The sequence below is a fragment of the Sphingobium sp. BHU LFT2 genome, from assembly GCF_018604485.1.
In the GTDB taxonomy this organism is placed as follows: Bacteria; Pseudomonadota; Alphaproteobacteria; order Sphingomonadales; family Sphingomonadaceae; genus Sphingobium; species Sphingobium yanoikuyae_A.
The window spans coordinates 615,243-672,373 of record NZ_JAFCGW010000001.1 but is presented as its reverse complement, the minus strand read 5'-3'; the positions used below and the strand labels follow the sequence as shown (position 1 = coordinate 672,373).

Here is a 57,131-nt window from a genome sequence, read left to right as displayed (position 1 = left end):
AACCGATCCGCTCGCGCAGGCGGCGGGCGTTACCCATAAATGCCTGGTCCCGGTGGTCGGCCAGCCGATGCTGGTCCATGTGATCGAGGCGCTGGCGGCCAGCCCGCGCATCGGTGAAATCCGCGTCGCGATCGAGGATGTGGCGGTGCTCGATGCGCTGCCCCAGTTGCGCGGGCTACGGAATACCGGGCGGCTGGTGGCTATTCCTGCCCGGCCCAATCTGGTCGACTCCGTGCTGTCAGCCGCCGATGGCGCGCGCTTCCCGTTGCTCATCACCACCGCCGATAATGTGCTGCTGACGCCCGATGCGCTGGCCGAGATGCTGGACGGTTGCGCCGCGCAGGGCGCGAACGCCGGCGTCGCCTTCACCCGGCGCGCGTCGGTGCTGGCGGCCCATCCGCAGGGGCAGCGCAAATTCTATCGCTTCGCCGACGACGAATTTTCCAACTGCAACACCTATTGGCTGAAGGATGCAAAGGCGCTGGCAGCGGCCGAGACCTTCCGCTCGGGCGGGCAGTTCGTGAAGCATCCGATGCGCATCATCGGCGCCTTCGGCCTTATCAACCTGATCCGTTTCCGCTTCGGCATCGGCACGCTGGGCCAGGCCTTTGCGCGTTTCTCCCGCCGCTTCCGCATGGTGATCGCGCCGGTGATCCTGAGCGACGGCGCGGTCGCGATCGACGTCGACAATGCGCGCAGCCATGGCGTGGCAAGCGAATTGCTGGAGCGGCGGCTGGCGCGGGTCGAGGCGGCCTGACCCTTGTTCACGTTGCGCGCGTTGCCCCCGGCGGACGGCAATGTCCTGCTGGCGGCCTATCATGACGGATTGCGTCGCCACTGGCCGGTCGGTCGCCGAACCATCGCCCGCCTGATTGCAGCGAGCGGGCGCAGCGGCTGGGCCGCATCGGAACGGCGCCTGCTGTGCGAGACGGTGCGGGCGCAGGGGCTCAGCATGCGCGATCGCAAGGGGCTGCACCGGCTGCTCAATCCCGGCGCCTTTCCGGCCGAGGCCAATCCGCTCAAGAACAAGCAGCTTTTCGCTCGCCATGCCGTTGCGGCGGGATTGCCGGTGCCGGATAGTTTCGCGCTGGAGGAAAGCGATATCGCCAGCTGGCTGCATGGCCAGAGCGTCATCATCGCCAAGCCCAGCTATTGCTCCAAGGGGCAGGGTGTGGTGCGTTTCGAGAAGAAGGGCGGGCGCTGGGAAGGCGCGGAAGGTCCGATCGCCGACGACGCGCTGCGCATGCGCCTGCTTGCGCTCTGGGCGGCCGGCGGGGTGATCCAGCGCTGCCTGGCCACCCATGACGCGCTGGCGGACATGTCGCCCGGCGCGCTGCCGACCTTGCGCGTGGTCACCTGCCTGGACGAAGTCGGCACGCCCGAGGCCTGCGCGCTGGCGCTGCGCCTGTCCGCCGGGGGCGGGCGCCCTGTGGATAATTTCAATGCCGGCAATCTGGTGCTGTCGATCGACGCCGACGGGTTCTGCGGCCCGGTGTGGCAGGCGGGACCGGACGGCGCGCCGATCCGCTGTGACCGGCATCCGCGGACCGGTGCGCCCATCAGCGGCCAGCCGGTGCCCGATCTCGATGCCGCCGTGGCGCTGGCGCTGCGGGCGCATCTCGCTTTCCGATCGGGCTTTACCGTGATCGGCTGGGATATTGGCCTGACGCCGGACGGCCCGGTGCTGGTCGAGGGCAATTGGAACCCCGGCACCGACATCATGCAACTGGTCAGCGGCCAGGGACTCGCGGACAGCCGGCTGGGCGCGCTCTATTGCCATCATCTGCGTCATCTGCCTTCGCAGCGCTGGCAGGCGGCCGGCGCGATCGAGCGCGACGCGCGCCGGGCATGATCATTCTCTATGTCCATGCGCTGGCCGCGACCGGCGTGGTGCGCAATGTCCGCATCCTTGCCGCCGAATTGGCGGCGCGCGGGCTGGATGTCGAACTGGTGACGGCGCTGCCGGGCGGCGAGGGCGTGACCGGCGTGCCACATCATGCGCTGCTGGCCGGGCCAAACCCGTCGCGCCCACGCGAGAAGCGGCAGGCGATCGCGGCGCTAAGGCGGCATCTGCGATCGCGGGGGCAAGCGACGCTGATTTCGGCGGGCAATCATGGCCATGGGACGGCCTGGGCGGCGAGCCAGGGACTGCGCGACGTGCGGCGCATCTATCGCATCAGCAACGACATCATGCGCAACGCGGCGGGTGCGCCGTCGGGCGGGCTCGGGCGCCTTGGCCGCACCGCGATGGCGCGGCTGCTGGCGCGCGACGCCGATCATCTGGTGCTGGTGTCGCCGACCTTGGCGGATACGCCCGCTTTTGCCGGCGCGGCGCGGGCGGGCAAGGTGGCGGTGATCCCCAATGGCATCGACGCCGATGCTGCCCGCTTCCTGGCCGATGGACCGGTGCCGCATCGCTGGATGGGCCGCGCGCCTCCGGTGATCCTGGCGATCGGCCGGCTGGCACCGCAGAAGAATTTCGCCACCTTGCTCGCGGCCTTTGCGCTGCTGCGGCGGCAAAGGCCGGCGCGCCTCATCATCCTGGGCGAAAGTCGCGACCGCGCCTGTGACAGCCTGCGGGCGCAGGCGCGGGGGCTGGGCATCGCCGACGATCTCGACCTGCCCGGCACGGTCGACAATGTCTTCCCCTGGCTGGCCCATGCCGATGCCTTCGTCCTGCCCAGCTGGTGGGAAGGATCACCCAATGTCCTGCTGGAGGCGATGGCCGTGGACGTACCGATCGTCGCGTCGCGCAGCGCCGGCAACGCCGTCGACCTGCTGGATCATGGACGGTGCGGGCTGCTGGTCGACCCGGCCGATGCGGCGGCGATGGCCGATGCGCTGGCGCGGCAACTGGATCTCGCCACCGCGATCCGCCCCGGCGACCGGATCGACCATTTCGGTCTGGAGGCGCTGTCCGATGCCTGGGTGCGGCTGCTGCGCTAGCCTTGTCGGAATTGCCGTGGCGTCTGCCCGGTCCAGCGTTTGAAGGCCCGGCCGAAGCTGGTCTGTTCGGCATAGCCCAGCCGCTCCGCCACCTCGTCGATCGGCATCGGCGTCTGGCGCAGATAGATGCGGGCCAGTTGCTCGCGCTGTTCCTCGACCAGATCGCTGAAATGCAGGCCATGGGCGGCAAGCCGGCTTTGCAGCGTCCGCACCGACAGGCCCATCCGGTCGGCGCAGCGCTCGATGGCACATGTCCTCGCCGGCAACGCGCCGCGCACATAGGATCGCGCCCGTTCCGCCATGTCGGCATGGTTGAACAGGCGCAGCCGGCCCAGATAGCCGCCGACCAGCCGATAGGTCAGCCGATTGGCCGTTGCGATCGGCAGGTCGAGCAAGGCGGCGGAAAAGCCGATCGCGCTGCCCGGCGCGCGCGGGCGGACGGCCGTGCCCAGCAACGCCTCTATCTCGATCAGTTCGCGTGGGCTGGGGTCGGCGGAAAATTGCACCCAGGCGGCGCGGAAACGCTGGCCGCTGACGGTCCGCAACAGCAGCAGGATCAGCATCATCGCCTGATAATTGGCCTGGTCGTTGAAGCCGAGATCGGCGCCGACCACCCAGCGCAGTTCGGCCATGCCGCCATCTTCCACCAGTTCCAGCTGCGCCTCGGGCGAATGGGCGACCGGCAGGTAGCGGATCAGGCTGGCGATCGCGGCGCGCAGGTCCGGCGCGGCGCGGCAGACGGCGGTGACGCTGCCGAAAATGTCGGCATCCTGGGTGGCGGCAAGGTGCAGGCCGAACAGCGGATCGTCGAACAGCAGGCTGCAATATTCGAACATCGCCGCCACCTGCTGACAGGCGATATGGCTGTCGGGATCGGCCAGCACCATCGGGTCGAGGCCATGCTGGGCGAGAATGCGGCGCGGCGCCCCACCGCGCGCGCGGACATAGTCGGAAAAGCCACGCAGATTGGCCGCGCGCATCTGGCCGGCGGCCGGCACCGCCTCCAGCGGGCCTTCCAGCCCAAAGAAAAAATCCTGCTCCTCCATCGCGCGCCTGTCTGCCTCGTCGTCGCTTTGCTGCGTATCATATCGATAAAGCTGCGCCTAATGCCAATACGCCATCGCCGCCCCATGCCAGCCTGCCGGGCATAAGAGAGATGGGAGAGAGCGGCATGGCCAGGGCAAGCGCGGCAGCGCTCAAGCGCGAGGCGGCGCAGTTCATGCATTATGAGAAGGACCGGACGCGCAAGATCGCGACCGTCACCTTCGACCGGCCGGGCAAGGCCAACACGACGACGATCGGCATGCGCCTGCTGTTCGGCGAGATCGTCCACAAGGCGAATATCGACGATGATGTGAAGGTGCTGGTGATCCGCGGCGCCGGCCAGGATCTGGGATCGGGCGGCGACATCAACGAACATGGCGACATGTATCTGCATCCGGGAGAGGATGATGATTTCCTGCCCGACCTGGAGATTGACGATCCCGACGTGCGCTATCCGCCGCCGGGTTCCTATCGCTTTCTCCATGGCCTGACCGACCATTATGCCAAGGGCTATGCTGGCAACCGGCCGCTACAGGAATTCAAGAAGATCAGCATCGTCGAGGCCAAGGGCTATTGCTATGGTTGGCATTTCTACCAGTGCGCGGACGCCGACCTGATCGTCTCGTCCGACGACGCGCTCTTTGGCCATCCCTCCTTCCGCTATGCCGGCTGGGGGCCGCGCATGTGGCAATGGCTGGAAATGGTCGGCATCCGCCGCTTTTCCGAAATGCTGTTCACCGGCCGCCCCTTCACCGCCGCCGAGATGATGGCCTGCAACTTCGTCAACAGCGTCGTGCCACGCGACGCGCTGGAGGCGGAAACGGACAAATATGCCGATGCCTGCGCCCGCACCCGGCCGCTCGACGTGGTGGTCGCGCAGAAGACCTTCATCGAGGCCTATAAGCAATATCGCGGCGAATATATGGGCAGCCTGCTCACCGGCTGGCTGGAAGGCATGCTGCCGCTGATGAAGAGCGACCGGCCGACCGATATCGATCTGGGTGCTGGCGGCTTCGACCAGGGCATCGCCCACACCGTCAAGAATAACGACCTCAACTATCCCCCGGAATGGCGGCTGAGCCGCGCCGGTCGGGCTCAGCGCTGAAAGGAGCGGATGCGATGATCGAAACGCTCTTCGCCCTCGACCGGGGCAATTATCGCGAATGCCAGCACCTGTTTCGCGGCGAGCGCGAGCAGGAATATTATCGCGGCGATTACTGGATGGAGGAAGGCTCCGTCATCGACGTGGAGGCGCGGCGCAAGCCCGCCGGCCCCAGCGCGGCGATCCTGCTGCGATCGGCCACCCGCCTCTTCTTCCGCCGCACCCGCCAGCATATCCGCGAGGATGGCACCGACCTCACCGTCCTGTGGTTCGTCAAGCGTGGCCGACTGGTCTTTTCCAACCAGCTTGGCAGCCGCGCCGCCCAATATGGCGATTTCCTGATGACGCGCTCGACCGCGCCCTTCCTGATCGAATGCCAGCCCGATGCGCAGGGCGTGCATGAGGTGCTGCATGTGACGGTGCCGACCCATGTGCTGCGCGGCTTCGTCGATTGCGATGCCGGGGCGGGCATATTGCTGCCGATGCAGCGGGCGGAACTGGGGATCGCCGATGGCATCCTGGCCGGCCTGTTCCAGCGCGATGCGGATGTGGCGGAGGAAACCACGCGGACGCTGGTGGAAGCGGCGCTGGCGGTGATCGGCCAGGGGCTGCGCCATGATGTGAGCGCGGTGCCGCCGCGTCCTTCCGTCGTGGAGAAGCGCTTTGCCGATGTGCGCCGCTTCGTCGAGGTTCATCTGTCCGATCCGGGCCTGTCCGCCGCGATGACGGCCAAGGGCTGTGGCATTTCGCCGCGCTATCTCACCACCCTGCTCAAGCAGAATGGCACCAGCTTTTCCGATCTGATCTGGCAGCGCCGGCTGGAACAGGCGCGGGCCTGGATGGCGCGATCCGACGCGGCCGGCATCTCGATCAGCGAGATCGCCTATGCCGTCGGTTTCAAGAGCCCGGCCCATTTCAGCCGCATGTTCAAGCGCGTCTATGCCCGCAACCCCAGCGACTATCGCGCGGAGGCTGCGCCGCCGCCGCCGGTTGCGCTGCATTGAGCGGGAGGGGCGCATGACCATGCAAGGGAGCATCACTGAGCCACCGGTCCTGATCGGCAACACCGCCTATGTCTCGCAATCCTATGCCGATGCCGAAGCCGCGAAACTATGGCCCAAAGTCTGGCAGGTCGCCTGTCGCGAAGAGGAAATCCCGAACGTCGGCGACTATGTCACCTATGACATTGTCGACGATTCGATCATCGTCGTGCGCGCCGCGCCCAACCGGATTGCCGCCTATTTCAACGTCTGCCGCCATCGCGGCCGGCAACTGACCGAAGGGTGCGGCAATGCGAAGCGGCTGGTCTGCCCCTTCCATGCCTGGAGCTGGGATCTGGACGGCAATAATGTCGGCGTGGTCCGCAAGGATGCCTGGGGCGACGCGCTGAATGCCGATGACCTGCGGCTGCGCGATGTGCGCGTCGACACATGGGGCGGCTGGGTGTTCGTGTGCATGGACCCGGACGCGCCGCCGCTGCGTGACTATCTGGAGCCGGCGGCATCGATGCTCGACCCGTTCGAGCTGGAGCAGATGCGCTATCGCTGGCGCCAATGGCTGCATTTCCCCTGCAACTGGAAGGTCGCGATCGAGGCGTTCAACGAGGGCTATCATGTCGCCGGCACCCATCCGCAACTGACCAAATATTCGCCCAAGCCGACCTGGAGCGACGGGCGCGGCATCCATGGCGTGTTCGGATCGCAGGCGCGCGAGGGCACGGGCGGGGCGACCGCCGGCGCGGCGGGCGCGGCCGACATGCGGCAGGGGCTTGCGGATTCGCTCAACCAGCTGTGGGAGGAAGTGAACGGCACCACCACCGAGACGATGGTGCGGGTCGCCAATCTGCTGGTCGAGGAACTGCCCGAAGGGACGCCGCCCGCCGAGGTGCAGATGCATCTGATGCGCCGCACGGTGGAGGAGGATGCCAGGCGCGGGGTGAACTGGCCGCGTATCGACCCCGCCCATTTCGCGGCGGCGGGCAATGTCTGGCACATCTTCCCCAACACGGTCGTGATCCACGGGCCGACCTTCGCGCTCTGCTATCGCGCGCGGCCCGACGGCCATGATCCCGATCGCTGCATCTTCGAGGTCTATACGCTCGAACGCTTCCCCGAAGGCACTGAGCCGCGACCCGCCAATCTCCACAAGCCCGACATGGACGAGGCAAGCTGGCGCAAGGTGCTGTGCCAGGATTTCTCCAACATGGGCGCGGTGCAGCGGGGTCCGCGCTCGCGCGGCTGCGACGGGCTGCGACCCAGCCCGGTCGAGGAACGGGCGATCATCAATTTCCACCGCGTGCTGGCCGACTATCTCGGCACCGGCGCGCCGCAAGTGATCGGGTAGGACATCATGGCCGATATGGATGTGCAGGACAGCAAGCTGACGCTGGATACCAGCGATGTCGACCAGTGGATCGGCAAGCCGGTGATCTTCGCGGAGATGTGGGATCCCTGCAATGCGACCGACATTCGTCGCTGGGTGCAGGCGATGGACTATCCCAATCCGATTCACTGGGACGAGCAATTTGCCCGCGCCTCGCGCTTCGGCGGCATCGTCGCGCCGCAGAGCTTCACCGTGGCGATGGACTATGGCCATGGTTGCCACCCGGCTTGCGTCGGCAAGGTGCCGGGCACCCACCTGATCTTCGCCGGCGAGGAATGGTGGTTTTACGGCACCCCCGTCCGCCCCGGCGACAAGCTGGTGCAGAGCCGCCGCTTCGACGGTTATTCGATTGCCGACACCGGCTTTGCCGGCCCGACCATGTTCGCGCGCGGCGACACCATCCACCGCAACCAGCATGGCGCGCTGGTGGCCAAGGAACAGGCGACCGCGATCCGCTATCTGGTCGAGGAAGCGAACAAGCGCGGCGTCTATGCCAAGGAGAAGCGCAGCCCGCGGCGCTGGACCAAGGCGGAACTGGCAGAGATTCACAAGGCACGTCATGACTGGATCCTGTCCAACCGGGACGGCCATTCGCCCGCCTATGCAGATGTAAAGGTGGGCGACCGGCTGCCGCGCCGGGTGATCGGCCCGCATTCGGTGGTGAGCTTCGCCAATGAATGCCGCGCCCATCGCCAGAATATCTGGGGGACTTGGGCGTGGAACGCGCCCGAAGGCATTCATGATCCGGCGACCGAGGATGCCGGCTTCGGCGCCGACATGAGCTATGACCATGAGGCGCGCAAGATCGACCCCCGCATGGGCGATGGCCTCTATCACGGCCCGTCATCGGGCCATATCAACGCCGAAAAGGCGGAGAATGTCGGCATGGGCGGCGCCTATGGCTACGGCGCGTCGATGAATGCCTGGCATCTCGACACGATTGCCTATTGGGCCGGCCATGGCGGCTATGTCTGGCACAGCAAGACCCAGTTCCGGTCGCCTGCGTTCGAGGGCGACGTCACCTGGGTCGATGGCGAGGTGGTGGAGAAGATCGACCGGTCCCCCTTCGGCATGCCGATGGTCAAGGTCCGCACGGTGATGACCACCCAGGATGGCGAGGAGATATTGAAGGGCACCGCGCAGGTGGAGTTGCCCTATTGAGCGCGCCGCTTTCGCTGGTTTATGGCCCCCCGCTGGCGCAGGAGCCGGGGCAGGGGGCGCAGACCATCCCGGCCTATCTGGCTGCGGTATGTGCCCGGCATGGCGCGCGCGACGCGGTCATCATGCGGACCGCACACCGGCGCATCAACTGGAGCTATGAGGAATTGTACGCCCGGTCGGTCGCGGTCGCGCGCGCGCTGATCGCGGCGGGGCTGGGCAAGGATGGCCGGGTCGGTGTGCTGATGGCGAACCGGCCCGAATATCTCGCCAGCGTCTTCGGCATTGCGATGGCGGGCGGCGTGACCGTGGCGCTGAGCAGCTTTTCCACGCCTGAGGAATTGAACCATCTGGTCCGGGCCTCGGCGATCGGCATCCTCCTCTTCGACACGCGGGTGATGAAGAAGGATTTTGCTGCCATGCTGGCCGGCATGGACAAGGGGCCGTTTCTCCATCGGCTGGTGCAACTCGACAGCGTGACCGATGCCGATCCGCCAGCGCCGGGCTATGAAGGCTGGGATGCTTTCCTCGCCAGCGGCGCGGCGGTGCCCGATGCACAGGTGGCGCAGCGAACTGCCACCGTCACCCCATCCGATCATGGCGGTATCTTCTTCTCGTCCGGCACCACCAGCCTGCCCAAGGGCATCGTCCATGCCCAGCGCGCCTTCTGCATCCAGTGGTGGCGCTGGCCGCGGGTCTTCGCGATGCGCGAACCGGTGGTGAGCTGGACCGGCAACGGCCTGTTCTGGTCGGGCAATATCAGCCTGGTGATCGGCACAGCGCTGTCGACCGGCGGGACGGCGGTGCTGCAACCGGTGTTCGACGCCGCCGCTGCGCTGGACGTGATCGAGCAGGAGCGCGTCACCTTCCTCACCGGCCGGCCCCACCAATGGGCGCGGGTGCAGGCGGCGGACAATTGGGCGCGCGCGGACCTTTCCAGCCTCAAATATGTGACCAAGGGCGAGTTGATCGGCGAACATCCCACGGTCGATACCGACTGGACCACGCCCATGGCCTTTGGCACGACCGAGACGATGACGATCTGCACGGCGTTCGATGCGGACACGTCCGACGCGGAGTATGGCGGCAGCGCCGGCGCGCCGCTGCCCGGCAACAGCCTCAAGATCGTCGATCCGCTGACCCGCGCGATCCTGCCGGTCGGCCTGCATGGCGAAATGTGCATCAAGGGGCCGACCCTGATGACCGCCTATCTGGGCAAGATGCCGGAAGAATGTTTCGACGCGGAGGGCTATTACCGCACCGGCGACGGTGGGCGGGTGGACGAACAGGGGCGCTTCTTCTGGGAAGGGCGCCTGACCGACATGATCAAGACCGGCGGCGCCAATGTCGCGCCCGAGGAAGTGGACGCGGCGATCGCGACCTTCCCCGGCGTCAAGCGCAGCCAGACGGTCGGCGTGCCCGACGAGTTGCTGGGCGAGATGGTGGTCGCCTGCATCGTCCCGGTCGATGGCGCGCGGGTGACGGAAAGCGACCTGATCGCCCATCTCAAGGCGCGCATGGCCAGCTTCAAGGTGCCGCGTCGAGTGCTGCTGCTGGACGAGGCGGATTTTGCCCTGACCGGCAATGAAAAGGCCAAGGCCACCGACATTCGCGCGGTCGCGGTAGCGCGGCTCAGCCATCCATAGCTTGGGCCTATGGGCTACCCGCAAATCGCTATTTGACCCTTTGGCCGCCCCATGCCAGCCCTCGGCCCAGATAGGGGAGAGGCATGCGGACAAGGATCGATCGGCGCGGGTTCATCGCAGCGGGCGCCAGCCTGATGATCGGCACGGCCGCCCGATCCGCGCTGCCGTTGATCCGGCAGTCGCCCAAGGCGCGCATCATCATCGACAATGATTTCGCTGGCGATCCCGACGGTCTGATCGCGCTCGCGCATCAACTGGCGACGAAGGCGGCGCGGCCGGTGCTGGTCACGACATCGGCGCTCGACGCGAAGCTGGCGGCGCTGGGCGGACAACCGGCCGGCGCAACTGCCGCGGCGGGCAAAGAGGCGGCGATCGACCTGATGCAGATCATGGGGCTGACGAACCCTTGCCCGGTGATCGCGGGCAGCGAGCAGTTCGGCATCGCCGGGGCACAGGCGTCGGCGGCGGCACGGGCGATCGTGGCGGAGGCGATGCGCGACGATCCACTGCCGCTCTTCTTCACCTGTGGCGGGCCGCTCACCAATCTGGCTCAGGCGCTGCAGATAGAACCGGCGATCGCCGATCGCATGACCCTGGTCTGGATCGGCGGCGCCGATTATCCGCAGGGCGGCACCGAATATAATCTGTCCACCGATCTGGAAGCGGCGCGTGCCGTGATCGAGCGGAGCCGCATGCCGATCTGGCAGATACCCGCCGGCGCCTATCGCCAGTTGCAGATGTCGGTGGCGGAAATGACGGCGACCTTGCGGCCGATGTCGGCGACGACATCATGGCTCTATGGCCGCTATGCCGATCTGCCGCCCTTCGTCCAGCTGGGCGGCGCCATCACCCTGGGCGACAGTCCGATGGTGTTGCTGACGTCCGTGTCTGCGGAGAGCAGCGCCTCCTCGGTCATCGCCGGACGGCGCCTGCTGGACGATTCCCGCTATGGCGCGGAAATCCCCGGCCGCTCGATCCGCCTCTTCACCCAGCTCGATGCACGGCTCGCGCTGGCCGATTTCCTGGCGCTGATGCGGCCGCGCAGGGACTAGCGCGCGATCTCGATCCGGTCGTCCACAATCCGCAATTCATAGACTCTGATGGGTGCCTTGGCCGGCGGGTTCATGGCGCGGCCGGTTTCCAGATCGAACCGTGCGCCATGGACCGGGCAGGCGATCCAGCCGGCGCGCACCCGGCCGCAGGCGAGCGGCTCGTCGGCATGGGAGCAGCGATTGGCGACCGCGAACAGCCGCCCATTGCTGTGGCACAGGAGAATGCTCTCGCCATCGACGGCGACGGCCTTGGCGGTGCCCGGTGGCACATCATCGACATGGGCGACAGCGGTGAAGGTCAGCATGGTCATGGCCCCATTCATCATGGGCCGACGGGCGCGGCAATTGCCCGCAACCCGATGCGCGCACCGGTGCAAGCGGCGCTGCCGCCGGGGTCATTCCGCTTCGCTGCCCCGGCTTCGATAGTGGCCGGCAGCAGAACAGAGCGGGAGAGGGCGATCCGTGCGCCGGGACTATTATCAGCATGCCTATGTGACCACCGACTGGCGTCGGGCGATGGACGAGATCGCCGCGCTGCACGGCATCGGCCATTATATGGAAATGCCCGACGCGCTGTTCGACACCGGGCAGGACCGGCAGGCGGTCGCCCATTTCGCGCTGGCGACCAGGGATGAACTGCAGTTCGAGATCATCCAGCCTTTATCGGGCGACATCGCCGTCTATCAATGGGGCCTGCCGGCGGAGGGCTTTGGCCTTCATCATCATCATCAGGGCCGGCATTTCGGCGATCGCGCCGCCTTTGACGCGGCGGTCGCGGCGGCCAAGGCGCGCTGGGCGATGCCGATCGCCTGGGACACGATGGGCGGCACCTATGCCTATTTCGATGCGCGCGCCGATCTGGGCCATTATCTCGAATATTTCTGCTTCCCGCCCGGATCGCATCTCGACGCGGTGCCGAGCTTCGGATGATGGAGAGCTTCGACCTCATCGTCGTCGGATCGGGCGCGGCCGGCGCCATGGCAGCCTTGCGGGGCGCGGATCTCGGCCTCTCCGTCCTGATCGTGGAGAAGACGCATCAATTTGGCGGCACGTCCGCGACCTCGGGCGGGGTGATGTGGGTGCCGGGCCATGGGCTGGATGGCGACCAGGGCGACAGCGCGGCCGAGGCGTTGCGCTATCTGCGCAGCGTCATCGGCGTGCCGGTCGATGCGGAACGGCTGGCCGCCTATGTCGACCGCGCGCCGGAAATGCTGCGCTTCCTCAAGGACAGCGGCGTGCCGGTCATGGCGGCGGCCTGGCCCGATTATTTTCCCGAAGCACCCGGCGCGCGGGCGGATCGTTCCATCATCTGCCCCACCTTTGACGGGCGGCAATTGGGGGATGATCGCTATCCGCTGATGCGGGCGCAATATAGCCGGTTCACGCTGTTCCGCCGCTATGCGATGGACCTTGGCCAGACCTTCGCCCTGATGATGCAGCAGCGCGGCTGGCGCTGGACGGCGGCGAAGATGATCGCGCGCTACTGGCTCGACATCGGCACGCGGCGGCTGTCGGCGCGGGATCGGCGCTTCACCCAAGGGGCGGGGCTGATGGGCGCGCTCTACAAGCAGGTTTTCGCCCGCGGTGTCGAACTGCGGCTGGAAACCGCGCTGGAGGGGCTTACGCTCGGCGCCGACGGCCGCGTGTCGGGCCTCACCGTCCGCCGCTTCGGGCAGGTGCAGCAGATCGCCGCGCACCATGGCGTGGTGCTGGCGGCGGGCGGCTTTGAATGGAATCAGGCGCTGCGCGAGCGTTTCTATCCGGTCCCCGGTCTCGCCCGCCACAGCTCGACGCCCGAGGAGGGCAATCGCGGCGACGCGCTGATCGCGGCGGAGGCCGTGGGGGCGTCCGTCGCCCATACCGATCAGGGCTGGTGGATTCCGACCATGACCCTGCCGGCGCTGGGCGCCGCCAATTTTCACGAAATTCATCAGGCCGCCTTCGATGTCGGCCGGCCCTGGAGCGTCTGCGTCAACCGGCTGGGGCTGCGCTTCGTTAATGAGGCGACCGGCTATGACCGGTTCGGCCAGGCGATGGTGGCGGATCAGGTGAAGACCGGTGCCAACATGCCCTGCTGGCTGATCTTCGACGCCAAGTTCCGGGCAAAGTTCAGTGCCGGCGGGCTGATGCCCACGGTCCATACGCCCGATCATCGCATTCCCGGCCATTGGTGGGACCATTATGTCTTCCGCGCCGGATCGATCGAGGAACTGGCGCGCAAGATCGGCATCGCGCCGCAGGCGCTCAGCGAAACCGTGCAGGTGATGAACGGCTATGCGCAGACCGGCGTCGATCCCGAATTTGGCCGGGGCGGCAATATTTATGATCGCTTCTTTGGCGATCCCGGCGTCACCCCCAACCCCAATCTGGGGCCGATCGATACCGCCCCCTTCTATGCGGTGCCGATCGACAATGGCGATCTGGGCACCAAGGGCGGGCTGCGCTGCGATGCGCGGGCGCGGGTGCTGGATGGCGGCGGTCGGCCGATCCCGCATCTCTATGCCGCCGGCAATTGCGCGGCGAGTCCCTTTGGCGATTGCTATCCCGGCGCCGGTGCGACGATCGGTCCGGCGCTGACCTTCGGCTTTGTCGCGGCAGGCGACATTGCGGCGCGGGCGCACGAGCAGCAGAGGATGACGGCATGACGGAACAGAAGGTCGCGATCGTCACCGGCGCGGCAGGCGGCATTGGCGCGGCGATCGTGCGCGCCCTGTGCGCCGATGGCGTGGCCGTGCTGGGCACCGGCCGCAGCGCGAATAAGCTCGCGGCGCTGGCGGCCGCGCTGCCGCAGGACGCTGCCTTTGCTTTCGTCGCGGCGGACATTGGCGATGATGATGCGCCGGACAGGATCGTGGCGGAGGCACTGGCACGGTTCGGGCGGGTCGATCATCTGGTCAACAATGCCGGCGCAGGGGTCTGGGCGCCGGTGCATGACACCAGCGACGCCATGCTGGACGAAGTGATCGGCCTGTCGCTGCGCGCGCCCTTCCGCCTGTGCCGGGCCGTCCTGCCGCATATGGGCATGGGTTCGGCGATCGTCACCATCGGTTCCACCTTCGGCATCATGGGCGGAATGGACGGCGGCATCTATTGCGCGGTGAAGGCGGGGCTGACCGGCCTCACCCAGACGATGGCGGCGCAATATGGCGAACAGGGCATCCGTTCCAACATCGTCGCGCCGACGGTGGTGCGCACGCCAATGACCGATGCCGCCTGGGACTATCCCGCCTTCCAGCGGATCAACCAGGGGCTGACCCCCTTCTACCGCGATTGCGCGCCGGAGGATGTCGCCCATGTCGTCGCCTTCCTCTGTTCCGACAAAGGCGAATATATCAACGGCCAGGTGATCGCGGTGGACGGCGGCTGGTCGACCACCCGGATGATCAACAGCCGCTTTGCCGGCTGAGGTCGGAACGCAGCGCTGCCTCGTCCCGGTCCAGCGCATCGAGCGTCGCCAGCGCCATGGCGCGATAGGCCGGCAGCAACTCGGGTGCGCGCGCGCGCAGCGCTGCCAGATGATTGCCGATCGTCTGTCGGTCGCCGCGCAGCAGCGGGCCGGACAGGGCATCGATCCCGCGATCCAGGCTGTTGTCGAGCGCGGCCCGGACCAGTGGCGCCAGCAGCGCGCCGGGCTCCACCACGCCGGCCGCCGTCAATGCGTCGGAGGCACCGGCGATCAGCGTCACCAGATGATTGGCCGCATGACAGAGCGCGGCATGATAGAGCGCGCGATGTTCTTCCGCGACCTCGACCGCCACGCCGCCCAGCAGCGCGACCAGCTTGCGCGCCGCCGCGATAGAAGGCGCGTCGGCGCCGGTGATGGCGAAGCGGGCGCCGTGCATCCGTGCGACTTCGGCGGCCGGATCGCCGGTGAAGGTCATGGCGGGATGGACGGCGGCGGTGGTCGCGCTCTGCGCGCGCAATGGATCGAGCAGCGCCGCGCCGCTGCGCCCGCTGACATGGCAGATGGTGGCGGACAGGGGCATGGTAGCCAGGTCCGCGATCACCGCCGGCAGGGCATCGTCCGCCACCGCCAGCAGGATCAGGTCGCAATTGGATGACAGCGAAGTTGACAGGGCAACGGCCTGCGCACGGCCAATCGCCTCGACCGCAGCGGCGGCATGATCCGGATTGCGACCCTGCACCAGGATCGGCGCAGCGCTGTGCGGCGCCAGTGCCAGCCCCAGCGCGCGCGCGACCCGGCCGGTGCCGATGAGGCCGATCTGGTGATAGGCGGGATGCTCGGTCATGGCGCGCCTATATCCCGGCCGGTGCGGCTACTCTAGCCCGGATTGGTGGCGGTCACGATCCAGGCGGCGCCGTCGATCAGGATCGCCGTCTCGCCGGGCCGCGCGGCGAAGGCGCTGCGCACGGCCTGGGCGGCGCGATCCCGCACATCGGCAGGCTGATCGGCGAGCGCGCGGGAGAGCGGACCGACCTCGAACGCCATGGCGAGCGCATCGTCCAGCGCGGCCTCGCGATTGGCGCCCTGCCCGAAGGGGATGACGCCATCGATCGGGGCGAGGTCGATTTCGGCAAAGCCGGCCTCGGTCAGGATGCGCGTCACCCGTACCGGATCGCCAAAGGAGAAGGGGCCGGGTGCTTCGGGATCGGGCGGCGCCAGAGGCGGCACGATGTCGCGGATCGTGCCCATCGGCAGGCGCACCCAGTCATTGTCCGCCGCCGCGCGCCAGCAGACGAAGGCGATCCGCCCGCCCGGCCGCAGCCAGCGCCGCATATGGGCGAAGCTGGCCACCGGATCGTTGAAGAACATCACGCCAAAGCGGGAGAAGAGCAGGTTGAAGCCATGGGTGGTCAATGTCGCGCTGCCGGCATCGGCCAGGGCGTAGCGGATAGGCAGGTCGGCGGGCTGCTGCGATTGGGCGAGCGCGATCAGCGGCCCGGAAATGTCGAGGCCCAGCACTTCACCGGTCGCGCCGACCTGGCGGGCAAGGGCGATGCTGCTGGTGCCCGCGCCGCACCCCACGTCCAGCACGCGCTCGCCCGGCCGGGCGGCGGCAGCTGCCATCGCCGCATCGCCAAAGGGCGCGAGCATGGCGTCGAGCCGCTGCCGGTGCGTGACCCAGCGTTCACCGCTCGATCCGTTCCAGTCCGACACCTGATAGACATTGGGCTGCGCCATCTTCTTTCCTTTTTGCGAATCGTTCGCAAAAATCTAATGGCTGGCGATGAACTTGCAAGAGCGGCTGATTACCAAATGACGCGACGGGCGATCAGGTCGTCAATTTCGCTGTCACGCAATCCCAATATCTCGCCATAGACCAAATGGTTATGCTCGCCGAGCAACGGCGCGCCACGGGTGATGCTGGCCTCGTCCGGTGTCATGCGCCAGCCCGGCCCGATGATCGGTCGCGGCTCGCCCTTGGCATCGCTGACCATGCGATAGGCACCCAGTGCCCAGAGCGCCTCGCTGCCGATCAGGTCGAGCGAGGACTGGCTGCGAAAGGCCGGCACACCCGCCAGAAGCAGTGCCTGCGCCATCGCCTCGGTATCCCATTCCGGACTGCGTTGGGCGATCGTCGCGTCGAGCGCGTCCCGGTTGGCCAGCCGGTCGGCCGCATCGGCGAAGCGGGGATCGGCGGCCAGCGCCTGCGCGTCGATCGTGGCACAGAAGGCCGTCCATTCCCGGTCATCGGCGATGGCGAGACTGATCCATTGCCCGTCAGCGCACGGGTAGCAGCCATGGGGCGCCATGTCGGCATGGGCATTGCCCGACGCCTGCGGCAACTCGCCGGTCAGGCCATAGGCGAACAGGCTGTCACCGACCATCATCGACAGCGTCTCGACCGCCGACAGGTCGATAAACTGGCCCTTGCCGCTCGTCTCGCGATGATGGAGCGCGGCGATGATCGCCAGTGCGGCGGCGGCGCCGACGGTGGAGTCGCCATAGCGGATATTCATCCCCGCCGGTGTCTCGCCCACATGGCCGACCAGCGCATTGAGCCCACCCAGCGCCGCGAAACAGGGGGCATAGCCGGTCTGGTAACCGAGCGGCCCGTCGCTGCCATACATTTTGATCGAGAGCTGGATGATGTCGGGGCGGATCGCGCGGACATCCTCATAGCCCAGGCCCGATCGCTCCATCGCGCCGGGCCGCAGATTGTCGATCAGCACGTCGGATGCGGCGATCATCGCGTGCAGATGGGCCATGCCCTCATCCGATTTCATGTCGAGCTGGACGCTCAGCACCTCCTGGTTGATGCTGCGGAAATAGGGTGCGCTGTCGATATCGACCCCGCCATAGGCGCGCATCTCGTCCAGATTGGCACGGCTTTCGACCTTGATGACCTCCGCACCGAGGAAGGCGAGCAGCTTGCCGGCATAGGGGCCGGCCCAGACCTTGGCGATCTCCAGCACGCGGATGCCGGCGAGCGGTCCGCCCCGGCTCATGCCAGCATCGCCTGATCGGCGCCCGCCGCAGGAGCCGGGCTGTGCAGCCGCACCGGCGAGGCGCTCATGCGATAGGGGACGGTCGGATGCAGCGCACCGCCCAGCGACTGGAAGAAGCCGCGATGCCGATATTGGACATGGTCGATCAGGTCGGCGGCGCTGTTCACCTGCACCAACGGCACACCCGCCTGCTGCGCGGCCTGCGCCACTGCGTCCTTCGCCTGGGTCGCGATCCAGGCGCGGAAATGCTGGCGGAAATCGGCGACCCGATCGGGCGTGCAATGATATTCCAGCCAATCCTCCGGGAAGGCCGCGGCCCAGTCGGGATCGCCCATCAGCGCACATAGCCCGCGCCAGTGCGCGCGCGTCGTCATCAGCAGATAGACATGGCCGTCGGCGCAGGCGAAGGCCGCACCGGGACCGCCCATATCATAGCGGGTGCGCTCCGGTCCCGGCTCTGCATCCCCGGCCAGCATCCGCCCCAGCACGCAGTCGGCACGCGATAGCTGGACCGCGACCTCGCTGATGTCGATCGCCTGTCCCATGCCGGTCCGCCGCTTGCGCAGCAGCGACGCGGCAGTGCAGAGCGCGGCCTCCAGCCCCGCCTCATAATCGCTCATGAACCGGCCCGCGCCCATCAGCGGCGGCCGGTCGGGCGCGCTCTCGCTGGGCGTGTGCCAGGCCCAGCCGCCGGCATTCATCACGTTGATCGGGCGCGCGACCTGCCAATGGAGCGGGGCGTCCTGGCCAAAGGGCGTGATCGCGCAATGGACGATATCGGGCTGGCTCCCCAGCGCCAGTCCGTGCTGCGTCGCCCAGTCCGGCCCATGATCGTCGATCAGCGCATCGGCGCGCGCCAGCAGCCGGTCGATCAGCGCGCGGTCCTGCGGCGCGTCCAGATCGAGCAGCACCGATTTCTTGTTGCTGTTGAGATAGCGGAACAGGGTGCTCTGCCCATCATGAAATGGCCCAATGGTGCGGGTCGGGGCGCCGCCGGGCGCCTCGACCTTGATTACTTCCGCGCCGAAATCGGCGAGCAGCCGGGCGGCAAATTCGCCCGTCACCCGCTCCGCCGTCTCCACGATCACCAGCCCGGCCAGCGCCGTCACGACTGGCGCACCAGCAGATAGTCGCCGACATCATCGACCCGCGCCTGCCAGCCGGGATAGATGGCGATGGTGGTGAACACCTCCTCGATGATCGCCGGGCCGGTGATGCGCGCGCCGGGGATCAGGTCCGGCCCCTTGTGGATCGCGACATCGGCAAAGCCATCGCCCAGATTGGCGCGGCGATGACCATGTGGCGCGGGCTTCACGACCGGCGCGGTGAAGCCGCCACCCGCGGGCGGCATCGGCGTTTCGACCTGGGCGGTGAGGCGCACACCAGTGATTTCCGGCACCTCGCCGTCGCGGACATGGCCATATTCGGCCAGATGCCGGGCATTGAAGGCGGCGATGGCGCGGGCCGACAGGGTGTTGTCGACGAAGCCCAGATCATCCAGCCCCCGGCCTTCATGCAGGTCGAAGGTCAGTGCCCAATTCTGCCCGGCATAGCGCATCGCCACACGCCAGCGCGCCTGCACCGCATTGGCGGTAAAGCCTGCCTCGGCAAAATGCGCGGCGGCATCGGCGGCCAGATCGGCCCACAGGCTGCGTAGCCGGTCGAGGTCCAGCGCATCGGCGGGCGCACTGCACGATCGCTCCTCGTCGATCGCGGGATGGGCGACCAGCGTGCCGAGCGCGGAGAAAGTGGGGGAGGCGCGGGGCACCAGCACCTGGCCGATCCCCAGATCCTGCGCCTGGATCGCGGCGAAGGCCGGGCCGTTGCCGCCATAGGCGAGCATCACCATGCCGGCCGGGTCCAAGCCCTTGGCCGCCGTCGTGCGCCGCACCGCCTGGGTCATATTGGCGTTGACCAGGCGCCAGCAATCGAACGCCGCCTGCTGCGCATCATAGCCCAGCTCCGCGCCCAATGCCGCGAACGCCTCCGCCACGCCCTCGTCGCGCAGGCGGAAGCTGCCGCCGGCAAAGCCCTCGCCGGTGGAGAGGATACCCAGCATCAGCAGAGCGTCGGTCACGGTCGGCCGCAACCCGCCCCGGCCATAGCAGATCGGCCCCGGCGCCGCGCCGGCGGAGGCAGGGCCGACCTTCAGTTCCCCCTTGTCGACATGGCAGATCGATCCGCCACCCGCGCCCAGCGTCTCCACCTGCACCATCGGCACCCCGACCAGATAGCGGTGATGCATGTTCCATCCCGCCTCGGCCGGGGCGGCGCCATCCCGCACCACCGACATGTCATAGCTGGTGCCGCCCATGTCGACGCACAGCAGGTTGCGATAGCCCTTGGCGCCGCCCGTCCGGGCCGAGGCGATGACGCCGCCCGCTGGCCCGGAGGCGAGCAGGCGGATCGGCGCGGCTGCGATATAGGCGCGGGTCATGACGCCGCCGGACGCCTGCATCACCATCAGCTGCCGGGCATAGCCGGCCTGCGCCAGACGACTGACCAGCCGTTCGAGATAGGCGTTCACGCGCGGCGCGACATAGGCGTTCACCACCGTCGTGCTGATCCGGTCATATTCGGGCGCGCGTGACAGGATGCGGTGGCCGAGCGAGACGGGGATGCCAGGCATCTCCTCCGCCACGATCTGCGCCACCCGATCCTCATGATCGCCATTCACATGGGCGAAGATCAGGCCGATCGCGACGGATTCGACGCCCTGTTTGCGCAGCTTGGCGCAGGCCTCGCGCACCGCCGCCTCGTCCAGTGCCTCATGCACGCTGCCATCGGCCAGCACCCGTTCGGGCACGGTCAGCCGGCGGCGGCGTGGCACGATCGGGATTGGCGGCGCCAGCCGCACGTCCCAGATGCTTTCCTTGTAGCCGCGCCGATATTCCATCTCGTCGCGGAAGCCCTGGGTGGTGAGGAGGCCGGTGACGGCACCGTCCATCTCGATCAATATATTGTCCGCGACCGTGGTGCCGTGGACGATCGCCTCGCAGCGAGTAAGGAACTCGCCCAACGACAGCCCCTCCTTGCCGGCCAGCGTCTCCAGCCCCTCCATCACGCCGATCGAGCGATCCTGTGGGGTGCTCAGATTCTTGTGCAGGATGACCTGACCGTCCTTCAGCAGGGCGAAGTCGGTGAAGGTGCCGCCAATGTCGATGCCGACGCGATAGCTCATGCCGCGATCCGCTCCCCGCGCAAAGCCGCCGTGGCGGCATGGTCCACCGCCAGGCTGTAATCCTCCAGGCTACCGGTCAGCACCACGCCATAAAGGTCGCGGGCGGCGGCGATGCTCACCAGTTCGTCCAGCACATCCTCGCACACCGCCTGCGGATCGCGGCGCAGCGCTGGGCCGAAACCGGCGCCGCCGCCATGCTGATAGGCGATGACCGCGCCCGCCGGCAGTTGCGCCCGCGCTGTCAGCTCGACCCGATATTCATCGGGCGTCCCGACCTGAAAATGATTGAGATAGGGGGTGCCGTCGGCACCACCAGCGAGGCCGCTGATCGGATGGTCATGGCTGACCATCCAGGCCATCGCCAGCGCCGGTTCCAATATTCGTTTCACATTGCGGCTGCCCGGCATGCCGCGCCACTGGCCCGCGCCGCCGCTGTCGGTGACCAGTTCGCGGCTGATGTTGATGACGGGGAAGCGCGCTTCGCCATCCTCCGCCTGGGACAGCAGCAGATTGCCGAGCGAGACTGGGCAACTGCCCCAGCCGTCGATCCCTTGCACTGCCGACACGTCCATCGACCGGCAATCGACGCCCTGGTCCATCCACATCTGGCCGCCCGCGTCGAAGCCGATCACCGCATTGGGCATGCCGATCTTGTAGACCTGTGGCGCGGACCGGTCCGGCGCGACCTGTGACAGGGCGACGCACACTGCCTCGGTAATCTCGCAGGCGGGGTGGAAGGAGCCGAGCGCCGCCGGGCGGTTGGGCGCGGGGTGGGCGATGCAGCCTTCGGGCAGGATGATCTCGACCGCGTTGAACAGCCCTTCATTCTTGACGATGTCGGGGGCGATGCTGGCGGCGATCTGGGTCATGATATAGCCGCGCGAATTGGCGAAGGTGTTCCACACCCCGACCAGATCCTGCCGATCGTCGGTGCCGCTGAGGTCGACGGTCAGCTGGTCGCCGGCCACGGTGCAGCCGACCTGCACGCGGATATCCCTGGTCCCCATCGTGTCATGATCGATATGGACGGTCGCGTCATAATGGCCGTCGCGCCAGCCGGAGACGGTGGCGCGCATCTGCCGTTCCGACTGGTCGATCGCATGATTGACCGCCGCCCGCACCATGTCCGCCCCCCATTTGTCGAGGATCGCGCGGATCGAGGTGGTCGCCTTCTCGACCGCGCCGATCATCGCGGCGAGATCGCCGGCGAAGCTGGGGAAGCGGTTGTTGCGTTCGAGCAGGTGGATGGCGTCGCGCCGCTTTTCGCCGCGATGGACCAGCTTCAGACAGGGGATGGCCAGGCCTTCGGTGAAGATGTCGGTGGCGTCGAGGGTGAAGCCGCCCGGATCCTTGCCGCCGGTATCGCCCTGATGCGCCTGCAGCGCCTGGATCAGCACCAGGTCGCCGGCCGCATCATAGACCGGTGCATAGACATTATAGTCGGGCAGGTGGCCGCCGCCATAATCGGGATCATTGCCGACGAAGACGTCGCCCGGTCCCCAGTCATAGTCATGCTGCTGCATCAGGCCATAACGGACCGTGAGCTGCGATACGAAGGTCAGATGCGGCGTGCCGATCGACCCCATGGCCAGCCGGCCATGGGCATCGACGATCGCCGCATTGCGCTCGTTCGACTGGTTGATGATCGGCGAGGAGGCCGCGCGGCCGAGATGGGTCGTCGCTTCATAGCAGACGGTTTCCAGCGCGCCGCGAATGATGCTGGCGGTGACCGGATCGATCGTCGTCGCGGTTGGCAGGGGCGGACGCTTGGCGGCCAGCCGGGCGTTGAGGGCAAAGGACATGGGCCGGCCTCAGCGTCCGGGCCACAGCGGCGGCATGGCGACATAGCGATCGACCGCCTGCTCGAAATGGCGGATGCGGATTTCCTGATAATTGCCCAGCGTCAGGCCGCGCTTGGCGCTCGCCTCTATACCCTCCTGTTGCAGGAACAGATTGTCGGTATCCTGATCGAGAATCCTGCCGAAACCGGCATCCATGCCGGGTGCCTCGCAGAAGCTCTGATCGTCGGTCAGCAGGATCGGCTCGGCCGGTTCGGGGCGGGTGCCGCCGCCGGGCACCGGGCGCAGGAAGAACACCTCATAGATGCAGCGGCGATGGTCCCTGGGGTCCGGGCGGAAGCGATAGACCATCGGCAGCGACACGCCGGGGAAGAGATAGGTGTTGGGGAAGAGGGTGTAGGAGAAGCAGTCGAGCATCTCGCTGTCGGATGTGGCGCTGAGGTCGCTGCCGGTGGCCGCGCCGAACATGGTGCGGAACAGGTCGGCCATCGCCTGGCGCGCGGTGCCGTCGCCCACCTGCGGCCGGTCCTCGCTCAGCACCGATGCGTCGCCGACCGTGAACTGGTCGAGAATATCCTGCTCGGAAAAGCGCCCCTCCAGATGCGGCGAGGCGACGCCCAGGCAGGAGATGAAGCGGTTCACATGATCGCCATAGACATCATATTGGCTGTTCGCGTCGGCATTGGACGGGGCGACCTGCGGATGGGTCTCGATCACATGATAGGCCTCCATGAAGGCCTCGATCGTCAGCTTCCAGTTGGCCGGAAAGCTCTTCTGGACATGGAGGTGGATATAGCGATCCTCCAGCTTCCAGGCCTTTATATGGGCCAGCGCTTCGGCACCCAGATAGTCTTCCAGGCTGGGTGCGTCCGGGGCCATGTTGATCCACACGAAGCCGCCCAGCGTCTGCACGCGGACCTGCGGCAAGCTGTTGTTGGCCGGATCGACATGGGGGAAGTCCCAGGGGCAGGTGATGCTCTTGCTGGAACCGTCAATGTGCCAGCTCCAGCCATGGAAGCTGCATTTGAACTCGCTGGCACAGCCGGCCGATCCCGACGCGCGCAGCTTGGTGCCGCGATGCAGGCAGGCGTTGTAATAGGCACGGATTTCGTCCGGTGCGACGCGGGTGATGATGAAGCTGTGTTGGCCGATCTCATAGACCTGATAGTCGCCGATTTCCGGTATATGTTCCTCGCGGCAGGCGAATTGCCAGCTGCGCGTCCACAGGCTGTCCATCTCGCGCCGGGCAAAATCGGGGTCGATATAGCGATCGGTGGAAATGTCCTCGCTGCCCAGGAAGGCGTAGGATTCGCTGCGCACCCAGCCGGGCGCGGCGACCTTGTCGCGGGCGATGATATCCTGCGTGCTGATCGCCGGGCAGCGGGCATCACCCGCCGCCATCGGGCCGCTTTCCATGTTCATGCAACTCTCCGTTGGGCGGGCGTGGCACAGTCGATCAGGCCGGGCGCGATGCGGTGGATCGCGCCATCCTTCATCACCATGGCCAGCCGGTTCTTGTCTTCGAGGATGGTGACGTCGGCCAATGGATCGCCATCCACCAGCAGCATGTCGGCCAGCGCACCGGGCACCAAAGTGCCAAGGTCGCCCTGGTCGCGCATCGCCTGCCCGCCATTGCGCGTGGCGCAGGCCAGCGCGCCAGCGGCGTCATAGCCATAATAGTCGATCATCAACTGGATATCGCGGGCATTGGTGCCCTGCGGATTCCAGGCCAGACCATAATCGCCGCCGATCAGGTGGCGGATACCGCGCTTGCGCAATGCGCTGTGCGTCTCGACCGATGCCTCGATCAGTGCGGCTATGCCCATCGCGTCGCATGCGGCGCGGCTGATCCACGGCTCGCCATGATGGATCATGGCGTGGAACAGCCCGATCGAGGGCGCGATGACGATCCGGTCCTTCGCTTCCTCCAGCATGTCGAGCAGTTCGCTGTCGGCATATTCGACATGGAACAGGCCATCGACCCCGGCGCGGACGCAATATTTGCTGCCCTCTATCGACCGGCTATGGGCGTTCACCTTGCGGCCGAAGGCATGGGCGGTGTCGACTGCCATCTGCACTTCCGCGAAACTCATCGGCGTTACATGGGCCGGGCTGCCGGGATAGAAGGGGTCGCCCGAGACATCGAGCTTGATATTGTCGCAGCCCTCGCGGATCGCCAGCCGCACAGCGCGGCGCATCTCCTCCGGCCCGTCGACGACACAGGAAATGCCGATGCGCGGATTGTGCAGCCTGCTTTCGTCGCCCATGCCGCCGGTGACGGTGATCTCGGTCGATCCGGCGCGGATGCGGGGGCCGGGGATATGGCCGGCATCGACCGCGTTGCGCACCGCCACGTCCAGCTTCAGCTTGGCGGCCGATGCGCCATAGCAGCTGGTGAACCCCTGATCGATCAGGCGCCGGGCCATGCGCGCGGTGATGAGCGTATGGGCTTCGGGCGAGGGCGCGATCAGATCCTCGGTCGAGGCCGCGTCGCCAAAGGAGATATGGGCATGGCCTTCGGTGAGGCCCGGTATCAGCGTCTTGCCGCTGCCGTCGATGACCTGATCGGCCGGCGCACGACCGGCGGTGGCATCTGGCCCGATCGCAAGGATGCGGTTGCCCTCGACCAGCAGGTCGCCGGCAAAGGCAGGCGCGCCGGTGGCGTCCCAGATGGTGGCGTTGGCGATGAGCGTGGTCGGCACGAATGGCATCCTCTTCTGCTGTGAAGACTAGGCCGCGCCCTTTCCTGACCCAATGACTGCACGCGCACTTGGCGTGTCCTCTCGCCGCCGCCCGGCCTGCCGCGCCAGTCAAGCGGCTGCGCGGCGCCATGCCTTTCCGCCCCGGCCCGCGTCCGCCATCCTGCCCCTTCATGAGGAGAAGGATGTCGATGGTGCGGGTCACCTTTGTGGATGTGCATGGCGTGGAGCAGGCGGTTGCCGGGGAGGGCGACCTGTCGCTGATGGAACTGGCCAAGGCGAACGGGATCGACGGCATCGCCGCCGACTGTGGTGGCGCCTGTTCCTGTGCGACCTGCCTGGTCCATGTCGATCCGGCCTGGGTCGATCGCACCGGCGCGCCCGACGATGTCGAATATGCGATGCTCGACATGGTGTCCGATGTCGCCGGCGACACCAGCCGCCTCGCCTGTCAGATCCGCCTGACGCCGGCGCTCGACGGCCTGCGCGTCGTGGTGGCGCAGCAATGACGCAAGGCACCCTGGCGCCCGAAGCGCGCAGCCTGCTCGACACGGCGTCGATGACCGATCCGATCATCTCGGCGCGGCCGCGCGCTTATTATGCGGCGATGCGGTCGCATGACCCGGTCCATTGGGACGAGAAGCTCGGCATGTATCTGGTGTCGCGCTACGAGGATATTGCCGCGATCCAGCAGGATCCGATCACCTATTCGGTGAACAAGGGCTATCACACGCAGCAGGCCAAGGGCTTCCAGCAGGAGTTCCAGGAGATATTGGAGCGAGACGGCGGCGGCTATTTCCCCGACGCGATCATGTCCGATCCGCCCTATCACACCCGCATCCGCAAGCTGATGGAAAAGGCGTTCAGCGCCCATCGGGTGAAGGAATTGGAGCCGCGGATCACCAGGGTCGTGACCGACCTGATCGACAGCGTCGCCGACCGGGGCGAGGCGGACGCAGTGCAGGATTTCGCCGTGCCGCTGACGGTGCGGATCATCTGCGAGCAGCTGGGCCTCGACTGGGCGATGAAGGACCGCATCGCGCGCTGGTCTATTGCTGTCACGGCCCAGATCGGCCGGATGCAGGATCGCGAACAGATGCTGGGCCATGCGCGCGAGATTTGCGACCTGCAACATTATCTGATCGCCAAGATGCGCGAGCGCGAGGCCGACCCGCGCGAGGACATGATTTCCGACCTGGTCCATGCCCGCGATGCCGAGGGGCAGGCGCTGAGCTTTGCCGAGGCTGTGTCGCTGATCCGGGCGCTGCTGATCGCCGGCAATGAGACGACGGCGACCGCGCTCGGCAATCTCTTCTACGTCCTCGCGACCCGGCCGGAGATTGCCACCTTGTTGCAAGCGTCGGTGGACGACGACCGGTTGATGAACCGTTTTGTCGAGGAGTTGCTGCGGATCGAACCACCGGTGCGCGGCCTGTCGCGCATGACCACGCGCGAAGTGGAACTGGGCGGCAAGACGCTGCCGGCGGGCGCGCATCTGCTGCTGATGTATGCCTCCGCCAATGACCAGGAGGATGTGTTCACCGATCCGCGCCGCTTCGATCTCGACCGACCCAATATCGGTCGGCACCTGTCCTTTGGCGGCGGCGTCCATCGCTGCATCGGCCTCGCGCTCGCGCGGATGGAGATAAAGGTCGCCGCGCGCGAGATCATCCGGCGGATCAGCGATATCGAACTGGCGATCGCGCCCGAGGAAATACGCTATCTGCCGACGGTCGCGACCCAGTCGATCGAGCGGCTGCCGATCCGCTTCACGCGGCGGGGCTGAGGCGCATGACAGGGGAACTGGCGGGCAAGGTCGCCATCGTCACCGGCGGCGCGGGCGGCATCGGTCGCGCCACGGTGGAGCTGTTCGTCGCCGAAGGGGCGAGGGTGCTGATTGCCGACCGCGATGGGACGGCCGGCACCGCGCTGGCCGTCGCGCTCGGACCATCGGCACTGTTCATGGCCGTCGATGTCGCCGATCGGGACCAGGTGCAGGCGATGGTCGCGCGCGCGGTCGATGCCTTTGGCGGGCTGCACATATTGTTCAACAATGCCGGGATCAGCTGCGCGCCCTTCCCGCATTTCCTCGACGACAGTCTGGCCGATTTCGACCGGGTGATGGCGGTCAATCTGCTGGGGCCGATGCTGGGAACGCAGGCGGCGGCCCGGCACATGAAGGATCATGGCGGCGGCGTCATCCTCAACAATGCCTCGATCGCGGGGGTGCTCGCGGGGCAGGCGATGATGAGCTATCGCGCGTCCAAGGCGGGGCTGATCCAATTCTCCAAATCGGTGGCGATCGACCTGGCGCAGCATGGTATCCGCGTGAACTGCCTGGTGCCCGGCCATATCCGCACCAGCCTGTCCTCTTTCAGCGCGCAGGGGGCAGAGGCGGACCGGGCAGCACGGGTCGATGCCGCGATCGACGCGGTCTATCTCTCCAACCAGCCCTTGAAGCGGCGCGGCGTACCGGACGACGTGGCGCAGGCGGCATTGTTCCTGGCCAGCGACCGCGCGCGCCAGATCACCGGCATCGCCATGCCGGTCGAGGGCGGGGTGGTTGCCGGCGATCCGGTCAACCATCTGGAGGATATATTGGCGGCGCGGGCTCAGGCGCTTTCCGACTGAGCGGCGTCCGCAGCGGCGCGCACCATCGTGCGCAGGTCCAGCATGGCCTGGGCGCCGGCTCTGGCGGCTTCGGCCGGCGTCAGGCCGAAACAGGTCTTGCGATGACCCGATATGACGCCGGAAAAGAGCGCGGCTTCCAGCGGCGCGACATCGCGGCCCAGGATCGCGCGGAGCAGGCCGCCGCTGGTACGACCGCGCCGATAGCGCAACTGGGGGGCGAAATCGCGCAGGTCGCCGTCGCGCGCGGCGGCCAGCATCAGTTCGTCGATCGCCGGCAGGATGCGGTCGTTGCGGGGCGGGGGATTGGAATAGCGCGCGAGCAACTGCTCGTCGGTCAATTTCACTGCCTCCGGCACGGTGCCGCCGCCCGATTCCACCGCCTTGCGATAGATCATCTCGAACGCGGCGCGGACCAGCTCGGCGCTGGACCGGAAATTATAGGAGACGACGCCCAGCGTCAGGCCCGCCCGCGCGGCGACGGCGCGATGGGTCAGGGCCGCCATGCCCTCCTGCGCCAGCACATCGGCCGCCGCCTCGGCAATCTGTTCCATCGTGCCGCTGCTGATCGTCTGTTCGGGCAGGGCAAGGTCGGCCTGTTCGCGGGCGAACTGACGCCAATGACCGGCACGCACCGGGCGACCGCACAGCCAGTCGTTCCAGCCGGCGCACATGTCGTCCAGCGCGGCGCGGTCGACCGGTCGGCGCCAGCGCATCAGGTGCAGCGTCGCTTCGCCATCGAACAGATAGGCGGTGAAGGCGCCCCGACCCGGATGGCCGCAGCGGGTGCAGACCTCTTCCCAGAAACTGCGCCACATCGCCGCCCAGCGTTGGGCGAGCGGGCCATAGCGATCCTCCCGCGCAGCGATCAGCTGGCATTCGCGCCAGGCAAAGGCCAGCCGGCGCTGTTCCTCGCACCATTGGTCGATCAGGGCGGCGAGCAGCGGCGCGAAGGCGTCACGCGACAGGGGCGCGACCCCCTCCAGTTCCGCCAGCCGCGCCGCGCACCAGCGTTCCGACTCGCGCTGGGCCTGCTCATGTGCGGAAAGAAACAACTGTTCCAGTGATCCGAAGTGATGATAGATTCCGGATACGGGGGTCTGGGCCAGGCGGCTGATCGCACGGGCCGATGTGCCGCTCGCGCCATCACGTTCCCATAGGTCGATAACCGCCTCGATAAGCCGCGCCATTGCGCCGATTTCCGATGTTTTTCCCGAATGTGCAGCCGTCGCCATAGCGTCCTTTATGCCATATCCCGCCGAACTGGCAAAGGCTGCGTCGGGGCGGTATCCGTGTCTCGCCACTGTCATATTGCCGCTGTTCCTGTCATCAAACTGAGATACATATGTAACTGCGGCTGCATACAGGCGTTCTAACTGCCCCTCCGAATTCAACATCATTCGGGGGATACGCATCATGAAATGTTCGTCTGTCCTGCGCCGTCGCGCACTCATTCTGGCCGGCACCATGCTGATGGGGGCGGGGCTGATGGGGGCGGGCTTCGCGGCCCCGGCCCATGCGGAGGACGCGCCGCTTGACGAAGGAGATGCCGGCCTTGGTTCGATTGTCGTCACTGCACAGAAGACCGAGACCAATCTGCAGAAGACGCCGATCGCCATTTCGGTGCTGGGCAGCGATGATCTCAAGGCGCGCAGCGTGGTGAGCCTGAAGGATCTGGGCGACGGCGCTGTGCCGTCGCTGCGCATCGCCCCCTTTGCGTCGCGCAATTCGGCGCTGACCGTCGGTATTCGCGGCATCGTGCCGTTCGACGCCAACCAGCCCAGCCGCGACGCGGGCGTCGGCATCTATATTGACGGCGTCTATCTCGGCCGTTCGCAGGGGCTGGGCACCGCCCTGTTCGACATCGAACGGATTGAGGTGCTGAAGGGGCCGCAGGGCACGTTGTTCGGCCGCAATTCGACCGGCGGCGCGCTCAGCATCGTCAGCAGGAAGCCGAGCGGCGAGTTTCACCTGAGCCAGACCATGGGCGTCATGAATTATGACGGCTACAAGGTCGAAACCCATCTCGACCTGCCCAGCTTCGCCAATGTCAGCGTCAAGCTGGACGCGCTCGTCACCAAGCGCGGCGGCACCACCGACAATCCGATGGCGGGCGAGGAGGATTATAACCAGCTCGACCAGCGCGGCATGCATGGCACGATCCTATGGGAGCCGAGCAGCCGCTTCTCGGCCCAATATGATTTCGACACCTCCTATGACGCCAGCACGCCCTATTATTTCCAGATGCTGGGCAAGTCGGATCGTCTGCCGGTCGCGGACATGGTCGAGGTCCAGCCCGATCGCGCCAGGACCGCCGATATCGGCGTGCCGATCCAGAAGAGCATCGGCAAGACCCATGGCCATGCGCTGCACATGGACTGGCAGGTCGCCGATGGCATCAACCTGCGCTCCATCACTTCCTATCGTGAACTGAGCCAGAGCCAATATGATAATGGCGGCGCGCATCAGGGCGCCTTTGCGCCCTATGCCAAGTTTGCGCGCTACAGCCTGGCAGGCCTCGACCAGAATCAGTTCAGTCAGGAAGTGCAGTTGGTCGGTTCGACCTCGCGCATCGATTTCGTCGCCGGCGCCTATTATTATCATGAAAAGGGCGAGGATTGGGCTTGGGCGCCCTATACCATGCAGTGGGGCGCAACCGCGGCCGACGCGCCGACCCGGCTGCCGACGCTGGAAGCCGGCCAGGTCACGCCCTATCCCGACCGTGCCAGCGACGCCAAGGCAGACAGCTTCGCCCTCTATGGCCAGGCGACCTGGACCCCGGCGATCCTGGACGATGCACTGCACCTGACCGGCGGCGCGCGCTATACCCGTGACAAAAAGAGCGGCGACCTGTTCAAGGTCAATGGCGTCGACAAGGATTTCCGTTTCGACATTTCCAGCAGCCGGATCGACCCGACCGTCACTCTGGCGTTCGACGCGACCGACAATATCCATCTCTATGGCAAATGGGGGACCGCCTATCGCGCCGGCGGCGCCAATTCGCGCTCCGTCACCTATCGCGCCTATAAGCCCGAGGAGGTCGAAACCTCCGAAATCGGCTTCAAGGGCGAGTTCCTCGATCATCATGTCCGGCTGAACCTGGCCGCCTACAAGACGATCTACAAGAATCAGCAGATCGACTTCAACGCGGTGCTGTCCGAAGTGCCGGGCGGCCCGACCCGCACCACGATCGAGACCGTCAATGTCGACGGCCATGGCACGATCAAGGGCGTCGAGGCCGATCTGGTGGTGATGCCGGCCGCAGCCTTCGCCGGCACCATCGCCGATCCGGTGGTGGAACGGGTGGCGCCCGACAAGCTGGCGATCCGCTGGCAGGATGCCGATCCGGTCGATCTGTTGCAGGCCGATCGCCCCGATGCCCCCATTGCCAGCGCCACGCTGGTGGCGGCCAGGGACAAGGACGGCGTGCAGGAGGTGCAGGTGGCGCCGGGCACCCGCCCCTATTTCCTGTTGCGCGACAGCAAGAGCGGCGCGGTGACGCGCGTGGCCGAGCGTGTGCTGGTGATGGAACAATCCTCCAACTTCCGCGATCTGGGCGGCTATCCGGCGGCTGGCGGCAAGCATGTCCGCTGGGGCCGGATCTACCGCTCGGGTGGGCAGGCGATGCTGACCCCGGCCGACGTGGCGCAGGTGAAGGCGCTGGGCGTCGCCAATCTGGTCGACCTGCGCTCCGACGAGGAACGGCTGTTCGCGCCGACCAAGCTGGACGGCATTGCCTATAATGCTGTCGGCTATTCGATGGCCGCAATGATGCAGGGCATGAAGTTCGACCCCAAGAATATGGACATGGCCAAGCAGGCCGAAGCCTATGCCGGCACTTATCGCGGCATGGCGACCCAGTTGAAGCCGCAACTGCGTATCGTCTTTGCCCGCCTGCTGTCGAAGGACGGGCCGCTGCTGTACAATTGCTCGGCCGGGCAGGACCGCACCGGCTTTGTCAGCGCGATGATCCTGTCGGCGCTCGGCGTGCCGCGCGATGTCATCTATCGCGACTATGTGCTCTCGACGCCGTCGCGCCGCCCGGAATATGAAGTGCCGCCGATGAGCGATGCCGTCGCGCAGAGCAGCCCGATCGCCGGCATGTTCGCACAGATGCAGAAGGGCGGAGCGATGGCCAAGGCCAATCCGCTGGTGCTGCCCGACGGCACGCCCTTCCTGACCTATGCCTTCGCCGAAATCGACCAGAAATGGGGTTCGGTCGATGCCTATCTGGCCCAGGAAATCGGCCTGACGCCGGTGGACATTGCCGCGCTGCGCACCACCTATCTGGAATAAGTATCGCTTATTCCAGATCGGCATGAAGGGCGCGGCGGGATTCATTATCCCGCCGCGCCCGCAAGGCGCTAGGAGGCTGGAAAAGGGTGCGCTATCCTTGTCCCACTTTCTGGAGGCCATATGATTTTCCGTTCGATCGACCCGGCCAGCGACACGCTCCTGTGGGAAGGGGAGGCGGCCGATGCCGCGACCTGTGCGGCGGCCGTGACGCGCGCCCGCGCCGCCTTTCCGGCCTGGGCCGGGCTGCCGCAATCCGCGCGCGAGGATCATGTGCGGCGCTACAAGGCGCTGCTGTCGGACCGCAGCGATGCCTTTGCCAAGGCGATTGCGCGCGAGACCGGCAAGCCGCTATGGGAGGCGAAGACCGAAATCGCCTCGATGATCGGCAAGGTCGACATTTCGATCGCGGCGCAGGCGGAGCGCGCCGGATCGCGCGAGCAGGCGACCCCGTTCGGCCGGGCGGTGCTGCGCCACAAGCCGCATGGCGTGATGGCGGTGCTTGGCCCCTATAATTTCCCCGGCCATCTGCCCAACGGCCATATCGTGCCGGCGCTGCTGGCGGGCGATGTGGTTATCTTCAAGCCATCGGAACTTACCCCGCTGGTCGGCGAACTGATGGCGCAGGCGTTTCGCGACGCGGGCCTGCCCGATGGCGTCTTCACCTTGTTGCAGGGTGGGCGGGACACCGGCGCGGCATTGATCGCGCAGGATATCGACGGTCTGTTGTTCACCGGATCGGCGGGCGCGGGCGCTCATTTCGCGCGCGTGATGGCCGACCGGCCGGGCGTCATCCTGGCGCTGGAGCTGGGCGGCAATAATCCGCTGGTCGCCTGGGACGGCGATGCGCAGGCGGTCGCCTCGATCATCGTCCAGTCGGCCTTCATCACCGCGGGCCAGCGCTGTTCCTGCGCGCGCCGGCTGATCGTGCCGCAGGGCGCGGCGGGCGACGCGATCCTCGACGCGACGGTGGCGCTCGCCCGGCGGCTGACGATCGGTGCCTGGGACAGCCAGCCTGAGCCTTATATGGGCGCGCTGATCTCGGCTGAGGCGGCAGCTCATGCCAGGGCGCGCCATGCCGCGCTGCTGGCGTTGGGCGGCGTCGAATTGCTGCCGCTGGAACAGCCGGCGGACCTCGGCGCGGCCTTCCTGACGCCGGGCATCATCGACATGACCGGGGTGGAGGCACCCGACGAGGAGATTTTCGCGCCGCTGCTGCAGGTGATCCGCGTCGCCGATTTCGACGCCGCGATCGCGGCCGCCAACGCGACCCGCTATGGCCTGGCGGCTGGGCTCGTGTCCGCCGATGATGCGCTGTGGGACCGGTTCCTGCTGGAAAGCCGCGCCGGCGTGGTCAACCGCAACCGGCCGACCACCGGCGCGAGCGGGGCGATGCCGTTCGGCGGCCTGGGCGCATCGGGCAACCACCGCCCCAGCGCCTATTATGCCGCCGACTATTGCGCCTATCCGGTCGCCAGTTTCGAGGCTGGGGACGTGCTGGACCTGACCGCCGATATCAAGGGGCTGGCAGGCTGATACATGCGTCTGGTCGAGAATTACTAGTTGACGCAAGACAATATCGGCTTGGCACGGATGATGACATGACAGCGATTGCCATTCTGCTATGGCTTTGGATATGTCGTCCTATCGCCTGATTCCGAGCGCCGTCGAAAAGCCTTGGGGACGCAGGGATTTGCCTGCGCGCTTTGGGTTGAATGCCGATCGCCGCGTGGGCGAGATCTGGTTCACGGCGGACCCCGATATGCCTCAGCCGCTGCTCGTCAAATATCTCTTCACGAGCGAGAAATTGTCGGTCCAGGTCCATCCTGACGATGCCCAGGCGCAGGCCATGGGGCTGGCTGGCGGCAAGTCGGAATGCTGGTATGTCCTGGCAACCGAAGGGGACGCTCGACTGGGCATCGGCCTGACCCGGACGGTCGATGCCGATGCGTTGAGAGCGGCCGCGCTGGATGGGTCGATTGAGGAATTGATCGACTGGAAGCCGGTAAGGCCGGGCGATTTCTACTATATTCCGGCGGGCACGATTCATGCCATCGGCGGCGGTATTACCCTCGTTGAAGTGCAGCAGAATAACGACGTGACCTATCGCCTGTTCGATTATGGGCGCCCCCGCGAACTGCATCTGGATGCCGGCATGGTCGTCAGTGCGCCTGTGCCCTATGACCGGCTGGCGCAACATGTGACCAGCGACCGCGCCTGCGTGCTGGTGGAGGAAACCGGCGCCCCCTTCACGCTCGAAAATCTGGTGCATGAGGCTGGCGAACGGGTTCTGCAGGATCAGGGGCCGTTCTGGTTCATCCCGTTGCAGGGGAGTGGGCTGATCGACGGTCAGCCCTGGTTGGCAGGCGAGTGCTGGCTGATTGAAGATCAGGCGGACATCGCGGTCGAACACCGGTCGCACGCCCTGCTGGCGCGACCCGTCGCCTGAACGGCGCACCCATTCCACAATCTGAAAAGCATTGGCGCTCGATCCGCCAGGCGGCTTAACGCGACTGGCGCGTCCGGATTCGCGGTGAAGCGTCTGGTGACGTCTAATGATCCACATGATGGAACCGTGGTCCGTTATGGCAACGGTTCATCGATGATATAGCTCGTTTCGTCGCAAAGGCGGCGCCATCCTCGCGTGTCCATATATAGATATGAACACCCAATATATGGGATATCAAAGGGTTGTCGCGGCGGGGTCTGGTCGCGATCGACCTCAAACCCGTGCCCAAACGGGGGGGCACGCATAGGGAGGATGTTTAAGTGAGGTTTTCCAATTATCGCGCCTTGTTGTCGACGTCGGCCGTCGCCGCCGTCCTGCTGGGCGCCATGCCGGCCGCGGCACAAGACCAGCAGCAGTCCGAACAGCCTCAGCAGGCGCCCGAAGCGAGCAGCGAGGATATCGTCGTCACCGGTATCCGTTCCAGCCTTCAGGGCGCGCTCAACGCCAAGCGCAACGCCGCGCAGGTTCTGGACGCGATTTCGGCCGAGGATATCGGCAAGTTCCCGGACAAGAATGTCGGTGAAGCGCTGCAGCGCGTGACCGGCGTCCAGCTGACCCGTTCCGACGGTGAAGGCTCCGGCATCACCATCCGCGGCGCCGATCCGTCACTGAACCGCGTCGAGATCAACGGCGTCACCGCCCTGTCCACCACCGTGGGCGGCGGCCGCGATGTCGATTTCCGCGATCTGCCCTCCGAATTCGTCAACCGCCTGGAAGTTGTGAAGTCGGCCACCGCCGACATGACCGAAGGCGGCGTCGGCGGCACCGTGCGCGTCATCACCCGCCGGCCGTTCGACAATGGCGGCAAGCCCTATCTGGCCGGTTCCGCCCAGGCCATCTATGCCGATATCGGCGACCATATGGACCCGCGCCTGGCGCTGATCGGCAGCGACACCTTCGCCAATGGCACGATCGGCGTGTTGGTGTCGGGCACGTTCGAGAACCGCAATGTCGAAAGCCATCAGGCGCGCACCACCGGCTGGGTCCAGCTGGACAGCGATCCCAATACGGCCGGCATGCAGGCCTATGACCTCAACAATGACGGCGTCGGCGATTTCTTCCCCGACATTCCGCGCTATGTCATCAACCGCCTGGAAACCCGCCGCTATGCGCTGAACGGCATCCTGGAATGGCGCCCGAGCGACGATTTCAAGGCCTATGTCGAAAGCAACTGGACCAAGTCGATCCAGTCGGTGACCTCGCAATATCTGCAGACCGGCACCAGCGGGGGCATCGTCGACACGGAAAACACCATCATCGGTCCGGACAATACGGTCGAATATCTGGTGATGACCAACAATACGTCGAAGGCGCAGACCAGCCAGCTGGGCGTGTCCTATCGCAACATTCTGGGCGACATCAAGCGTACCACCTATAATGTCGCGCTGGGCGCCGACTGGACGACCGGCAACCTGACGCTGACGCCGAAAATCTCGCTGTCCAAGGCCAAGGCCTATAATAACGAGATCAACGCGACCGCAGCCGTCACCGGCATGTCCAGCCTGATCGTCGACTATAGCAACGGCCAGAATGCGCCGAACATCATCCTGCCCAATGATCCGACCACCACGGCCGGCATCAACCAGCTGACCGTGCTGCGCCGTCCGCGCTATGACGACCAGACCGAGAAGATGGCCAAGCTGGACGCGGAATATAAGACCGACGGCGGCCTGTTCACCTCGTTCAAAATTGGTGGCCAGTATCGCGACCTGACGGTCAAGAGCCGCTTCTACACCCGCACCACGACGCTCAATGGCTTCAGCGATCCGGCGGTGCAGTCGCAGATCGACAGCATCGTCAGCGGCAATGCGGCGCTCGGCACCTCGCCCTTCTTCCACACCGGCAATCTGGGCTTCACCGGCGATTATAGCGGCTGGCTCAACATGACCCAGGGCGTGGCCGATGCGGTAGGCATTCCCGATCCGTTCGAGGAAGGCGGCTGCCCGGCCAATGCCGACGGCACCTGCCAGGTCTATACCGACACCTGGAAGGTCGGCGAACGCAACCTGGCCGGCTATGGCCAGGCCAGCTTTGCCTTCGATGTCGGGGCCGTGCCCGTCAGCGGCGTGATCGGCGCGCGCGTCGTCAATACCAAGGTCAATACCTCGGGCTATCTCAGCACCGGCGGCGTGATCTCGCCCGTATCCTATGACAGCAACAGCACCGAATTCCTGCCCTCGATCAACATGAAGGCGGAACTCATCCCCAACAAGCTGATGGCGCGTGCGACCGCGACCGAAGTGATGGCCCGCCCGCTGCCGCAGCAGCTGGCCCCGCGCTTCACCATCGACGTCGTTGGCCTGTCGGGTTCGCGCGGCAATCCGGATCTGCAGCCGTTCCGCGCTCGCCAATATGATGCGGGCCTGGAATATTATATCAACCGCACCAGCTTCGCGTCGGTCACCTATTTCCGCAAGGAAATCAGCTCGTTCATCCAGAACACGACCGAACCTTACACCGATGCCAGCGGCGTGACCTACACCATCACCGTGCCCACCAACGGCACGCAGAAGGTGACGATCAACGGCGTGGAAGCCGGCGCGCAGATCGCGTTCGACTTCATCGACGTGCCGGTGCTCAAGCAGATGGGCGTGGTCGCCAACTATACCTATTCCAAGGATAGCGGCTATGAAGGGAAGGATTATTTCACCGGCGATTCCCTGCCCTTCCAGGGCCTGTCGCGCCATGCCTACAATATCTCGGCCTATTATGAAGACGACGTCGTCAGCCTGCGGGGCGCCTATAACTGGCGGTCCAAATATCTGATCACGGCGCAGGGCCGCGGCAACAATCCCGAGTTCGGCGAAGCCTATGGCCAGCTCGATGCGTCGCTCAACGTCACGCTGATGCCGGGCATCTCGATGTTCCTGGAGGGCGTCAACCTGCTCGACGCGACGCGCAAGGAAAATGCCAACAGCGTCGAACGCCGCACCATCATCGAGACGGTCGGCCGCCGCGTCTATGGCGGTATCCGCTTCAAGCTCTGATTGGCGCTCATGGCCTGGCCTCCCCCAGGTCATGAGACAGGCTGCGGGTCGGGACATGCCCGACCCGCAGCATCATTTTTTCAAGATTAAGCGGGACAGGTCGCCATGTTCTCTCGCCGCACCCTCCTTGCATCGCTGGCCCTGGCGCCGATCGCCGGCCCCTTGAACGCTGCGGCGCGGGGGCCGCTCTGGCGCGACGATTTCCGCCATGGCCTCAAGCAATGGCAGCTGGAGGCGGTGGGCGATGCGCGCGTGACCGCGCAGGACGGCCTGCTCGATATCGTCGCGCCCAAGGGACTGACGCTCTGGTTCCGTCAGGCGCTCAAGGGCCCGGTCGCGATCCGCTACGACGTGCGCGCCGTGTCGGACGGCGGTCCCTATGACGAGGTGAGCGACGTCAACGCCTTCTGGATGGCGCGCGACCCGGCGGCGCCCGGCGGATCGGCGCTCGGCCGCACGCGCAGCGGCACGTTCGAGGAGTATGACAGCCTCCGCACCTATTATGTCGGCATTGGCGGCAACCGGAACAGCACCACGCGGATGCGCCGCTATGTGGGTGAGCCGGGCCATCGCCCGCTGCTGCCGGAACATGACCGCACCGACAAGGCGGCGATGCTGGTGCCCAATCAGTGGTTTTCGATCGGCCTGATCGCGAACGGATCTCATATTGCGGTGGAGCGGGACGGGGCGACACTGTTCACGCTCGACGATCCCGATCCCTATCGCAGCGGCCATTTCGGCCTGCGCACGACGCAGAGCCATCTTCAGGTCCGCAACTTCACCATCACCAAGATCTGAACAACATAAAAAGGGAGAGCAAAATGGATATCAGGGCGGGGATCAGCCGGCGCGACAGCCTGAAGGCGGGATTGATGGCGAGCGCGACCGCGCTGCTGCCGGGCGCGGCGCAGGCGGCCACCAGTGCGCGCGGTGGCGCGATGCCGGAAACCCCGGTGCGCTGGATCGACGATGCCGCCCCGCCGCTCTCGCTCGGCCAGACCTTCGGCGTGCCATGGCCGCGCGGCGTGCTGCGCGCGGGCAAGCCGCTGTCGGTGCAGGGCGCCGATGGCACCGCTTTGCCCTCGCAGCACTGGACGCTGGCCACCTGGCCCGACGGGTCGATCAAATGGACCGCCCATGCGCTGCCCGCCGGCACCGGCCAGCCCGGCGCGCTGCGCGTGGTGCCGGGCAAGCCGGCCGCGCCGCAGGCGCCGGTACTGGTGCGCGAACTCGCCGATCGAATCGAGATTCAGGTCGGCGCGCTGCGCTGGAGCATCGGCCGCTCGGGCAATGCGATCATCCAGTCGGCGCAGCAGGGCGGTCGCACCGTCGTCGGCCCCCTGACGCTGGTGGCCAGCGTGGACAGCGCGCCCGAAGGCGGCACCCGCACGCCCTTCACCGGCCGCATCACCAGCGCCACGGTCGAGCAGAAGGGGCCGGTCCGCGCCGTTGTCAAGCTCACCGGCGTGCATGAGGGGCAGGGGCGGCAGATTTTGCCCTTTACCCTGCGCCTCTATGCCCATGCCGGCGGCGATCATCTGCGCATCGTCCACAGCTTCATCTTCGATGGCGATCCGGCGAAGGATTTCATCAGCGGCATCGGCCTCACCGCTGCGGTGCCGATGGCCGGCGCCCCGCATGACCGCCATGTCCGCCTCGCTACCGCCGATGATGGCCTGTTCAGCGAAGCGGTGCGGCCGCTCACCGGCCTGCGCCGCGATCCGGGCAAGGCGGTGCGCGCCGCGCAGATCGCCGGCAAGGCGGTGCCGATGGACGCGATGGCGCCGGGCGTCGCCAAGCTGCTCGATCGCATCCCGACCTGGGGCGATTTCGACCTGACCCAATTGTCGGCCGACGGTTTCTCCATCGCCAAGCGCACCCAGGAGGGCCATGCCTGGGTCGATTCCGTCGCTGGCAGCCGGTCGCAGGGCCTGGGCTATATCGGCTCGCCCCAAGGCGGCGCGGCGATCGCCACCCGCTATTTCTGGCAGCGCCACCCGTCCCAGATCAGCATTCGGGACGCCGAAAGCGACATGGCGACGCTGACCGCCTGGCTCTGGTCGCCCGATGCCAAGCCGATGGACATGCGCTCCTATCGCGGCGTTCTGGGGATGGAGGGTTATGACGCCCAGAATGAAGGGCTCGACATCACCTATGAGGATTATGAGCCCGGCTGGGATGCCGCGACCGGCGTTGCCCGCACCAGCGAGCTGACCCTCTGGGCCTGCGCCGCCACCCCCTCGGCCGATGCGCTGGCCGCCATGGCGCAGGCGAACGCCGTGCCGCCGCAGCTGATGGTGACGCCCGACCGCATTCATGAAGCCGGCGTGTTCGGCATCTGGAGCCTGCCCGACCGCTCGACGCCCATGAAGGCGCGGATCGAGGACCAGAATAGAAATCTGGTCGACTTCTATGTTGGTGAGGTCGATCGCCGCCGCTGGTATGGTTTCTGGAACCATGGCGACATCATGCACACCTATGATTTCGACCGGCATGTCTGGCGCTACGACATTGGCGGCTTCGCTTGGGATAATAGCGAATTGTCGCCCGACCTGTGGTTCTGGACCAGCGTGCTGCGCACCGGCAATGCCGCCGCCTTCCGCTTTGCCGAGGCGCTGACCCGGCACACCGGCGAGGTCGACGTCTATCATCTCGGCCGGTTCAAGGGGCTGGGCACCCGCCATGGCGTCCAGCACTGGAGCGACAGCAGCAAGCAGCCGCGCGTCAGCAATGCCATGTATCGCCGCATCTTCTATTATCTGACCGCCGACGAGCGCGCCGGCGACCTGATGCGCGATCTGGTCACGTCCGACCTGGCGCTGGAGCATGTCGAGATCGGCCGCAAGGTGCCGGGGGCCGAGCGCAATCCGCTGCCGGCCGGCGTCATTGATTTGAGCTTCGGCACCATGTGGTGTTCGGTCGCCTCGGCCTGGCTCACCGAATGGGAGCGGACCGGTGACAAGAAGTGGCGCGAGCGACTGCTGAACGGCATGGATAGCATCGGCCGCCTCAAATATGGCTGGCTCGCGGGCAGCGCCCCCTATGACCTCAAGACCGGGCGCTTCATGGGGGCGGGGGACAAGATTTCCATCTCGCACCTTAACGCCGTGTTCGGTGCGCTGGAGGTGAATGCCGAGCTTCTCGACCTGCTCGACGTGCCGCGCTATCGCACCGCCTGGCTCGATTATTGCCGCTGGTTCAATGCCTCGCCGCAGGAGTGGAAGGCGAAGTTCGACCAGCCCTTCGGTCGCCGTAACCTCAAGGAAGGCCATTCGCGCCTGACCGCCTATGTCGCGCGCGAGACCGGCGACAAGGAATTGGCGGTGCGCGCCTGGAAGGAATTTCTCGGCGGTGACGCGGGCCTCGGCCTGTCGACCGGCGATCCGCGCGTGGCGCTGAAGGGGCCGGCCTATGTCCGCCCGATCGTCGAATGGCCGGACGTCTCCACCAATGCGGCGTCGCAATGGGGCCTTGCCGCGATCGAGAATCTGGCGCTCATTCCCGACGCGCTCGCCGACGCTGCCAACTGATGAAGGGCCATAAGATGAAGACGATGATGATGGGCCTGATGGCGGCGCTGACCGTAAGCGTGGCGACCCCGGCGCTGGCCAAGCCCGTGGCCGAATGGGTCGACCAGACCACCGGCCACCGCGTGCTGCGGCTGACCGACACGCCAGGCAGCGCCAGCCTCTATTTCCACCAGAACAGCTACACGCCGCAGGGCGACAAGATGGTGATCTCCACCCCCGACGGCATTTCGGTGCTGACGCTGGCCGACTGGACCATCAGGCCGCTGGTCAAGGGCAAGGATATCCAACTGCTCTTCACCGGGCGCAAGACGCGCACCGCCTATTATGCCAGCCACAAGCGCGACGATGGCGCCGGCGCGACGACCCTCTATGCCGCCGACATCGACAGCGGCAAGGTCCGCAAGATCGCGACCGTCGATCGCGGATCGATCGGTTCGATCAATGCGGACGAGACGCTGCTGCTCGGCCAGTGGGCGGCAAGCGACAAGCCGCTCCAGCCCGACGGCACGCAGAAGCGCGCCGCGCCGGAGATCAAGCAGCAGTTCGGCCAGGCCAATTATGCCGCCAACGGCCCGGACGGAAAGCCGCTCAGCTTTGCCGAGGCGAAGGAAGTGCGCCTCAATGAACGGCTGGAAGCGCGCATCCCGATGGAGATTTTCACCATCGACATCCGCACCGGCGAACGCAAGGTGGTGGTCGCCTCCACCGACTGGCTCAACCATATCCAGTTCTCGCCGACCGACCCTAAGCTCATCATGTATTGCCATGAAGGCCCCTGGCACAAGGTTGACCGGATCTGGACGATCCGCACCGACGGCAGCGGCCAGCAACTGGTCCACAAGCGCAGCATGAACATGGAAATCGCCGGCCACGAGTTCTTCTCGCCCGACGGCAAGTGGATCTGGTATGATCTCCAGACGCCTCGTGGCGAGGTGTTCTGGCTCGCCGGCTATGAATTGGCGACCGGGCATCGCCAGTGGTTCAAGGTCGACCGCAACCAATGGTCGGTCCATTACAACCAGGCGCCCGATTTGAAGCATTTCTCCGGCGACGGCGGCGACAGCGAAATGGTCGCCCATGCCCCGGACGGCAAATATCTCTATCTCTTCACGCCCCAGGCCATTCCCGACGTCGCCGGCATCCATGCCGACAATGCCGCCGACCTGATCGCGCCGGGCACTTTCGGCGTCGAGAAGATCGTCGACATGCGCAAGCATGACTATCGGCTGGAGCCGAACATCACCTTCACGCCAGACGGCAAATGGATGATCTTCCGCTCCAACATGGATGGCGCGCCGCAAATCTACGCGGCGGAGATTGCCAAGCCGGCGCACTGACGACGAGCGATTGCCGGGCGGGGCGTCGCTGGCCTATGGTCGCGGCGCCCCGCGTGAAAAGGCTGACGTCATGATGCGTGCCCGGCTCTGCTCCCTGCTGCTGTTCCTGACGCCGGTCGCGGCCGATGCCGTGCCGCCGCCGACCCCGGCCGATCTCGCTGGCTGCGAAGGATCGGCGTTCGTCGTCGACAAGCTGGTCTGCGCCGACCCGGCGCTCAGGGCGGCCGATGCCCGCGTCCGGGTGCCCAGCGCGGATCAGGCCCAATTGCTCGATGCCGCGTCCGATTATGTCGAGCGCCAGGATGGCTGGTTTCAACGCCGCAACCGTTGCGCCTTCGCCGATGATCAGCCCGCCTGCCTGCGCGACGCCTATGCTGAGCGCAGCGCCGTGCTGACGGCGCTGGCCCATGATGCTACGCAGGACCGGGCGGGGCGATGCGGCAAGATGGCGGTGCGGCTCGGCACGCTGGAGGGGGCGACCATCATCCGCGATGACAGCCGGCTGGTCGCGGTGGGGCTGCCGAAGGCCCGATCGTCCTGGCGCCCGTTCGTGACGGCGGAACCGCGCGGCAAGGCATGGCGCCTGCGCCGGCTGGACGGCGCGCATATCGACTGCCGCTAGGGCTCAGTCCTCGTCCTCGCTGTGCATGATGTCGGCGCGGGTGATGGTGCCGCCCTGGCTGTGGACCACGGCCAGCCGCTTGCGGCCCTTGTCGCGGAAGCTGATCTCGCCGCTGTCGATCGCGGGATCGGCGATCATGATGAGGGCGTCGAACACGCCGCGCGCCTCGCGCAATTCGCTCAGGATCGTCAGCAGTTCGTGGGACGTGATGCGGGTGCCCCCTTCGCTGTCGGGCATCTGCTTCTCGATGATCCGGTGCAGCGCCTCGACGATCGCCAGCGTCGGATGCAACCGCTCGACTGGCACCGGCGGGGTCAGCGGAACGGCGCGAACATCGGCCAGCGCCAGATAGGGGTCGATCGCGCCGGGGCCGAAAACCTGCTCGATATTGGCAAGGGTCACGGCGTCCAGGTTGCTCGCCTCGTTGCGGGCATTCTTGACCGTGCCGGCCGAACAGCCGATCCGCTCCGCCAGCTGGCTGTCGGACAGGCCATGGGCCTTCTGGATGCGCCGCACGATGGTGGCGACCGCTTCCCGATAGATGCCGTTCGATAGCCGCGTTCCGGCCATGTCCCGCTTCTCCCGCTTCGACGTGCCCCGCCCGACAAAAATGCCGGGCCGGACGGATGTGCGCAAGACTTTGTGCGCGGCGCCCGATTCCGGCAAAGACCTTGGCGGGGCCTGCACCCTAGTTGCACAATCCATGAACCCCGATCGTCGCCGTTTTCTCCTTTCCGCTTCCGTTCTGGTCGCGGGCGCTGTTGGCACCGCGCGTGCCTCCGCGCCGGGGCCGATGCGCGCGCTGAAACCCATGGTGCCGGCCCAGCCGATCGCGCCGCTCACCACGCCGACCCCGCCGGCGCTGGTGAAGCCCGCTTTGTTTGCGCAGGCGCGCGCGGCGCTGGAACGGCATCCGCAGATCGTCAATCGGCACCGCATGGCGCTGGTCGATTTTGCCGCGCCCTCGTCGGAGCCGCGGCTGCACATCGTCAACCTGCTGGATGGCACCACCACCTCCTATCTGGTGGCGCATGGCAGCGGATCGGACCCGGATCACAGCGGCTGGCTGGAGCGCTTTTCCAATGCGCCCGGCTCCAACGCCTCCTGTTCGGGCGCGTTTCTGACGGCCGATCCCTATGTCGGGAAACATGGCCCGTCGCAGCGCTTGCAGGGGCTCGATCCGACCAACGACAATGCGATGAGCCGGGCGATCGTGCTGCATGGTGCCTGGTATGCCGAACCCACGCTGGCCGGTGCGCGCGGCAAGCTGGGGCGCAGCCAGGGCTGTTTCGCGGTCGGCGACAGCGTCCGGTCGCAGGTCATGGCCCAGTTGGGCCGGGGTAGCCTGATCTACGCGGCCAAGCTGGTCGTCTGAATTTTGCCATAAGCGCGTCGCCCCAATCGGCGCGCGGGTCCGTGCCGCCGCTTAACCCCTTTCGCGGTGGGCACCATGGCCGTCCGGGAGCGGTGCTTGCATCGCTCCCGGACTTTATTTCTCGGTATTTTCCCTGAGCCCTATCCACGGCTTTGCCGAATGCGCGGCGCCAGCGTTGCTGTAGCATGCGGCCGTCTGCGACTCCGCTTTCCGGCGTCGCAGGAACAGGGGAAATAAGGATGACGCGTTTTTCGACCTTTCTGTCGGTGACCGCCTTGCTGGCGGCTGCCCTTCCGATCCCGCCGGCCCATGCGGCGCCGCCGCGCGATGTCGATGATCTGGTCGGCGCGCGAGGCTCTTCGGGCGAAAATGCGCTGCAATCGCGCGGCTATCGCATCGCCAAGCAGAATGGCCTCACCAACTATTGGTGGAACAGCGCGAAGGACCAGTGCATCCGGGTCGTTACCTATAATGGCCGCTATGATGCGATCGACAGCGCATCGGATGGCGATTGCGGCCATGGCGGCGGCAATACGGCCGCAGCGGCCGTAGCCGGCGTTGCGGCGATCGGCCTGATCGCGGCGCTTGCCAGCCACAAGAAGAGCCATGGCGACAGTTCGGCCCAGCATGACAGCGAATATGAGCGCGGCTATCATGACGGCCTGTATGGCGGTGACTATGATCGCAACGACAGCGAAGCCTATCATTCGGGCTTTTCGGCGGGCAATGCGGAGCGGAGCAATCGTCTTGCCGCCAACAGCCAGATCGTGCGGGGCGCGCCGGCGGCGGCGCAGCGCGCCTGTGCCCGGCGCGGCGACGAGTTCCAGAATGTGCCGGCGGGCAGTTCCGTGCCGGTCAGCGTCTATCCGCAAGGTGGGGATCGCTACGAGATCATCATCGCGTCCGGCCATTATCGCTCGCGCTGCACCGTGACGGGCAACGGCAATGTGATGTCGATGGACCCCTATTGATCGGAAGGATGTGCATCATGAAGAAAGCAATGATCGCGACCGTCGCGCTGTCGGCACTGGCCATGCCGGCCATCGCTCAGGCCCCGGTGCGCAGCGAGCGGGTGCAATTCGCCAGGGGGAGCGCGTCGAAGGTCATCAAGGCGTCGCTCAAGGGCTATGACATGGTCGATTATCTGGTCGGCGCGCGGGCCGGTCAGACCATGAATGTCCGGCTTCAGACCAGCAACGCCTCGAATTATTTCAACGTGATGGCACCCGGTGCCGGGGATACGGCGATGTTCGTCGGCTCGTCCGCCGGCAACAGCTTTGCCGGCCGCCTGCCCGCCAATGGCGATTATCGCATCCGCGTCTATCTGATGCGCAATGCCGCCCGCCGCAACGAAGTCGCCAATTATACGCTGACCGTCAGCGTGCAGGCGCTGGCGGCGACCGCGGCGCAGGTGATGCCGGCGGCGACCGGCCCGGCGCTGACGCCGGGCAACATGCCCGCTTATTGCCGGGGGGAAGTGTCCGGCCAATATGGCACCCGTCCGACCTATGTGAAGACTGGCGCGATCGCCAAGGCGCCCGGTGGTTTTTTCATCGACGGCACGGTCGACAAGGGCAGCGAGGGGATCAAGCGCTTCCGTTGCCGCTTCGATGCGCAACGTCGCTTCGTCGACGTGATGGCGATGACGCCGGACGGCGAATAGCCGGTTCAGCCGCCCAGGATCAGGAAGCTCGCCCCGCTGTTGATCAGCGAGGCGAGCAGCCAGGTGTTGAACGCCGAACGGAAGGATGCCCAGGTCGATTTTCCGGTGCGATGGCGCAGCCAGATCGTCTCGATCCGCAGATACCAGCTGATCGTCACCAGCATGATGACCAGCGCGGCGACCGCCCAGCCGACATCGCCAAGGCGCGCCAGGATCGACGCGATGCCCAGCACCAGGGCGGCCGGCCCGGCAATATAGCATTGGGCGTAGAAGGGGCGGCGCAGCGTGTCGCGGTTGAGTGCCAGGCCCTGCGCCTTCAGCCGCCGCACCGCGAACATCAGCGGATAGATGGCGAAAAGGAAGGCGCGCAGCACCAGCAGGTTCATTTCCGACGTGGTGATTTCCTTGCCGATGCCGGTGGTTGCGACCTCCGGCATCTTCTGGTGCGACGCCACCTCGATCAGGTGCGACAGCAATATGGTCAGCATCAGGAACAAAGGCGGGCTCAGCATGTCGGTGAATTGCTGGTCCGGCGCATCCTCCAGTTCCTTGTCGGAATAGCGCAGCATCTGGATCGGGTGGCGGATGGTCCGCCATAGGGTGCGGGGATAGAAGACCAGCCAGCTCATCGCCTCATAGAGAAATTCTTCCAGCGACTGGAACAGGCGTAGGAAATCCATTGATGCTCCCGATCATGAGGAAGGCTGGCATCCCGCCGCCGGGGCAGGGTCGCGCAGGTGGGCCGGGCAGACGGAGGCGCCACGCGGCCGAATGTTTCCCGGTTCAGTTGGGCCGGTTGAGCGTGAATCCGTCAGCCTGTTCAACGCAGGCCCGTCCGGCTCGGATGATGGCGGCGCTAGCGGTTGCTGGCGAGCTGCTGCCCGGCGCGCGCCGCCGGCTTGTCCGCGGTCAGATCGTCGAGCCAGGGCAGGGCCGGTGGCGCCAGCCTGACGGTGGGGGTTGCATCCTGCGGCGTGCCCATGCTGCTTGCCGTGGCCAGTGCCACACAAATGCCGGCGCCCGCTGCGACCATTGCAGGCCAGTCTCTTACCATCGCACACAGCTCCCTCTGCTGGGCTGCGATCGGCAGGAAAAGTTGCGCGATTGGCGCCGCGACTCACCCGTCCGAACGCTGGAATAGGGGGATGATCGCGCATTCGCGGGCATCGCGCCATAGCGGATTTTCCGGGGGTCGGGCGATCGTCCCGCTTTGGTCCGACCGCGGCTTTCGGGCGCCGCTTCACGCCATGGGATAGGGATATCCGGGGCGCTCCCTAGGGGAGAATCCCGATGGCTGGCCCGGCGTCCGCTTGGCTATGCCCAGGAATATTCAAAGGGAGGTCGCGATATGATCAGGCGCATATTCGTCACGGGTCTGCTGCTGGCGCTGGCAGGCTGTGCCACCACGCCACGGGTCAATTATGATGCCGATCCCGCCGCCAATTTCGCCAGCTATCGCAGCTATAGCTGGGCGTCGATCACCGTGCCGCAGGGCATGAACCCATTGCTGTTCCAGCGGGTGAAGGCGTCGATCGACACCGCCCTCGCGGCGCGCGGCTATAGCCAGGCTGAACCCGGCGAATTTGCCATCGGCTTTACCCTGGGCGCGCGCGACCGGGTCGAGGTGACCGATTTCGGTCCCTATGCCACCTATTATCGTCCCTGGGGCGGGTGGGCCGGCTGGGGTGGCTATCGCAATGTCGATGTGCGCAACGTGACCGACGGCACGCTGACGGTCGACATTTATGACACCGGGACGAAACAGCCGGTCTGGCACGGCACGGCCACGCAGGAAGTCAGCCGCAAGAGCCCCGACCAGGCGACAATCGACAAGGCGGTGACCGCCGTGCTCGCCAATTTCCCGCCGCCGATCAAGCCGAACTGACAGGAGGGGAGCATATGGCCGAATCGCAGGAAACCAGGGGCGTGCCCATCCGCCCGGCCCGCAATGTGGGCGAGCCCGTGCCGCCCATTCCGTCGGTCGACATGAGCGATCCCGAAGGGGCATCGACCGCCTATTCGCATTTCCGAACCGGCCTGTCGCGCCATCGCACGGGCCTGTCGGAACATCGCACCGACCTGTCCGAATATCGCACCGACCTGTCCGGGCATCGCACCGAAATGTCGATGCGCCGGACCGGCATGTCGTTCCAGCGCACCCGGATGAGCGCGGACCGGACCCTGATGTCGGAAATGCGGACGGCGCTGTCGCTGATCGGCTTCGGCTTCACCATCAACCAGGCATTCCAGAAGATGCAGGACGCGGGCAGCATCCAGAATGTCAACGCGCCGCGCAATTTTGGCGTGGCGCTGCTGGTGTTCGGCATCGTGCTGCTGGCCGGCGGCATCGTGCGCCATGTCCAGTTCGCGACCGAATTGCGGGATCGGCGCAAGATCATGACGGAGGATGGGCTGATTCACTCCGACAGCCGCTTCCCGATCTCGGTGACGCTGGTGATTGCGCTGTGCCTGCTGGCGCTGGCGCTGGCGGCGGTGCTGGGCATCGTCTTCAACATCGCGCTGCTGGGCTGAAGCGCGGGCAGGCGGGCGAGGGCTGTGCCCCGTGGCGTCTCAGCTCTGCAGCATGTCCTGCCCGCTATTATAATGGTGCCAGGCCATGATCGCGGCGGCGCCGCGATGCGGCCGCCAGGCTTCTGCCAGGTCGCGGGTCAGCTTCTCGCTCGGCCGTTCGCCCAGCCCCAGGATGCGCCCGACCGCGATCTGCACCGCCAGGTCGCCGGCCGGCCAGATGTCGGGGCGGCCTTCGGCGAACAGCAGATAGATTTCCGCCGACCAGCGGCCGATCCCCTTGATCTGCACCAGTTGCGCAATCGCGACTTCATCGTCGGCGGGCAGGGCGTGGAGATCGAGCGTGCCGTCCACCACAAGTTCGGCCAGACTGCGGGCATAGCCCTGTTTCTGGCGCGACAGGCCACAAGCGCGCAACGCATCGAAATCGCGTGCCAGCAGCGCTTCGGGTGTGCAGCCCACGCCCAGTTCCGCCTCCAGCTTGCGCCAGACCGCGGCGGCGGAGGCGACGCTGACCTGCTGGCCGACGATGGTGCGCAGCAGCGTCTCATAGCCCGGCTCGCGCACGCGCGGTACCGGGTAGCCGACGCTGGCGATCGCCGCGCCGAATGCCGGCTCCGCCGCAGCGATGAAGTCCAGGCTGACGCGCAATTCTTCCGCCGTGCTTACCATGTCCGCCCGTCCAGCCCTTGATTTCGCCGCCGCTGTCGGTCAGAGCGGCGGGGATAAGTCCAAAAGGAATGGGTAGATGCCGAAGCTGATCGTGGTCAACCGTGATGGTGCCGAACAGACTGTTGAGGGGGACAAGGGTCTCTCGGTGATGGAAGTCATTCGCGACCATGGCTTTGACGAGCTGCTCGCGCTGTGCGGCGGCTGCTGCTCCTGCGCGACCTGCCATGTCTATGTCGACCCGGCCTTTGCCGACGCCCTGCCGGCGATGAGCGAGGACGAGAATGACCTGCTCGACAGCAGCGATCATCGCAACGAGACCAGCCGCCTGTCCTGTCAGGTCGTGCTGAGCGATGCGCTTGACGGCCTGCGCGTCACCATCGCGCCGGAAGACTGATTTCTTACTTCAGGGCCTGACCCGCAACGTCGCGGCCGGCGCATCGCCGGTCAGCGGCGTGATGGTCCATGTGATGCGCTTGCCCTCCGGCACGGTGGTTGCGCCATCTTCCTGATTCTGGCTGACGATCTCCGCATCGGTGGTCAGCGTGAACGTGCCGTTCAGCGCCTTGGCCGCCGCGTCGCCCGATCCGCCACCCATGCCGGCCGGCCCCTGGCTCTTATCGAAACCGTTGGAAAAGCCGGGCGCCTTCACCCGCACCCGGTCCGCCCCGCGCATTTCCACCGCGACGAAGGGCAGGACGATCTGCGCGTCGATGTTGAAGGGGAAGAGGAAGGCATGGTCCAGCCTTCCGCTGATCGCATAGTCGATCGCGAATTTGTGATCGCCCAGATACTGGACCGACCGGAAGCCCTTCTCCTTGGTGAGCGCGCTCGCCATCGCCTGCATCTGCGCATCGTCGCCGCTGGTCTTGTCGAACTGGGGTTCGGCGGGCGGGGCGGGTGTCTTGCTCTGGCTCTGCGCCACCTTCTGCAGCACGGCCTCCTCGCCCTCGGGCGGGGCGACGCCTTCCAGCGGATCCTCCTCCGCATTGCTGTTCAGGCCGCCCAGTGCCTTGTCCATGTCCGACGCCAATATCTCGCCCTTATAGGCAAAGGCGAAGCTGCGGTCGGCGCGGATGTCGAGGGTGGAGGTGAAGCTGCCGGGGGTCACCAGGCATCCGGGCAGCATCAGCAGCGCCGCCAGTGCGCCCGCCGCGCGGGACAATAGGACCATGGCGAACCCCCGTTCGTCTGCGCGACGATATGGGCGGGGCAAGGCGCCCTACCCACATCGTCGCAAGATGGTGCCCGGCGGCCGCTTACCGGCTGGTGGCGGCGTACAGGGCGATCGCTGCCGCATTGGAGACGTTCAGGCTCTCCATGCGCGGGCTGATCGGCAGCTTAGCGATAATGTCGCAATGCGCCATGGTGTTGTGGCGCAGCCCTTCGCCCTCGGCGCCCAGCACCAGCGCGACGCGCGATTCGCCGATCGCGTCGGCCAGCACGGTGTCGCAATCGCCGTCCAGGCCGATGCGCCAGTAACCGGCTTCGGCAATCTCTTCGAGCGCGCGGGCCAGGTTCACCACCCGCACCCAGGGCACGGTTTCCAGCGCGCCCGACGCGGCGCGGGCCAGCACGCCCGATTCGGGCGGCGCATGCCGGTCTTGCGTCACGATGCACAGCGCGTCGAAGGCGGCGGCCGACCGCAGGATCGCGCCGACATTATGCGGGTCGGTCACCTGGTCGAGCACCAGGATCGGGCGCTGGTCGTCCTGCCCCTGTTCCAGCACGTCGCCCAGCCAGACATCGTCCAGCGGTTCGACTTCGGCGACAATGCCCTGATGCGGCGCATCCGACGGCACCATCCGGCCCATGTCGGCGACGTCGGAATAGACGATCGGCAGCACGGGCGGCAGGTCGAGCGCGCCGATCGCTTCGCGCGTGCCCCATATCTTGCGCACGACGCGGTTCGGATTGGCGAGCGCAGCCGTGATGGCATGGCGTCCGTAGAAGCGGGGGAAGGCGCCTTTCGGCTTGCCGGTACGATGTCCTCTTTTCATGTTTTCGCTCTTTTCACATCACCCCATTGACAGGCAAGCCTCCATTCGCCATTGAGCCGCCTCCAGCGCGGCGGGACAGCAAATTTCCACCGCGTAGGGCACTGGACAGGTGGCCGAGTGGTTAAAGGCAGCAGACTGTAAATCTGCCCGGGTTTCCGTACGCTGGTTCGAATCCAGCCCTGTCCACCACTGCCCTCATCGGCGCGCCGCCTCTTTCGGGTTTCCGGTCCGCGCGCCGCTCCAGCCGAGCCCGTTACCGCAAGAGGAACGCCGCTTGGCCTGGGTCATTCTCGGCATTGCCGTATTCACCGAAATCATCTGGGCATTGAGCCTGAAATGGGCCGCCACCGTCGGCAGCTGGCAGGCATCGGCCGTGCCGATCGGCCTCAGCTTCCTCAACATGGGCCTTTTGGCGCTGGCGATGCGGGATCTGCCGGCGGGCACCGCCTATGCGATCTGGACGGGCCTGGGCGCCGTGGGCGTCATCATCGGCGGCATGATTCTCTATGGCGATCGGGTCAACATGGCCCAGATCGGCTTCATGGCGATGATCGTGATCGGCGTGATCGGCACCAAATTGTCGGCCCAGGCGTGATTGCTACTCCTGATTCGCGCGACATGATTCGGCGCATGGCCTGATCGCGGGATCGGGGCGTCGCGCCGCAGGCTTATTGCCGCAGCGCAACAAAATCGGCGCAAGTCCGTTTGTCTTCGGACAAGCCCCGTTCATTCTTCCCCGGTTACGTTCTCTCCCGCATGACTCTTGATCGCCGCGACCTTCTGATCCGCACCCTGGGCGGTGTCCTCGCCCTTGGCATTCCCCGCCGCGCGCTGGCGCAGGCCGACGTCGCCCGCGTCGATGACCTCATCGCGAAGATGACGCTGGAGGAAAAGGCCGGGCAGATGACCTGCCTGGCCGACAGCTTCCGTCCCTTCAACCCACCCAACCCGGCGGCCGGCATCCAGGACGAGAAGCGCCTGGCGGACGAGATTCGCAAGGGCCGGGTCGGCTGCCTGTTCAATGGCATTGGCGTTGCCGGCGGGCGCCGCGCGCAGGAAATGGCGGTCAAGAACAGCCGCCTGGGCATCCCGCTGCTGCTGGCCGGCGACGTGATTCACGGCCTCAAGACCATCTTTCCCGTGCCGCTGGGGGAGGCTTCCTGCTTCGATCCCTTGCTGGTGGAAAAGACGGCGCGAGTCATGGCGGTAGAGGCGACGGCGGCGGGCCTGCACCTTACCTTCGCGCCGATGGTCGATGTCGCGCGCGACCAGCGCTGGGGCCGGGTGGTCGAGGGCGCGGGCGAGGATGTCTATCTGACCGGCCTGTTGTCGGCGGCGCGCATTCGCGGCTTCCAGGGGCGCGACCTGCGCCGCGACGATTCGCTGCTCGCCTGTCCCAAGCATTTCGCCGCCTATGGCGCGGTCGCGGCGGGCCTCGAATATGGCAGTGTCGACATCAGTGACGAGACGCTGCGCGAAACCCATTTGCCGCCCTTCGGCAAGGCCTTTGCCGCCGGCGCGCTCACCACCATGGCCGCCTTCAACGAGATTAACGGCGTGCCCGCCACCGCCGACCGCGAATTGCTGACCGACATATTGCGCGGCGAGATGCAGTTTCGCGGCTTCGTCTTCTCCGATTACACCGCCGACGAGGAACTGGTCGCCCATGGCTTTGCCGAGGATGAGCGCGACGCTGCCCGCCTCGCCGTGCTGGCCGGGGTCGACATGTCGATGCAGAGCGGCCTCTATATCCGCCACATCCCCGATCTGGTGAAGAGCGGCGCGGTGCCGATGGCGACGGTCGATGTCGCCGTGCGCCGCATCCTCTATGTGAAGACCGCGATGGGGCTGTTCGACAACCCTTATCGCTCGCTCGATGAGACGGTGGAGAAGGCGCGCATCGGCACGCCTGGCCATCATGCACTGGCGCGCGAGGCGGCGGCGCGATCGGTCGTGCTGCTCAAGAATGACGGGGTGCTGCCGCTCGATCCCGCCGCCGGGCAGAAGATCGCGCTGATTGGTCCGTTCGGCGAGGACAAGGCCAATCTCTACGGCCCCTGGGCCTTTTACGGCGATCCTGACAAGGGCGTCGACATCGCCACCGGCCTGCGTGCGGCGATGCCCGATCCGGCGAATCTGACGGTCGAACTAGGCTGCGCGGTCAACGGCCCGATCAAGGATGGGCTCGCCCGTGCCGTCGCGGCGGCGAAGGCGGCGGACGTGGTGATCCTGGCAGTCGGCGAATCCCAGGCGATGTCGGGTGAGGCGCAATCGCGCACGATGATCGAACTGCCCTCCTCGCAACAGGCGCTGGCCGATGCGATCGCCGCCACCGGCAAGCCGGTCATCGTCCTGCTGCGCCATGGCCGTGCGCTCGCCCTGCATGATGGCGTCGCCAATGCCCAGGCCTTGCTTGCGACCTGGTTCCTGGGGTCGGAAACCGGTCATGCACTGGCGGATATCCTGTTCGGCAAGGTCGATCCCTCGGGCAAGCTGCCGGTCAGCTTCCCCTGGGAAAGCGGGCAGGAGCCTTTCTTCTACGATCGCAAGTCGACCGGCCGACCGACCGTGGACAATGGCAGCACCGAATATAAGGCGCGCTATGCCACCACCGACAACAGCGCGCGCTTCCCCTTCGGCCATGGCCTCAGCTACACGGATTTCGCCCTCAGCGACCTGAAGCTCTCCGACACCGCGCTGCGCTGGGACGGCGCGGTCGAGATCACCGCGCGCCTCACCAACAAGGGCAAGCGCAAGGGCAGCGAAGTGGTGCAGCTCTATATCCGCGACCGCGTCGCCAGCCGCACCCGCCCGATCCGCGAACTGAAGCGCATCCAGCGCGTCACCCTGTCGCCCGGCGATTCCACCCAGGTCCGCTTCACCTTGTCGCGCACCGACCTCGAATTTGTCGGCGCCGGCAACCGCCGCATCGCCGAACCGGGCCTGTTCGACCTGTGGGTCGGCCAATCCTCGACCGGCGGCCTGCACGGCCAGTTCACCCTCTACGCGGCGGCGCCGACTTCTCCGCCACCAAAAGGCTGACCGCTCCGATCCACCCTCTCTCATAGGAAAATCCGATCACTGTGACGGAATCGATTCGTTTCGATCCGCCGCCGCACGGGACTACCCCTTTTCGCGCCTTGAACAGGCAGAACAGGACAGGGGAGAGAAACATGTCCACGACCCGCATTTCCACATTCGCTTTGGCGTGCGCGCTGCTCGCCAGCCCGGCGCTCACCGCCGAGACCAAGCCTGCCGCCGCGCCCGCCGTCGCCGAAAAGCCCGGCGGCATGACCAACAAGGACTGGTGGCCCAACCGCCTCGACCTCACCGCCCTGCGCCAGCATGAGGCGACCCGCGCCAATCCCTATGGCGCCGACTATGACTATGTGAAGGAATTCAAAAGCCTCGACCTGGAAGCGGTCAAGGCCGACATCCGCAAGGTGCTGACCACCTCGCAGCCCTGGTGGCCGGCCGACTATGGCCATTATGGCCCCTTCTTCATCCGCATGGCCTGGCATAGCGCCGGCACCTATCGCGTCGGGGACGGCCGCGGTGGCTCGGATGGCGGCGAACAGCGGTTCGATCCGCTCAACAGCTGGCCAGACAATGTCAGCCTCGACAAGGCCCGCCGCCTGGTCTGGCCGATCAAGCAGAAATATGGCCGCAAATTGAGCTGGGGCGACCTGATGGTCCTGTCCGGCAATGTCGCGCTGGAGGATATGGGCTTCAAGACCGTGGGCTTTGCCGGCGGTCGCATCGACGCCTGGCAGCCGGACGTCGTCTATTGGGGGCCGGAAACCAAGATGATGGGGACCGAGCGCTCCAATCCGGACGGTTCGCTCAAGCGTTCGCTCGCCGCGACCACCATGGGCCTCATCTATGTGAACCCCGAAGGCCCCGGCGCCAATCATGATCCCAAGGGTGCCGCTGCCGACATCCGCCGCGCCTTTGGCAATATGGCGATGGATGACGAGGAAACGCTGGCGCTGATCGCGGGTGGCCATACCTTCGGCAAGGCGCATGGCGCCAAGAAGCCCGAGGAATGCCTGGGCGAAGAACCCACCGCTGCCGGCATCGAGCAGCAGGGCTTCGGCTGGAAGAACAAGTGCGGCAAGGGCAATGCCGAGGATACGCTGACCTCGGGCCTGGAGGGCGCCTGGTCCGCCACGCCGACCCAGTTCACCACCCAATATATCGACAATCTGCTGAACTTCGACTGGGTCAAGACCAAGAGCCCGGCCGGCGCGACCCAGTGGATCCCGACCGATCCCGCCACCGCGCAGATGGTCCCCGACGCGCATCTCAAGGACAAGCGGCACGCGCCGATCATGTTCACCACCGACATCGCGCTCAAGGAAGATCCCGGTTTCCGCAAGGTGCTGGAAAGCTGGCAGAAGGATCCCGAACTGTTCAGCAAGGCCTTCGCCCGCGCCTGGTTCAAGCTGACCCATCGCGACCTGGGGCCGCAGGCCCGCTATCTCGGCAAGGACATCCCGTCCGAAACCTATAGCTGGCAGGATCCGTTGCCCAAGGCGAGCTTCGCCCCCATCGGCGCCGCCGATCAGGCCAAGCTGAAGGCCGCCGTGCTGGCGTCGGGCCTGACCGGGCCGGAACTGGTGCGCACCGCCTGGGCCTCGGCCGCGACCTTCCGCAGCACCGACATGCGCGGTGGCGCCAATGGCGCGCGCCTGCGGCTCGACCCGCAGCGGGGCTGGGCGGTCAATGACCCGGCCGAACTCAATAAGGTGCTGACGAAGCTGACCGCGATCCAGAAGGATTTCGCCAGGTCCGGCAATCAGGTGTCGATGGCCGACCTCATCGTCCTGGGCGGTAACGCCGCGGTCGAGCAGGCGGCCAAGCAGGGCGGTTACAGCATCACCGTGCCCTTCACGCCGGGCCGGGTCGACGCCGCGCAGGCGCAGACCGATGTCGCCTCCTTCGCCTATCTGGAGCCCAAGGCGGACGGCTTCCGCAACTGGTATGGCCCCAGGGCGGAGGTCAGCCCGGCCGATGCGCTGGTGGACAAGGCCGATGCGCTCGACCTCACCGTGCCGGAAATGACCGTGCTGGTCGGCGGCATGCGGGCGCTCGGCGCCAATAGCGGCGGATCGAAGAATGGCGTGCTGACCACCCGTCCGGGCACGCTCAGCAACGACTTCTTCGTCAACCTGCTGACGATGGACACGGTGTGGAGCAAGTCGGCGACGCCGGGCCTCTATGACGGCAAGGACCGGGCCAGTGGCGCGGCGAAGTGGACGGCGACCCCGGTCGACCTGATCTTCGGCTCCAACTCCGAACTGCGCGCCGTCGCCGAAGTCTATGCCGAGGACGATGCGAAGGAGAAGTTCGTCACCGACTTCGCCGCCGCCTGGACCAAGGTCATGAACGCGGACCGCTTCTGAAGAATGTGCAACCCGGCGGCGCAGGGCGTCGCCGGGTTCTTCGTATCAGATTGGCGGGAGCGATCTGAAGCGGACGTTTCCTACTCCCCTCCCTTCCAGGGAGGGGCCGGGGGTGGGTGCGCCGCGTAGCGGCGGTCTACGGTCGATAGGGCAGAAGCTCGCTA

At 66.3% G+C, this 57,131-nt stretch carries 49 protein-coding genes, 1 tRNA gene and 1 pseudogene (1 of these 51 only partly in view); 34 read left to right on the top strand and 17 right to left on the bottom strand.

Annotated features, from left to right (window positions below):
- The 3 genes in view from JQK15_RS03290 to JQK15_RS03280 are tightly spaced (at most 3 nt apart) and all read left to right on the top strand, a layout consistent with a single transcriptional unit that may run on beyond the window.
- A protein-coding gene (locus tag JQK15_RS03290; protein ID WP_097385419.1) for an NTP transferase domain-containing protein crosses the window boundary here: on the top strand, positions 1 to 757 show its 3' portion. It extends 50 nt beyond the left edge of the window; 757 of the gene's 807 nt are visible here — the last part of the coding sequence; its start codon lies beyond the left edge, outside the window; its stop codon occupies positions 755 to 757.
- 3 nt (positions 758 to 760) lie between these two features.
- Positions 761 to 1,852, top strand: coding sequence for a sugar-transfer associated ATP-grasp domain-containing protein (locus JQK15_RS03285; protein WP_214863404.1), 1,092 nt, complete (start codon positions 761 to 763; stop codon positions 1,850 to 1,852).
- A complete protein-coding gene (locus JQK15_RS03280; RefSeq protein WP_214863403.1) occupies positions 1,849 to 2,946 on the top strand; it encodes a glycosyltransferase in 1,098 nt (365 codons plus the stop codon). Before JQK15_RS03285 ends, JQK15_RS03280 begins: the two co-directional genes overlap by 4 nt.
- On the opposite strand, the gene JQK15_RS03275 is transcribed toward JQK15_RS03280, so the two are convergent.
- Entirely contained in the window at positions 2,943 to 3,992 is a 1,050-nt protein-coding gene (locus tag JQK15_RS03275; RefSeq protein ID WP_214863402.1) for an AraC family transcriptional regulator, read from the bottom strand. The genes JQK15_RS03280 and JQK15_RS03275 overlap by 4 nt on opposite strands.
- A 125-nt stretch (positions 3,993 to 4,117) precedes the next feature.
- Between JQK15_RS03275 and JQK15_RS03270 the strand changes: the two genes are divergently transcribed.
- The 6 genes from JQK15_RS03270 (at position 4,118) to JQK15_RS03245 (ending at position 11,330) form a co-directional block, all read left to right on the top strand.
- Complete coding sequence (locus tag JQK15_RS03270) at positions 4,118 to 5,095, top strand: enoyl-CoA hydratase/isomerase family protein (RefSeq protein ID WP_214863401.1); 978 nt, start codon at positions 4,118 to 4,120, stop codon at positions 5,093 to 5,095.
- 14 nt (positions 5,096 to 5,109) lie between these two features.
- Entirely contained in the window at positions 5,110 to 6,096 is a 987-nt protein-coding gene (locus JQK15_RS03265; RefSeq protein WP_214863400.1) for an AraC family transcriptional regulator, read from the top strand.
- 13 nt (positions 6,097 to 6,109) lie between these two features.
- Positions 6,110 to 7,435, top strand: a complete 1,326-nt coding sequence (locus tag JQK15_RS03260; protein WP_214863399.1) for an aromatic ring-hydroxylating oxygenase subunit alpha — start codon at positions 6,110 to 6,112, stop codon at positions 7,433 to 7,435.
- 6 nt (positions 7,436 to 7,441) lie between these two features.
- A complete protein-coding gene (locus JQK15_RS03255) occupies positions 7,442 to 8,635 on the top strand; it encodes an FAS1-like dehydratase domain-containing protein (RefSeq protein ID WP_214863398.1) in 1,194 nt (397 codons plus the stop codon).
- The gene (locus JQK15_RS03250; protein WP_214863397.1) at positions 8,632 to 10,278 is read left to right on the top strand and encodes a class I adenylate-forming enzyme family protein; all 1,647 of its coding nucleotides are present in this window, start codon (positions 8,632 to 8,634) and stop codon (positions 10,276 to 10,278) included. Before JQK15_RS03255 ends, JQK15_RS03250 begins: the two co-directional genes overlap by 4 nt.
- Before the next feature lie 83 nt (positions 10,279 to 10,361).
- A complete protein-coding gene (locus JQK15_RS03245) occupies positions 10,362 to 11,330 on the top strand; it encodes a nucleoside hydrolase (protein ID WP_214863395.1) in 969 nt (322 codons plus the stop codon).
- On the opposite strand, the gene JQK15_RS03240 is transcribed toward JQK15_RS03245, so the two are convergent.
- The gene (locus JQK15_RS03240; RefSeq protein ID WP_251007528.1) at positions 11,327 to 11,641 is read right to left on the bottom strand and encodes a Rieske (2Fe-2S) protein; all 315 of its coding nucleotides are present in this window, start codon (positions 11,639 to 11,641) and stop codon (positions 11,327 to 11,329) included. The genes JQK15_RS03245 and JQK15_RS03240 overlap by 4 nt on opposite strands.
- 151 nt (positions 11,642 to 11,792) lie before the next feature.
- On the opposite strand from JQK15_RS03240, the gene JQK15_RS03235 reads away from it, so the two are divergent.
- Genes JQK15_RS03235 through JQK15_RS03225 form a run of 3 tightly spaced genes read left to right on the top strand, consistent with a single transcriptional unit; the run spans position 11,793 to position 14,736 of the window.
- A complete protein-coding gene (locus JQK15_RS03235; RefSeq protein ID WP_214863393.1) occupies positions 11,793 to 12,260 on the top strand; it encodes a VOC family protein in 468 nt (155 codons plus the stop codon).
- Positions 12,257 to 13,975, top strand: a complete 1,719-nt coding sequence (locus JQK15_RS03230) for an FAD-dependent oxidoreductase (protein ID WP_214863392.1) — start codon at positions 12,257 to 12,259, stop codon at positions 13,973 to 13,975. The genes JQK15_RS03235 and JQK15_RS03230 overlap by 4 nt, the downstream gene beginning before the upstream one ends.
- Positions 13,972 to 14,736: an SDR family NAD(P)-dependent oxidoreductase gene (locus tag JQK15_RS03225; protein ID WP_214863391.1), complete on the top strand. Its 765-nt coding sequence runs from the start codon at positions 13,972 to 13,974 to the stop codon at positions 14,734 to 14,736. The genes JQK15_RS03230 and JQK15_RS03225 overlap by 4 nt, the downstream gene beginning before the upstream one ends.
- Here JQK15_RS03225 and JQK15_RS03220 read toward each other — a convergent pair.
- From JQK15_RS03220 to JQK15_RS03185, 8 genes are all read right to left on the bottom strand, one after another.
- Positions 14,714 to 15,580, bottom strand: coding sequence for a Rossmann-like and DUF2520 domain-containing protein (locus JQK15_RS03220; RefSeq protein ID WP_214863390.1), 867 nt, complete (start codon positions 15,578 to 15,580; stop codon positions 14,714 to 14,716). The genes JQK15_RS03225 and JQK15_RS03220 overlap by 23 nt on opposite strands.
- A gap of 32 nt (positions 15,581 to 15,612) precedes the next feature.
- The gene (locus JQK15_RS03215; RefSeq protein WP_214863388.1) at positions 15,613 to 16,473 is read right to left on the bottom strand and encodes a class I SAM-dependent methyltransferase; all 861 of its coding nucleotides are present in this window, start codon (positions 16,471 to 16,473) and stop codon (positions 15,613 to 15,615) included.
- Between the two features lie 68 nt (positions 16,474 to 16,541).
- Entirely contained in the window at positions 16,542 to 17,741 is a 1,200-nt protein-coding gene (locus tag JQK15_RS03210; protein ID WP_214863386.1) for a CaiB/BaiF CoA transferase family protein, read from the bottom strand.
- Positions 17,738 to 18,850 (bottom strand): CaiB/BaiF CoA transferase family protein, encoded by a 1,113-nt coding sequence (locus tag JQK15_RS03205; protein ID WP_214863384.1) that lies wholly within the window; start codon positions 18,848 to 18,850, stop codon positions 17,738 to 17,740. Before JQK15_RS03205 ends, JQK15_RS03210 begins: the two co-directional genes overlap by 4 nt.
- Positions 18,847 to 20,922, bottom strand: coding sequence for a hydantoinase/oxoprolinase family protein (locus JQK15_RS03200; RefSeq protein WP_214863382.1), 2,076 nt, complete (start codon positions 20,920 to 20,922; stop codon positions 18,847 to 18,849). The genes JQK15_RS03205 and JQK15_RS03200 overlap by 4 nt, the downstream gene beginning before the upstream one ends.
- A complete protein-coding gene (locus JQK15_RS03195) occupies positions 20,919 to 22,724 on the bottom strand; it encodes a hydantoinase B/oxoprolinase family protein (RefSeq protein WP_214863380.1) in 1,806 nt (601 codons plus the stop codon). The genes JQK15_RS03200 and JQK15_RS03195 overlap by 4 nt, the downstream gene beginning before the upstream one ends.
- Positions 22,725 to 22,733: 9 nt before the next feature.
- On the bottom strand, positions 22,734 to 24,143 hold the full coding sequence (locus JQK15_RS03190) for an aromatic ring-hydroxylating oxygenase subunit alpha (protein ID WP_214863378.1): 1,410 nt from the start codon (positions 24,141 to 24,143) through the stop codon (positions 22,734 to 22,736).
- A complete protein-coding gene (locus JQK15_RS03185) occupies positions 24,140 to 25,432 on the bottom strand; it encodes an amidohydrolase family protein (protein ID WP_251007527.1) in 1,293 nt (430 codons plus the stop codon). Before JQK15_RS03185 ends, JQK15_RS03190 begins: the two co-directional genes overlap by 4 nt.
- Positions 25,433 to 25,611: 179 nt before the next feature.
- On the opposite strand from JQK15_RS03185, the gene JQK15_RS03180 reads away from it, so the two are divergent.
- Genes JQK15_RS03180 through JQK15_RS03170 form a run of 3 tightly spaced genes read left to right on the top strand, consistent with a single transcriptional unit; the run spans position 25,612 to position 28,051 of the window.
- A complete protein-coding gene (locus tag JQK15_RS03180; RefSeq protein ID WP_004210242.1) occupies positions 25,612 to 25,929 on the top strand; it encodes a 2Fe-2S iron-sulfur cluster-binding protein in 318 nt (105 codons plus the stop codon).
- Positions 25,926 to 27,206, top strand: a complete 1,281-nt coding sequence (locus JQK15_RS03175; protein ID WP_214863374.1) for a cytochrome P450 — start codon at positions 25,926 to 25,928, stop codon at positions 27,204 to 27,206. Before JQK15_RS03180 ends, JQK15_RS03175 begins: the two co-directional genes overlap by 4 nt.
- A gap of 5 nt (positions 27,207 to 27,211) precedes the next feature.
- Entirely contained in the window at positions 27,212 to 28,051 is an 840-nt protein-coding gene (locus JQK15_RS03170) for an SDR family NAD(P)-dependent oxidoreductase (RefSeq protein WP_214863372.1), read from the top strand.
- On the opposite strand, the gene JQK15_RS03165 is transcribed toward JQK15_RS03170, so the two are convergent.
- On the bottom strand, positions 28,033 to 29,238 hold the full coding sequence (locus JQK15_RS03165; protein WP_251007526.1) for a TetR/AcrR family transcriptional regulator: 1,206 nt from the start codon (positions 29,236 to 29,238) through the stop codon (positions 28,033 to 28,035). The genes JQK15_RS03170 and JQK15_RS03165 overlap by 19 nt on opposite strands.
- Positions 29,239 to 29,464: 226 nt before the next feature.
- Between JQK15_RS03165 and JQK15_RS26780 the strand changes: the two genes are divergently transcribed.
- The 9 genes and pseudogenes from JQK15_RS26780 (at position 29,465) to JQK15_RS03120 (ending at position 43,326) form a co-directional block, all read left to right on the top strand.
- On the top strand, positions 29,465 to 32,344 hold the full coding sequence (locus JQK15_RS26780) for a TonB-dependent receptor domain-containing protein (protein WP_251007525.1): 2,880 nt from the start codon (positions 29,465 to 29,467) through the stop codon (positions 32,342 to 32,344).
- Between the two features lie 120 nt (positions 32,345 to 32,464).
- Positions 32,465 to 33,877 carry a succinylglutamate-semialdehyde dehydrogenase gene (gene astD / locus JQK15_RS03150; RefSeq protein ID WP_214863368.1) on the top strand — a complete coding sequence of 471 codons (1,413 nt, stop codon included), beginning with the start codon at positions 32,465 to 32,467 and terminating at the stop codon, positions 33,875 to 33,877.
- Between the two features lie 100 nt (positions 33,878 to 33,977).
- Positions 33,978 to 34,790: a class I mannose-6-phosphate isomerase gene (locus JQK15_RS03145; RefSeq protein WP_214863366.1), complete on the top strand. Its 813-nt coding sequence runs from the start codon at positions 33,978 to 33,980 to the stop codon at positions 34,788 to 34,790.
- Positions 34,791 to 35,110: 320 nt separating this feature from the next.
- Entirely contained in the window at positions 35,111 to 37,837 is a 2,727-nt protein-coding gene (locus JQK15_RS03140; RefSeq protein ID WP_214863364.1) for a TonB-dependent receptor, read from the top strand.
- A 105-nt stretch (positions 37,838 to 37,942) separates the two neighbouring features.
- Positions 37,943 to 38,635, top strand: coding sequence for a DUF6250 domain-containing protein (locus tag JQK15_RS03135; protein WP_214863362.1), 693 nt, complete (start codon positions 37,943 to 37,945; stop codon positions 38,633 to 38,635).
- A gap of 23 nt (positions 38,636 to 38,658) precedes the next feature.
- Positions 38,659 to 40,095: pseudogene (locus JQK15_RS27635) on the top strand (exo-rhamnogalacturonan lyase family protein); the annotation flags it as partial.
- 3 nt (positions 40,096 to 40,098) lie between these two features.
- Entirely contained in the window at positions 40,099 to 41,367 is a 1,269-nt protein-coding gene (locus JQK15_RS27630; protein ID WP_502956785.1) for an exo-rhamnogalacturonan lyase family protein, read from the top strand.
- Positions 41,368 to 41,381: 14 nt separating this feature from the next.
- Complete coding sequence (locus tag JQK15_RS03125) at positions 41,382 to 42,704, top strand: oligogalacturonate lyase family protein (RefSeq protein WP_214863358.1); 1,323 nt, start codon at positions 41,382 to 41,384, stop codon at positions 42,702 to 42,704.
- Between the two features lie 70 nt (positions 42,705 to 42,774).
- Entirely contained in the window at positions 42,775 to 43,326 is a 552-nt protein-coding gene (locus JQK15_RS03120) for a lysozyme inhibitor LprI family protein (protein ID WP_251007524.1), read from the top strand.
- A gap of 3 nt (positions 43,327 to 43,329) precedes the next feature.
- Here the strand turns inward: JQK15_RS03120 and JQK15_RS03115 are convergent, their stop codons facing one another.
- Positions 43,330 to 43,896, bottom strand: coding sequence for a helix-turn-helix domain-containing protein (locus JQK15_RS03115; RefSeq protein ID WP_097385825.1), 567 nt, complete (start codon positions 43,894 to 43,896; stop codon positions 43,330 to 43,332).
- Positions 43,897 to 44,029: 133 nt separating this feature from the next.
- Here JQK15_RS03115 and JQK15_RS03110 point away from each other — a divergent pair, with 133 nt between their 5' ends.
- From JQK15_RS03110 to JQK15_RS03100, 3 genes are all read left to right on the top strand, one after another.
- Positions 44,030 to 44,701 (top strand): murein L,D-transpeptidase catalytic domain family protein, encoded by a 672-nt coding sequence (locus JQK15_RS03110; protein ID WP_029547954.1) that lies wholly within the window; start codon positions 44,030 to 44,032, stop codon positions 44,699 to 44,701.
- 239 nt (positions 44,702 to 44,940) lie between these two features.
- Positions 44,941 to 45,672 (top strand): hypothetical protein, encoded by a 732-nt coding sequence (locus JQK15_RS03105; protein ID WP_214863356.1) that lies wholly within the window; start codon positions 44,941 to 44,943, stop codon positions 45,670 to 45,672.
- A gap of 17 nt (positions 45,673 to 45,689) precedes the next feature.
- Entirely contained in the window at positions 45,690 to 46,364 is a 675-nt protein-coding gene (locus JQK15_RS03100; protein ID WP_214863354.1) for a hypothetical protein, read from the top strand.
- Between the two features lie 5 nt (positions 46,365 to 46,369).
- On the opposite strand, the gene JQK15_RS03095 is transcribed toward JQK15_RS03100, so the two are convergent.
- Together JQK15_RS03095 and JQK15_RS03090 are read right to left on the bottom strand one after the other, a co-directional pair.
- Positions 46,370 to 47,044 (bottom strand): hypothetical protein, encoded by a 675-nt coding sequence (locus JQK15_RS03095; protein WP_214863351.1) that lies wholly within the window; start codon positions 47,042 to 47,044, stop codon positions 46,370 to 46,372.
- Between the two features lie 176 nt (positions 47,045 to 47,220).
- A complete protein-coding gene (locus tag JQK15_RS03090; protein ID WP_069336512.1) occupies positions 47,221 to 47,418 on the bottom strand; it encodes a hypothetical protein in 198 nt (65 codons plus the stop codon).
- A 294-nt stretch (positions 47,419 to 47,712) separates the two neighbouring features.
- Between JQK15_RS03090 and JQK15_RS03085 the strand changes: the two genes are divergently transcribed.
- Both JQK15_RS03085 and JQK15_RS03080 read left to right on the top strand, forming a co-directional pair.
- Positions 47,713 to 48,249: a DUF4136 domain-containing protein gene (locus JQK15_RS03085; protein WP_136186412.1), complete on the top strand. Its 537-nt coding sequence runs from the start codon at positions 47,713 to 47,715 to the stop codon at positions 48,247 to 48,249.
- Positions 48,250 to 48,263: 14 nt separating this feature from the next.
- The gene (locus JQK15_RS03080; RefSeq protein ID WP_214863348.1) at positions 48,264 to 48,896 is read left to right on the top strand and encodes a YidH family protein; all 633 of its coding nucleotides are present in this window, start codon (positions 48,264 to 48,266) and stop codon (positions 48,894 to 48,896) included.
- Positions 48,897 to 48,935: 39 nt separating this feature from the next.
- Here JQK15_RS03080 and JQK15_RS03075 read toward each other — a convergent pair whose 3' ends face one another.
- Positions 48,936 to 49,565 carry a DNA-3-methyladenine glycosylase family protein gene (locus JQK15_RS03075; RefSeq protein ID WP_004210270.1) on the bottom strand — a complete coding sequence of 210 codons (630 nt, stop codon included), beginning with the start codon at positions 49,563 to 49,565 and terminating at the stop codon, positions 48,936 to 48,938.
- 76 nt (positions 49,566 to 49,641) lie between these two features.
- Between JQK15_RS03075 and JQK15_RS03070 the strand changes: the two genes are divergently transcribed.
- Complete coding sequence (locus JQK15_RS03070) at positions 49,642 to 49,959, top strand: 2Fe-2S iron-sulfur cluster-binding protein (protein WP_004210272.1); 318 nt, start codon at positions 49,642 to 49,644, stop codon at positions 49,957 to 49,959.
- A gap of 9 nt (positions 49,960 to 49,968) precedes the next feature.
- Here JQK15_RS03070 and JQK15_RS03065 read toward each other — a convergent pair whose 3' ends face one another.
- Both JQK15_RS03065 and rlmB read right to left on the bottom strand, forming a co-directional pair.
- Positions 49,969 to 50,736 (bottom strand): hypothetical protein, encoded by a 768-nt coding sequence (locus JQK15_RS03065; RefSeq protein ID WP_214863346.1) that lies wholly within the window; start codon positions 50,734 to 50,736, stop codon positions 49,969 to 49,971.
- A gap of 85 nt (positions 50,737 to 50,821) precedes the next feature.
- The gene (gene rlmB / locus JQK15_RS03060) at positions 50,822 to 51,562 is read right to left on the bottom strand and encodes a 23S rRNA (guanosine(2251)-2'-O)-methyltransferase RlmB (RefSeq protein ID WP_010339339.1); all 741 of its coding nucleotides are present in this window, start codon (positions 51,560 to 51,562) and stop codon (positions 50,822 to 50,824) included.
- Positions 51,563 to 51,665: 103 nt separating this feature from the next.
- Here rlmB and JQK15_RS03055 point away from each other — a divergent pair.
- From JQK15_RS03055 to katG, 4 genes are all read left to right on the top strand, one after another.
- Positions 51,666 to 51,751 (top strand) — tRNA-Tyr (locus JQK15_RS03055).
- Positions 51,752 to 51,836: 85 nt separating this feature from the next.
- The gene (locus JQK15_RS03050; protein ID WP_214863344.1) at positions 51,837 to 52,157 is read left to right on the top strand and encodes a DMT family transporter; all 321 of its coding nucleotides are present in this window, start codon (positions 51,837 to 51,839) and stop codon (positions 52,155 to 52,157) included.
- 161 nt (positions 52,158 to 52,318) lie between these two features.
- Complete coding sequence (gene bglX / locus JQK15_RS03045) at positions 52,319 to 54,604, top strand: beta-glucosidase BglX (protein ID WP_214863342.1); 2,286 nt, start codon at positions 52,319 to 52,321, stop codon at positions 54,602 to 54,604.
- A 131-nt stretch (positions 54,605 to 54,735) separates the two neighbouring features.
- Entirely contained in the window at positions 54,736 to 56,967 is a 2,232-nt protein-coding gene (gene katG, locus JQK15_RS03040; RefSeq protein WP_214863340.1) for a catalase/peroxidase HPI, read from the top strand.
- Positions 56,968 to 57,131 lie beyond the last annotated feature (164 nt).

Bases quoted from the DNA above. Each gene is read 5' to 3' on its own strand.
- JQK15_RS03280 (WP_214863403.1), top strand. From the start codon at position 1,849: ATGATCATTCTCTATGTCCATGCGCTGGCCGCGACCGGCGTGGTGCGC.
- JQK15_RS03275 (WP_214863402.1), bottom strand. From the start codon at position 3,992: ATGGAGGAGCAGGATTTTTTCTTTGGGCTGGAAGGCCCGCTGGAGGCG.
- JQK15_RS03270 (WP_214863401.1), top strand. From the start codon at position 4,118: ATGGCCAGGGCAAGCGCGGCAGCGCTCAAGCGCGAGGCGGCGCAGTTC.
- JQK15_RS03265 (WP_214863400.1), top strand. From the start codon at position 5,110: ATGATCGAAACGCTCTTCGCCCTCGACCGGGGCAATTATCGCGAATGC.
- JQK15_RS03260 (WP_214863399.1), top strand. From the start codon at position 6,110: ATGACCATGCAAGGGAGCATCACTGAGCCACCGGTCCTGATCGGCAAC.
- JQK15_RS03255 (WP_214863398.1), top strand. From the start codon at position 7,442: ATGGCCGATATGGATGTGCAGGACAGCAAGCTGACGCTGGATACCAGC.
- JQK15_RS03245 (WP_214863395.1), top strand. From the start codon at position 10,362: ATGCGGACAAGGATCGATCGGCGCGGGTTCATCGCAGCGGGCGCCAGC.
- JQK15_RS03240 (WP_251007528.1), bottom strand. From the start codon at position 11,641: ATGACCATGCTGACCTTCACCGCTGTCGCCCATGTCGATGATGTGCCA.
- JQK15_RS03230 (WP_214863392.1), top strand. From the start codon at position 12,257: ATGATGGAGAGCTTCGACCTCATCGTCGTCGGATCGGGCGCGGCCGGC.
- JQK15_RS03225 (WP_214863391.1), top strand. From the start codon at position 13,972: ATGACGGAACAGAAGGTCGCGATCGTCACCGGCGCGGCAGGCGGCATT.
- JQK15_RS03220 (WP_214863390.1), bottom strand. From the start codon at position 15,580: ATGACCGAGCATCCCGCCTATCACCAGATCGGCCTCATCGGCACCGGC.
- JQK15_RS03215 (WP_214863388.1), bottom strand. From the start codon at position 16,473: ATGGCGCAGCCCAATGTCTATCAGGTGTCGGACTGGAACGGATCGAGC.
- JQK15_RS03210 (WP_214863386.1), bottom strand. From the start codon at position 17,741: ATGAGCCGGGGCGGACCGCTCGCCGGCATCCGCGTGCTGGAGATCGCC.
- JQK15_RS03200 (WP_214863382.1), bottom strand. From the start codon at position 20,922: ATGAGCTATCGCGTCGGCATCGACATTGGCGGCACCTTCACCGACTTC.
- JQK15_RS03195 (WP_214863380.1), bottom strand. From the start codon at position 22,724: ATGTCCTTTGCCCTCAACGCCCGGCTGGCCGCCAAGCGTCCGCCCCTG.
- JQK15_RS03190 (WP_214863378.1), bottom strand. From the start codon at position 24,143: ATGAACATGGAAAGCGGCCCGATGGCGGCGGGTGATGCCCGCTGCCCG.
- JQK15_RS03185 (WP_251007527.1), bottom strand. From the start codon at position 25,432: ATGCCATTCGTGCCGACCACGCTCATCGCCAACGCCACCATCTGGGAC.
- JQK15_RS03180 (WP_004210242.1), top strand. From the start codon at position 25,612: ATGGTGCGGGTCACCTTTGTGGATGTGCATGGCGTGGAGCAGGCGGTT.
- JQK15_RS03175 (WP_214863374.1), top strand. From the start codon at position 25,926: ATGACGCAAGGCACCCTGGCGCCCGAAGCGCGCAGCCTGCTCGACACG.
- JQK15_RS03170 (WP_214863372.1), top strand. From the start codon at position 27,212: ATGACAGGGGAACTGGCGGGCAAGGTCGCCATCGTCACCGGCGGCGCG.
- JQK15_RS03165 (WP_251007526.1), bottom strand. From the start codon at position 29,238: ATGGCGCGGCTTATCGAGGCGGTTATCGACCTATGGGAACGTGATGGC.
- JQK15_RS26780 (WP_251007525.1), top strand. From the start codon at position 29,465: ATGAAATGTTCGTCTGTCCTGCGCCGTCGCGCACTCATTCTGGCCGGC.
- astD (WP_214863368.1), top strand. From the start codon at position 32,465: ATGATTTTCCGTTCGATCGACCCGGCCAGCGACACGCTCCTGTGGGAA.
- JQK15_RS03145 (WP_214863366.1), top strand. From the start codon at position 33,978: ATGTCGTCCTATCGCCTGATTCCGAGCGCCGTCGAAAAGCCTTGGGGA.
- JQK15_RS03135 (WP_214863362.1), top strand. From the start codon at position 37,943: ATGTTCTCTCGCCGCACCCTCCTTGCATCGCTGGCCCTGGCGCCGATC.
- JQK15_RS27630 (WP_502956785.1), top strand. From the start codon at position 40,099: ATGGCGCAGGCGAACGCCGTGCCGCCGCAGCTGATGGTGACGCCCGAC.
- JQK15_RS03125 (WP_214863358.1), top strand. From the start codon at position 41,382: ATGAAGACGATGATGATGGGCCTGATGGCGGCGCTGACCGTAAGCGTG.
- JQK15_RS03120 (WP_251007524.1), top strand. From the start codon at position 42,775: ATGATGCGTGCCCGGCTCTGCTCCCTGCTGCTGTTCCTGACGCCGGTC.
- JQK15_RS03115 (WP_097385825.1), bottom strand. From the start codon at position 43,896: ATGGCCGGAACGCGGCTATCGAACGGCATCTATCGGGAAGCGGTCGCC.
- JQK15_RS03110 (WP_029547954.1), top strand. From the start codon at position 44,030: ATGAACCCCGATCGTCGCCGTTTTCTCCTTTCCGCTTCCGTTCTGGTC.
- JQK15_RS03105 (WP_214863356.1), top strand. From the start codon at position 44,941: ATGACGCGTTTTTCGACCTTTCTGTCGGTGACCGCCTTGCTGGCGGCT.
- JQK15_RS03100 (WP_214863354.1), top strand. From the start codon at position 45,690: ATGAAGAAAGCAATGATCGCGACCGTCGCGCTGTCGGCACTGGCCATG.
- JQK15_RS03095 (WP_214863351.1), bottom strand. From the start codon at position 47,044: ATGGATTTCCTACGCCTGTTCCAGTCGCTGGAAGAATTTCTCTATGAG.
- JQK15_RS03090 (WP_069336512.1), bottom strand. From the start codon at position 47,418: ATGGTAAGAGACTGGCCTGCAATGGTCGCAGCGGGCGCCGGCATTTGT.
- JQK15_RS03085 (WP_136186412.1), top strand. From the start codon at position 47,713: ATGATCAGGCGCATATTCGTCACGGGTCTGCTGCTGGCGCTGGCAGGC.
- JQK15_RS03080 (WP_214863348.1), top strand. From the start codon at position 48,264: ATGGCCGAATCGCAGGAAACCAGGGGCGTGCCCATCCGCCCGGCCCGC.
- JQK15_RS03075 (WP_004210270.1), bottom strand. From the start codon at position 49,565: ATGGTAAGCACGGCGGAAGAATTGCGCGTCAGCCTGGACTTCATCGCT.
- JQK15_RS03070 (WP_004210272.1), top strand. From the start codon at position 49,642: ATGCCGAAGCTGATCGTGGTCAACCGTGATGGTGCCGAACAGACTGTT.
- JQK15_RS03065 (WP_214863346.1), bottom strand. From the start codon at position 50,736: ATGGTCCTATTGTCCCGCGCGGCGGGCGCACTGGCGGCGCTGCTGATG.
- rlmB (WP_010339339.1), bottom strand. From the start codon at position 51,562: ATGAAAAGAGGACATCGTACCGGCAAGCCGAAAGGCGCCTTCCCCCGC.
- bglX (WP_214863342.1), top strand. From the start codon at position 52,319: ATGACTCTTGATCGCCGCGACCTTCTGATCCGCACCCTGGGCGGTGTC.
- katG (WP_214863340.1), top strand. From the start codon at position 54,736: ATGTCCACGACCCGCATTTCCACATTCGCTTTGGCGTGCGCGCTGCTC.